Origin of the sequence: Paralcaligenes sp. KSB-10 (assembly GCF_021266465.1) — a bacterium.
In the GTDB taxonomy this organism is placed as follows: domain Bacteria; phylum Pseudomonadota; class Gammaproteobacteria; order Burkholderiales; family Burkholderiaceae_B.
Genome location: NZ_CP089848.1, coordinates 689323 through 744771, shown reverse-complemented (window position 1 = coordinate 744771; position 55449 = coordinate 689323). Strand labels below are relative to the sequence as shown.

Here is a 55449-nt window from a genome sequence, read left to right as displayed (position 1 = left end):
AAGATGAAAATGTTCAAAGTGGGCGACCGCGACGGCATGTACTTGGCGGCGCTCCCAACTGGCACGAGGGCCTTTCGGTACGACTACCGCATCAACGGTCGGCGGAACGTGGAATGCGGCATATCGCCATCGCGTCAACGCGACGGATCTGGCCGCCAGGGCGAGCAGCAAACGCATGGAGCTGATGATGATCGATGATATTGCACCCATTGTTTCGTGGAGTTACCATTGGTTTCAACAGGCTTCATACCATAAGAAATTATGGCGTGCAGGAATAAGACAATACGGCCTGCTTCTCAAAAATAATTTCGAATCCACGGAGAGGTACGCATGACTATCAGCAGACGGGATTTACTAAAAGGAGCAGGGGCGATTTCGGTTTTCCCTTTTCTGAGCGCCGCAATCACAGGATGTGCGAATGTCGTCGTTGCGAAGGCAAGCGGCTTTCAGCGCGTCAGACCTTCGAATCCGGGTTGGCCATCTCCCGCACGCTGGAAAAGTCTGGAGACAGTACTCAAAGGCAAGTTAATTGCCATCGAGTCGCCGTTGGATGCCTGTGTGGGTGCGTCGCAAAGCGTCGCATGCGCGAGCCTCTTCAAAGAACTGAAAAATCCGTACTTTATTGGCGATAATGTCGCCTTGACCGAAACGGTGGGCTGGGCCGACGCTTGGACTACCGCGCCCAGTGTTTATGCCGTGGCCGCCGAGACGGCGGCCGATGTTGCGGCGGCTGTCAATTTTGCCCGGGAAAACAGGCTGCGATTGGTTGTCAAGGGTGGAGGGCATAGCTATCTGGGTACGTCGAATTCGGCCGATTCCCTGCTGATCTGGACTCGTCGCATGGACAAAGTAACCATGCATGACGCCTTCGTCGGCCAAGGCTGTTCGGGCAAGGTGGCGGCCAAGCCGGCGGTTAGTGTGGGGGCTGGCGCCATTTGGATGCGTACTTACAACAAGGTTGTGACTAGGCACGGGCGCTATGTGCAGGGCGGGGGCTGCGGTACTGTAGGGGTGGCGGGCTTGATTCAAAGCGGTGGCTTTGGCAGTTTTTCAAAAAATTATGGTACGGCGGCGGCCAGCCTGCTCGAGGCCGAAATTGTCACTGCCGATGGCAAGATTCTTATTGTTAATAGGTGCAGCCATCCTGAGCTATTTTGGGCATTGAAGGGCGGCGGCGGAGGGAGTTGGGGCGTGGTGACCCGCATTACTCTTCAAACTCACGATCTGCCCGAAAAATTTGGCGCTTATTTTGGTACGGTCAAAGCCAAATCTGATACGGCTTATCGCCGCCTGCTCGAGAAATTCATCGCTTTTTATGCTGAAAATTTGTTCAATCCTCACTGGGGTGAACAGGTCTCTTTGAATTCCGATAATTCGATCAAGATTTACATGGTTTTCCAGGGGATAAACAAGGCCCAGGCTCACGCTCTGTGGAAGCCGTTTTTCGATTGGATAAGAAGCGATCCCGATATGGCGGTCACGGCAGCGCCAAACGCAATCGATATGCCGGCCCGGCGGTTTTGGGACCCGGCGTTTCTGAAGCGGATACCTGGTCTGGTGTTTACCGACGATCGTCCGGGAGCCTCATCCGATAACGTTTTCTGGACGGGTAATCTGAAAGAGACCGGGCAATATCTACACAGCTATCAGTCGGCCTGGATTCCCGGGGCTTTGCTTGAAAAGGGGCGACAAGCGCGCCTGGTTGACGCTTTTTATGCAGCATCTCGGCATTTCAATGTGTCGTTGCATTGTAATAAGGGCTTGGCCGGCGGCCGCCCTGAGGCTATCGAGCGGTCCCGGGATACGGCCATGAATCCCGCGGTTCTCAACGCGTTTGCTTTGGTCATTATTGCAGCCGGTAGTGAGCCGGTTTATCCGGGTGTTCCGGGTCATGAACCCAATGTCGCCGCGGCGCGTGCCGATGCGGTAAGAATCGGCAAGGCCATGAAAGAAATCTATCGCGCCGTTCCCAAAAACGAGGCAGGAGCGTATGTCTCTGAAAGCGACTATTTCGATACGGAGTGGGCGCAATCATACTGGGGCCCCAATTATCCGAGACTCCAGGCCGCCAAAAAGAAGTACGACCCCGAAGGCTTATTCTTTGTCCATAGCGGGGTGGGTACAGAAGGCTGGAGTAAAGATGGATTTACCAGAAAAGCATGAGCAGACATATTTTGTACTGATTTCCGGGAGTCGGCCTGCACGGATCCGGCAGTGATGCTGCCTGCGCGAGTACATGGCGGGTTCTGCGTGACCGACTTACGTCCACATCCATGCGCAACTGCGTTTTCCAGTTGGCCCTGATTTCTGTCGAGGCGGCGCCTATTACTGTGCTAGCATCGTTAACAGGCTAGGGCTGTTCTTTCCGGATCCGTGCTGGCAGTGTGACGGGTGCTGTATCCGATGTCTATCGGAAGGGGTGGCTTTCGGCCTTCCTGCCTCCATGAAACGACGGCAAACCGCTATTGTTCCGGCCAGGCATATCCGATAGGAGATAATCAAATGAATATTTCTATGTCACGGCGGGCCCTTGTGGTGCTCGCAGGCCTCGTGTGCACGGGGGCTATGACCCTGGCGCAGGCGGCGCCGGTCTCATTTACCGTACCGCTCACTGGCGCGCAGGAAGTGCCTCCTGTCCAGACCCAGGGCAGTGGCACGGTCAAGCTCACGTATGATCCCGGCACGAAGGTCGTCACCTGGACGATCAGCTTCACCGGCTTGTCCAGTGCACCTACCATGGCGCATTTCCATGGCCCCGCCGCGGCGGGCAAGAATGCGGGTGTGAAGATCTGGCTGTCGCAGAAGGGCAGCGCGGTCACCAGTCCCTTCAAGGGCCAGGCCACGCTGTCTGCGGCGGACGCGCAAGAGTTCCTTGCCGGTGAAATGTATATCAACGTGCACACCAAGGATCATCCGTCAGGCGAGATTCGTGGCCAGGTGCTGCCCCCCAAGGGCAACTGAGGCCTTCGTCAGAGGTAGGTTGCGAGTAGCGCCGCCATGGCGGCGGCAAGGGCCAGCAGAAGCAGCGCCCGCACCGGCGGCGCCAGCCTCGGTGCGGCGACGCTCGCCGGCAGAGGCTTGCGGCCGGTCAGCATGGGGCGCAGGAGATTGTGCCCTTTGGCCGCTGCATATAGCGCGATCGCCAGTACGTGCAGCGCCACCGCCACCAGCAACACATCCCACAGGATTTCATGCAGCGCCGTGATGGCGTTGGCAAGCGGCGCCGAGACCCATTCGGTGAACGGACCTTGGTCCGCGACGTCGTTGTTGATGTAAAGTCCGCTGAGCGTTTCGCCCAGCAGCAGGCCGAGCAAGAGCAGCACCATCCATCCTCCCGCGGGATTGTGGCCGACCTGCAGGTCGGCTTCGTGGCGGAACAGATGGTGCAGATGGCGCAATGCGGCGGCCGGTGAGGCCAGAAAGTTGCTGAATCGCGCGGTTTCGCTGCCGAAGCAGCCCCACAGCAATCGGAAAAGCACCAGCGCAAGCAGCGTCTCGCCGATCAGGACGTGCCAATCCATCCAGTTCAGCCTCCAGGTCAGGTAGGCCGCGGCAACCAGCAGCACCACCAGCCAATGGAACAGCCGTGTCGACGCGTCCCAGACTTGCACCAGACGATAGGCGGCCCGCGCCGATGTGTTTGAATTGATGGATTGTTCGCCTTTGGGCATCATGGCGCCTTGTTGTTCGACCGGGTATTGCTGTCACTGTCGAACATTATAGAGGCGCGGCAGTCGGCGCAAGGCCCCAGCAATCATTTCTCGTGGCTTGATGTCAGCGCATCGAGGTGGCGCTGCAGCAGCGCTGGAAAGCGCTCGCGCCAAACGGCATTGGCGGGAGAGGGGTGGGGCAGCGGGTAGAGCGTCAGCCAACGCTGCCGTTCAGCGTTAGCGACCAGGATGCGCAATGGATCGATATAGCGTCGACCGCCAGACCAGTAGGCCGCCATGCGTGCCTGTTCGGCGGGTGGTTGACCAATGCCGAACCAATGAAAAGCCTGATTGCCAAGCGTAATCACACAATCGCCGCGCCATTGCAATAGCAGAATGTCGCGGATCAGCGGCTGGAACAGGCGCTGCACGGCCAGCGGCCAGGCTCGATTGGCGATGGGCTTGTAGGGAACGGTATTGAGCCAGAACAGCGAGGCTGGCGGAGTTCCTGCGCCGCGGTTTGTGTGCGCAGTCAGCATGCGTCTGAGCATGCGGCCGGATGCGCCCATGAACGGTGCGCCCGCGGCGATTTCCGCTCGGCCGGGGTCGCGGCCCATGATGCACAGCGTTGCGCTGGCTGGGCCGAGTCCCATCATAGGCACCGAGCTGTCTTTTCCGGCCGCCGCATAGGCGGGCCGGTCCAGTTGGGCAAGTGTCGCCGCCAGCTCGCTGAAGCGACCGTAATCGATTGCCTGGGGTGTCTGTGAGTCGGTTCCCGTGTCCATATCCGGGAATATTAGCTGATTCCGGGCTTGGGCCCGAGGCGGAAGGCTGCCATGAAACTTGATTATGTGCGTATGCACACGTATAATTTCCGGCATGAACAGATCAATTTTCTACGAAGACTGCAATTGCTTTGCGCTGCGCCAGGCCACCCGTTACATCACTCAGATTTACGAACGACACCTGGGGCAGGTAGGCTTGACTGCCGCGCAGTTCACAATCCTGGCCAGATTGGCGCGAACACCGGGTCTTACGGCAATGGATCTGGCCGATGCAATGGTCATGGAGCGAACGACATTGGTCCGCGCGCTCAAGCCCTTGCAGCGAGATGGGCTTGTGGTCAGCGAAATATCGAAGCGCGACGGCCGGGCCCATGTGTTCAGTCTATCGAAGAGTGGCGAGCGTGTGTTCGATCTGGCTGCTGTTGCATGGAGCAATGCCCAGGGCGAATTCGAATCCAGGGTTGGCCCGGAACGAGCCAGGTCGCTACGGGCGGAGTTGTTCTATATGACCACTGTTCAAACGGCCTGACAACTCGATGGGGGCCAGTCGGCAGGCGATGATTTGCAATGACACTGAATCTAGGGCTTGTCGCTTGTGACCCTGACATGCATGGCCCGTCCGGCGCCCCAACCGTTTATGGCCGCGCCGGCAGTGAGCGCAATGAACAGCCAGGATGTGGCCGTGTAGCTTCCCGTCCAGCTGTGCAAAAGCCCGACCAGCAAGGGGCCTATGGCCGCCAGTACGTATCCGATTCCTTGGGCCATGCCCGACAGGTGCGCGGCGACATGCGAATCCGGAGAACGTAAAACAATGACAGTCAGGGCAATGGCGAATAGCCCTCCCTGTCCTACGCCTTGCAGGATCGCCCAGATCCACACTGTGGACGTGGGAGCAAAGAGCAGGCCCAGCAACGCAGCGCCGGCTATGATCGCCAGCGCCACATTGAACAGTTGCTGGTTTTTGCAGCGGACGGCCAGGGGCGGCACTACGAGACTGGTGACCACCTGAACCATGATCGATACGGAAACAACCAGTCCGGCCGTTACGCCGTCCAGCCCCCGTTCTCGCAGAATGGGGGCAAGCCAGCCCATTACGCAGTACGCCAGGGCTGATTGCAGGCCCATGAAGAACGTGACCTGCCAGGCAAGCCGGTCGCGCCACAGGCCGGTGACGGCCCGAGCGGACTGGCGCGCGAGCTTACCCTGTCTTAATGATTGCGGAGCCCAGATAAGCGCGACAATGGCCGCCGGTATGGCCCAGGCCGCCAGGGCTAGCGCCCAGGAGCCGCCGAGCTTGTGTGCGATGGGCACGGTGAATGCCGCTGCCGCCGCCGCACCGCCGCACAAGGCCATGGTGTAGAGTCCGGTCATTGTGGCGGCATGGTGGGCGAAATCGCGCTTTACCAGGCTGGGCAGCAGTACGTTTCCCACGGCGATGCTTGCTCCGGCCAGCGCGGAGCCGATAAAAAGAGTGAAGATGCCGCCGTATCCGCGCAGGGCGGTTCCGAGGGCCAGCAACACCAGCATGCCCAGCAGGGTGCGTTCGACACCGAAGCGCTGCGCAAGTTTCGGCGCCAATGGCGCGAACAAGCCCAGGCACAACACCGGCAGGGTGGTCAGATAGCCGGCATTGGCCGATGACAAACCTGTTTGCCTGATGATTTCGGGCAAAAGCACTGACAGGCTCGAAAATACGGGACGTAGATTAAAGGCAATCAGCATCAGGCTGAAGCCCAATAGAATCATTGCCGTCCGACGGATGCCTGGCGCCGTTTGCGGAGGGTGTGCGGAGCTTGCCTTGGGTATTTTTGTGGCGAGTTTCATGGTTTCCAGGGCAAGGAGGGCTTGTTCGTTTGTCTGGCTTGCGCTCATGATGCCAGCGCCCGATTAAGCTCGGACAGGATAGGCGCCATGAATTGGCGCACCGTCGATGCCGCGTGGTCGGGGTTGCGGGTTTCGATGGCTCGCACCAAGCCTGCATGCGCTTCCATATCGGGCTCGGGTATTTCTTTGTCTACCGTGGCTTTGATGATTTCCTGCACAGATGCGGAAAAAAACAAATAGGTTTCGGCCAGCGCCCGGTTGCGGGCGATGCGGACGATCTCGGCATGGAAGTCGAAATCCCGTTCCACCAGGCCGGGGCGGGTTTGCGGATCGTCTGAATTTCCTCGCGCTGCCAGCAAGCCGTACAGACGCTGGATATCTTCGGGCGTGTGCCTGACGGCCGCCAGCCTTGCGGCTTCGACTTCAAGTGCGCAGCGGGTTTCGACTTGATCTCTCAAATTGGCTTGCCGCATGCGCAGCACGCTGGTGGAGGGATCGAAATTGGCGCGCACATAGGTTCCGGAACCCTGACGCGTTTCCAGCATGCCCTGCGAAGCCAGCATTTTGACCGCTTCGCGCACTGTACCGCGGCTGACCCCCAGCATGGCTGCGAGCGTGGGCTCGTTTGGGATCCGCTCGCCGATGGCCCAGCGTCCGTCGAGGATTTCCTGCCGAATTCCTTCCAAGGCGCTGTCGGTCAGGCTGGTTTTGGTGGCTTGCGCAAGCATTGTATTTAAATCATTAAGTCATCGGATGATTTGATTTTCAAATAAATGGTCAGCGGTGTCAAGCCTTAATGCCCCGGGGCATAACCGATCGGGAATCAAGGTACACTCTTTTGCTGCGTCTATACGACCCACGTAGGCGGCAAGTTGCCGCCGTTTCCAGAACTTTGCTCATAGGACCATCGTCATGCCTTCTTTCGACGTCGTCTCCGAAGTCGACAAACACGAACTCGTCAATGCTATCGATCAGGCCAGCCGGGAGTTGGTCACCCGCTTCGATTTCAAGGGGACCAACGCCAAATTCGAACTGGAAGGCTTTGTGGTGACCCAGTCGGCGCCTGGGGTGTTTCAACTGAACCAGATGCTCGATATTCTGCGCGGCCGCTTATCGGCCCGCGGAATCGATGTACGTTGCATGGATATTGCCGATCCGCTTGAAAACCTGGGGGGAGCCCGGCAAAAAATCACGATCAAGCAAGGTATAGAACAGGCCGTCTCCAAAAAACTGATTGCGGCCATGAAGGGCGCCAAGCTCAAGGTAGAGGCCCAGATCAATGGCGACAAGCTGCGCGTCAGCGGTAAAAAGCGCGACGACTTGCAGACGGCCATCGCGTTGTTGCGCAAGACCGATGTCGAGTTGCCGCTGCAGTTCGAGAACTTCCGCGATTAGACAGGCTGGCGCGGTATTGAGCTCAGGTCTTGAGCCGATAGCCGCTTTTGAAGATCAGCGCTACGATGAGCAGGCACAGGCCCAAAAAAACCAGCGTCATAATCAGGCTTATGGCTACGCTGACATCGGCGAGGCCATAAAAGCTCCATCGAAAGCCGCTGATCAGATAGACCACAGGGTTGAACAGGGTCACGGTTTGCCAGAAGGGCGGCAGCATATTGATCGAGTAAAAGCTGCCCCCAAGAAATGTCAGGGGGGTGATGATCAAAAGAGGCACCAGTTGCAGTTTCTCGAAGCCGTCGGCCCAGATTCCGATAATGAAACCGAACAGGCTGAATGTGAAAGCCGTCAGCACCAGGAACAGCAGCATCCATAATGGATGGTCGATTTTGAGCGGCACGAAAAAGCCCGCGGTTGCCAGAATGATCACTCCCAGAATAATGGATTTGGTAGCGGCGGCGCCCACATAGCTCAGCGTGATCTCGAAGTACGAAACCGGTGCCGATAAAATCTCGTAGATAGTGCCCGTGAATTTCGGAAAATAAATGCCGAATGACGCGTTGGCGATACTTTGCGTCAATAGCGACAGCATGATCAGCCCGGGCACGATGAACGCTCCGTAGCTGATACCGTCTATCTGGGTAATGCGCCCGCCTATGGCGGCGCCGAACACGACGAAATACAAAGAGGTCGAAATGACCGGCGCAATAATGCTTTGCATCAGTGTGCGCCAGGTCCTGGCCATTTCGAACAGATAAATTGCGCGGATCGCCTGCCAGTTCATGGCCGCTCCTTGACCAGGTTGACGAAAATATCTTCCAGCGAGCTTTGCGTGGTTTGAAGATCCTTGAATGTGATACCGCTGTCGTTCAGGTCTTTGAGCAATGCCGTGATGCCAGTGTGCTCGCGTTGAGTGTCGTAGGTGTATACCAGTTCCTTGCCGTCGGGGGCCAGTTCGATCTGGTGGGCGGCAAGCGATTCCGGCACCTTGTCCAAGGGATTGAGCAGTTGCAGGATCAGTTGCTTTTTCCCCAGCTTGCGCATGAGTTCGGCCTTCTCCTCGACCAGAATAAGCTCGCCATTGCTGATTACGCCCACCCGGTCGGCCATTTCCTCGGCTTCTTCGATGTAGTGCGTAGTCAGGATAATGGTGACGCCGGTGGCGCGCAGCGAACGCACCATTTCCCACATGTCCTTGCGCAGCTCGACGTCGACGCCGGCGGTGGGTTCGTCCAGGAACAGGATTTGCGGCTCGTGCGAGAGCGCCTTGGCAATCAGCACGCGCCGCTTCATGCCGCCCGACAACGTCATGAGCCGATTGTCTTTCTTGCCCCATAAGGACAAGGCTTTAAGCACTTTTTCGATATGGGCGGGGTTTGCCTTTTTGCCGAACAGGCCGCGGCTGAAGCTGACGGTGTTCCACACGGACTCGAAGGCATCGCTGGTGAGTTCTTGCGGTACCAGGCCGATTTTGGATCGTGCCGCGCGGTAGTCCGTAACAATGTTGTGGCCATCGGCCAGCACGACGCCCTCGGTCGGATTGACCAGCCCGCAGATAATGCTGATCAGGGTGGTTTTGCCGGCCCCGTTCGGGCCGAGCAAGGCGAAGATTTCTCCCTGGCGTATTTCCAGGTTGATGTTTTTCAGGGCCCTGAAACCCGAGGCATAGGTTTTGGACAGGCCGGATACTGAAATTATGGATGTCATGGCAAACCGTCGATTGGCATCAGTGGCTGGTAGTGTACCCGGCGCGCACGGCTTGGTGTAGCCGTCCCGTTCACGCCGGTCGATACCCTGGCGCCGGCGCTTTGTCGGGACGCCGGATTCCCATTACGATCAGCGCTGCAATCAGGCACGCGCCGCCGGCCACATACAGTGCCGGTGTGTAGCTCAGCAGCAGGGTGCGAGTGGCGCCGGCGCCGTATGCCGCCACGGCAGCGCCCATCTGGTGCCCGGCAAAAATCCAGCCGAACACCATACCGGCGCGTTCCTTGCCAAAGGCAGTGCCTGCCAGCCTGACGGTTGGCGGCACGGTGGCAACCCAGTCGAGGCCGTAGAACATGGCGAAAATCGACAGGCCGTAGAAAGTGAAGTCGGAATGCGGCAGCCAGAATAAGGACAAGCCTCGCAGGCTGTAATACCAGAAAAGCAGTTTGCGGTTGTCATAGCGGTCTGAAAGCCAGCCCGATAGAATCGTGCCGCAGAAATCGAAAGCACCCATCATGGCGAGCACGGACGCCGCCGGTACGGCCGTCAGGCCGAAATCGCCGCACAAGGACACGAAATGCGTTTGGATCAGGCCGTTGGTGCTCAGGCCGCATATAAAGAAGGTCGCAAACAGGATCCAGAAGGTCTGGTTGCCGCGTACAGTTCCCAGAATCTTGAAAGGATCCCAAATGGATGTGTGCGTGTGCGCTACAGGTGGCATGGCGGCAGTTGCCGGATCCGTGCCGTAGGCGGCAATGCCGACGTCTTCCGGCCGATTGCGTACAAAACAGATTGCCAGAATGATGACCAGCGCGGCCGAGACGCAAACCGGCGTGATGGCCGAGCGCCAGCCGTAGTGGTCAATGAGCCAGGCGGCGCCGGGTAGAAACACCAGTTGGCCCGTGGCCGTGCTGGCGGTCAATAAACCGATCACCAGCCCGCGGCGCTTGTCGAACCATCGATTGGCCACCACGGCGCCTAGAACCAGAGCGGTCAGGCCCGAGCCAAAGCCCAGTATCAGCCCCCATAGCACGACCAGTTGCCATAGCGCAGTCATTTGGGTGGCCAGGATCATGCCCGACGCCACGAGGGCCAGCGCCGCGCAAATAACGTTGCGCAGGCCGTAACGATCCATCAGGATCGAGGCAAAAGGCCCCATCAGGCCATACAGTGCAAAGCGCAGGGCAAGCGCCGATGAAATTTGCTCGGTGTCCCAGCCGTATTCTTTGCCCAGCGGTTGCAGCAGCACACCCGGCAGACCCAGTGCGGCAGACGAGGTGAGCATAGTCAGAAAGCAAATGAGCGCCACTATCCAGGCGTAGTGGATGCCGTGCCGGTGGAGCCAATTGGAAAACGGTTGGGCGAACATGTGGGTTTCCGAAAGTCGGTGATGCAAAGCCTGAAGGTTTTTGGCGTGAGCCGGGTCACGATGTCGCGTGAGGCCTAGTTATTGAGCATGTTCACATCCAGCAGGAATTCGCGCGCGGCCGCCAGTATATCGTCAGACAGGGGGGAGCCTCGTGTTGCCCGTGCCAGGACCTGGGCGCCGACCAGGGTGGCCAGTGTTGCCAGCGCCTGCGACCTGGGCTGAGGGGCGCCGCTCGCCTCGAACAGTGTGGTAAGGGAGTCGGCCATGCTTTCGACGCCTGCCGCATAGGTTCGATGTACGGGTTTGTCGGCCGGTTCGCGGGCAACGTCCCCGGCCAGGGCAACGGCCGGGCAGCCGTTGCCTGTATGATCTCTATGCCAGGTGCTCAGGTAGTGGTCGACATGGGCATGAAGCGCATGGCGCGGGTCGGCGTGTTTGTTGCTGCGCTCGTTCCGGCGCTGCGAGGACTGTTTGAACGCTGCCGCACAGGCCACATCCGTAAGCTCATCTTTGGACGAGAAATGACCATAAAAGCCCCCGTGCGTCAGTCCGGCCGCCGCCATCAGGTCAGCCACACTGACCCCATTGAAGCCTTGTTCGCGGAAAAGCCGGGCCGAGACATTTTCAATGACGGCGCGGTTTTTTTGTGTTTGTTCGCGTGATACTCGAGGCATGGCATTTTCCTGGGAAAACTGAGTCGGTCCAATAATAAATTATTATTATCATCTATTCAAGTAACAAGAGCGCAAACCAAGAGCGTATCAGCTTGTATCGTAGCTACTATCGATAGCTGTGCTTGTGCTTTACTATGATGGTGTGACTCCATCCTGGCCGTATTGGCCGACGCGGGTATGGCTATGAATTCAATCGACAAGGCGCTGCTGACTCCTCTGGAGATGAGGGCGGCCGATACGGCAGCCATGAAGGCCGGGATCAGCGGTATTGCATTGATGGAAGCGGCTGGAAGAGCAGTGGCCGATGCGGTGCGCGCGCGCTGGCCGGTGCAGCCCGTCGTGGTGATATGCGGATTCGGCAATAACGGGGGCGATGGTTTCGTTGCGGCCCAGCGTCTTGCCGAGTCGGGCTGGCCGGTTCGGCTGGGGTTTTCAGGAGAGCGCGCAAGGCTGACCGGCGACGCGGCGTACTGTGCTGCATTATGGACAGGCGCCATCGAGCCCCTGTCACTTGAATTGCTCGATGGTGCAGCCCTGGTCGTTGATGCGCTTTTCGGCGCCGGCCTGTCGCGGCCCGTCGAAGGCTTGGCGCGTACCGTAATCGAAACCCTGATCCGGCGCAAACTGCCGATCTGTGCCGTCGATGTGCCCAGCGGCCTGGATGGCGAAACAGGCGAGGTGCTTGGCGTGGCGGCGGCGGCCGACATGACGGTGACTTTCTTTCGCAAGAAGCCCGGCCACTTGCTATTGCCGGGAAAGCTGTTGTGCGGCGAACTGGTGCTGGCCGATATCGGTATCCCTGCCTCCCTTCTGGAGCGCAAGCCTCCGCATGCATGGGAAAATGGCCCGGAAGTCTGGCTGAGCGATTATCCCTGGCCGCAAACCGGTGGGCACAAATATCAGCGAGGCCATGTCCTGCTGGTGGGTGGTGAACTCATGACAGGAGCGGCGCGTTTGGCGGCGCTGGCGGCGGCACGAGTGGGCGCCGGCCTGGTTACCGTGGCGGTGCCGGAGTCGGTCCGCGCCATCTACGCGACGGCGCTGACCAGCGTTATGGTTCAACCGCTGAAAGCGCCCGACAGCCTGGCTTTATTGCTGGCCGATCCGCGCAAGAATGCCATTGTCGTCGGTCCGGGCGCCGGTGTTTCCAGCGAAACCCGGCAGAATGTGCTGGAAGCCTTGGCCACGCAGCGTAGCGTGGTGCTGGATGCGGATGCCATTACCTCGTTCGGCCGCGATCCACAACTGCTTTTCGCGGCAATCTCCGGTCCTTGCGTGCTTACGCCGCACGAGGGTGAATTTGCCCGGATCTTCGCATGCGAAGGGAATAAACTGATGCGCACACGCTATGCCGCGCGCGAGAGTGGTGCAGTGGTCTTGCTTAAAGGGTCGGATACGATCATCGCGGCGCCCGATGGCAGGGCAATTATCAATACCAATGCGCCGCCGGAACTGGCGACCGGTGGTACCGGCGATGTGTTGGCCGGCTTGATTGCGGGCTTGATGGCGCAAGGCATGGAGCCCTTTCTGGCCGCGGCCGCCGCAGCCTGGCTGCATGGCGAGGCCGCGCGCGAATTCGGTCCGGGCTTGATCGCCGAAGATCTGCCGGCTATTTTGCCGACGGTTTTGCGCCGCCTCAAAGAATTGAAAACCGGGCTCTCCTGAACGGCCGTCCCAGGCGTTACACTTGACCTTTACGTTCAACCCGGCCTCATTTGGCTGCGTGGCAAGAGGTTTGGTATGTCCGATGTGATCGCCCTGATATTCGATTTTGACGATACGCTTGCGCCCGACAGTACGTCGGGTTTTCTTGCCGATATGGGGGTCGATGTCGAGGACTTCTGGCAGAGGCAGGTCGATCCGCTGTTGTCGCAGCACGACTGGGACCCGGTCCCGGCCTACCTGTACCGCATGATTGAATTGTCCAAATCGGGGAGTCATGGCCGTATAACGCAGGAACGCCTGGCGCAGTGGGGCGCGCGCCTGCCGCTGCATGCCGGAGTGGAATCCCTGTTCGGCCGTTTGCGGGCCATGGTCAAAGAACAGCACCCGCAGGTACAGCTCGAGTTCTACCTGATTTCCAGCGGTATAGGCGATGTGGTCAGGCACACGCCAATCGCCGGGGAGTTTACGGATATCTGGGCTTCCGAATTTATCTACGACAAGCAGGGAGGGATCCATTTTCCCAAGCGGATAGTCAGCTTTACCGACAAGACGCGTTATCTGTTTCATATCCAGAAGGGTATCGTGGGCCTGTCTTCGCGCAACAAGCCATTCGAGGTCAACAAGAAAATAGCGGAAGACAAATTGCGGATTCCCTTCGAACAGATGATCTTTGTTGGCGATGGCTATACCGATATTCCCTGTTTTTCCCTGATTCGCCGTTCTGGTGGAGTGGCGTTTGGCGTATGGGATCCCAAGCATCGCGAAAAACGCAGCCGGGCTTGGGGGTTTATTCAAGAGGGACGCGTGTCCAATCTGAATCAGGCACGCTACGATGAAGATGCCGAGCTCTATCAATGGCTTGAAGAGGCTGTCGAAAGCCTGGCGGGTCGGATTTCCCTTAATGCGCGCATTTACCGTGGCTGATCCGGGGCCCGATCTCGCCGAAGCCGGCAACGATGCCGGGCCGGATCCTGCCGAGGCTGCCGCCGACCGGGCCGCAATGCAGGCGGCCATTGCGCTGGCAGGCCGGGCGCATGCGGCAGGGGAAGTTCCTGTCGGGGCGGTTGTCGTGGACGAAAAAGGCCGGATCGTGGGGGAAGGATTCAATCGCGCGATCAGCGACAGCGATCCCACCGCGCATGCTGAAATCGTGGCCTTGCGGGCTGCGGCCCGGGCGGCGGGCAATTATCGCCTGCCGGGCATGAGCCTGTATGTCACGCTCGAACCTTGCGCCATGTGCATGGGTGCCATGCTGCATGCCAGGCTCAAGCGGGTAATATACGGCGCCAGCGACCCAAAAACCGGAGCCTGCGGCAGCGTGCTCAGCGTGCATGCCAACGCGCAGCTCAATCATCACACCGAGGTCCGGGGTGGCGTGCTTGCTGAAGAATGCGGCGATCTGTTGCGGCAGTTTTTTCGCGAACGCCGCATCAGGGCGAAAGAAGCAAGGGACCCGGATAGCTAGTCAACTATACTTACACGCTTGCATGCGATGCGGTGTCCGCGGATGGCTGCTCTGTATTGGCGGCTGAAGAGGCGCCCCCCGTTCGAACATGGCCTTCGGGCTTTTTTTCTGATTTCACGAGTACAACTATGAGTCATGCCGAGCATCATTCCGCTTCTGGTATTTATCTGATTTCTCCATCGGGAGCGGTGGCCGATCCCAAGGCGCTTGATCTCGCCAGGGTACGGCTCGCCAAGCTGGGGTTCAAAACCGCGGTAGATCGGGCAGCTCTGGCCGTGCACGAACGGTTTGCGGGAACCGACAAGCAGCGTCTGGCCGGTATTGCCCGCGCGCTCAAGCAGAAACAAGCCATTGTCATGGCCACACGCGGTGGCTATGGCCTGAGCCGATTGTTGCCGTTCATCGACTGGAAAGCGGCCGCCGACAGCGGCAAGGTATTTGTCGGACAGAGCGACTTTACGATATTCAACCTGGCGCTGCTGGCTCGAACCGGAGCCCCGAGTTTTGTCGGACCTACCGCCGTGTTCGACTTTGGCGCCAAAACCATGGACGACCTGACCGCGGATCTGTTTGCCGAAATCATGCGTGGAGAGCTGGAAATCCTCAGCTTCGAGTCGCCTGGCTCCGATGCGGTCGATGCCCGTGGCATTTTATGGGGCGGTAATCTGGCCATGATAACTTCGCTGATAGGTACGCCCTATTTTCCGAAAGTGAAAGGCGGCATATTGTTTCTTGAAGACGTGTGCGAACACCCGTTCCGGGTCGAGCGCATGCTGACCCAGTTGTGGCATGCCGGCATACTTCAACGCCAAAAGGCTATTGTTCTGGGGCACTTCACCGACTATCGGCTGGCCGATCACGACAATGGCTTCGACATGCCCTCGGTGGTTCGTTGGTTGCGTCAAACTGTCAAGGTACCGGTCGTGACCGGGTTGCCCTACGGTCATGTCAAGGTGAAAGCCACCTTGCCGGTAGGAAGGAAGGTAGGGATCGCAACCGAAAAAGGCATGGCGCACCTGGTCCTCGAAGAGCATTTCTAGGGTGTGGCCCAAAGCGGGCAGAACATCCGGGGAAGAGCCGCCGCTGCCGCGTCGGCAATAGCGATCATGCCCGCACGGCTGTTGTTGCAATTCGCCGTACTTTACCGGTGTTCAACGAATATCCCGGCAACTTGTTAAACTAGCAGGTTGTCTTGACTCTACTTACGTGATAATTCTCAGTGATCTCCACCGCAAATCTTACTATTCAGTTCGGGCCCAAACCTCTCTTTGAAAATGTCAGCGTCAAATTCGGCGAAGGCAACCGGTACGGCCTGATCGGCGCCAATGGCTCGGGCAAGTCTACCTTCATGAAAATCATTGGGGGCGATCTCGAATCCAGTAGCGGCAATGTGTCGCTGGAGCCGGGCGTGCGCCTGGGCAAGTTGCGCCAGGATCAGTTTGCGTTCGAGGACGTCCGGGTTCTGGATGTCGTCATGATGGGCCACGAGGAAATGTGGCAGGCCATGACTGAACGCGATGCCATTTACGCGAATCCGGACGCGACCGAAGAAGATTACATGCACGCGGCCAACCTCGAGGCCAAGTTTGCCGAATACGACGGCTACACCGCCGAGGCGCGGGCCGGCGAATTGCTGCTGGGGCTGGAAATTGCGGTCGATCAGCATAACCTGCCCATGCGCGAAATCGCACCGGGCTGGAAGCTGCGTGTGCTGCTGGCCCAGGCCCTGTTTTCGAACCCCGACGTGCTCCTGCTGGATGAGCCCACCAACAACCTCGATATCAACACCATCCGCTGGCTCGAGGATGTGCTCAACGGCTATCAGAGCACCATGATCATCATCAGCCATGACCGGCATTTCCTGAATCAGGTTTGCACGCACATGGCCGATCTGGATTACCGCGAACTGCGTATCTATCCAGGCAACTACGACGACTACATGCTGGCCTCCACGCAGGCGCGCGAGCGCGTGACCATGGCTAATGCCAAGGCCAAAGAGCGAGTGGCCGAGTTGCAGGATTTCGTGCGGCGCTTTTCCGCCAATAAATCCAAGGCTCGCCAGGCTACTTCGCGCCTGAAGCAGATCGACAGAATCAAGGCGGGCGCCATTGAGGTCAAGCCTTCTTCGCGCCAGAACCCGTATATCCGGTTCGAGCAGAACAAGGTCATGCACCGTCTGGCTGTAACGCTCGAGCACATACGCAAATCGTTTGATCAGCCGGTGATACGGTCGTTTTCGACCATGATTGAAGCCGGCCAGAAAATCGCGATCATTGGGGCCAATGGGGCGGGCAAGACCACGCTGCTGCGTATGCTGGCGGGCGATCTGGCTCCGGATGGCGGAACCGTCAAATGGTCCGAGAACGCCGATATCGGCTATATGGCTCAGGACGTTTCGGAGCAGTTCCAGTCCGACAGCAATCTGTTCGACTGGCTTATCGATTATCGGCAAACGGGCGATGACGATCAGTCGATCCGCTCGGTGCTGGGGCGTTTGCTGTTTTCAGCCGACGACATTCCCAAGGCGGTCAAGGTATTGTCGGGCGGCGAAAAAAACCGCATGAGTTTCGGACGATTGATGCTGGGTCGCCACAATGTGCTGCTCATGGACGAGCCCACCAATCACCTGGATATGGAATCGATCGAGTCGTTGCAGTTTGCGCTCGAGAAATATGCCGGCACGCTGGTGTTCGTGTCGCATGACCGCGAATTCGTATCGGGAGTCGCCACTCGCGTCATCGAGATCATGCCGAGCGGGGAAATCGTTGATTATCTCGGCGGCTACGACGATTACCTGAGTTCGCGCGGGATTGAAGCCTGATCCGCTTTTTTCATGATGCTTTATACGCTTGCCGCACCGGGAACGTACCAGGAAGACATCAGGAAAAGCCGTTTCATTGTGTTTGCCGAGGGGGTTCAGTCGCCTGCGGAGGCTTTGAGTTTTATCGCAAGGCATCGCGTGGCGTCGGCAAGCCACAATTGCTGGGCGTACCGGATCGGCACCGAATATCGATTCAACGATGATGGGGAGCCGGGTGGCACGGCCGGCCGGCCGATCCTGCAAGCTATCGAAGGGCAGCAGTGCGATCGGGTGGCGGTTCTGGTGGCGCGCTGGTTCGGGGGCATCAAGCTGGGTCCGGGCGGCCTGATGCGAGCGTACGGAGGCTCAGCCGCTCAGTGTTTGCGGCTGGCCGACAGAGTCGAACTGCTTGCCGAAATTCTGATTGATTGCTGTTGCACTTTTGCGGAGATGGCACTGATTCAGTCGCGTTTCCCAGCCTTCCATGTTCGCATCGAAAACGAAATATTCGATGCAAATGGCGTGCAATGGCGCCTTGTCGTTCCACAAGACCTTGCCCAATCGCTGGGCAAATTGTTCGCCAATTTGACTCGCGGGCAAGGGCAGTGGCGAATTGCGCCAACTCCGCAGGTCGATTTGTAGGGGCAGCCCTGCCAGGGCTGCCCGCCGTGATGGGCGAGGGTGGGCACAAGGTCCACCTCTACATCTGTCCGCGCTTGTTGCTAGGCGCTTTCCTGTTTTTCCTGTTCGGCGATATCGGCATGAACCTTGTCCATGTCGATCGCTTTGATCTGGGTAATCAGTTCGTCAAGCTGGCCCGCCGACAGGGAGCCCGGCTGCGAGAACAACAGTACTTGCTCGCGAAATACCATTAATGTAGGTATCGAGCGGATATTCATGCCGGCCGCCAGTTCTTGCTGGTCTTCGGTGTTCACCTTGGCGAAGGTGATGTCGTCGTGCTTGTCGGAGGCATCATCGAAAATCGGTGCGAAATTGCGGCATGGACCGCACCAGGGAGCCCAGAAATCGACGATGAGCGGCTGGCTGCCGCGGATTGCTGCTTGAAAGGTGTCTTTGTTTAAATCGATGGTACTCATAGGGAATCCAAACTAAAAAGCGGCTTTATGAGCCGCCTATCAAGAAAGTAATGCAAACAAGCGCAGAGTGTAGCGCCATTGCTCGGTGTTTTATGTGATTGTTTACCCTTAAATGGGGTGAATAGGTAAATCCTAATAGTGCCGATAGATAGCGGCAGCCGGCTCGGTGAAAAGCCTGCCTGGCCAGCCGCCACGGCGTTTGGCCGCAGCGGCAGGACGTGCCCGCGCCGGTGTGCGCCCTAGCCGGGGAAAAATCCGTATTTGATTACAAACAGGGCTGCGACCAGCAGCGCAGCCGGGTGTATGTCCTTGAATTTTCCGGTAACGGCTTTCAGGACGACATAGCTGATAAAACCAAATGCCAGGCCGTTGGCAATCGAGTAGGTGAAGGGCATGATAATGGCGGTCAGGGCCGCCGGAGCGGCTTCGGTGATATCGCCCCATTCGATTTCGGTTAGTTCGCGCAACATCAGGCCGGCCACGTAAAGCAAGGCAGGTGCTGTGGCGTAGGCGGGTACCGAACCGGCAAGCGGTGCAAGAAACAGCGAAAGCAGAAACAATATGCCTATGGTGAGTGCCGTCAGTCCGGTGCGGCCGCCAGCCTGCACGCCCGAGGCGCTTTCAATGTAGGCTGTGGTGCTGCTGGTGCCCAGGAAGGACCCGGCCACGATGGCGGTACTGTCGGCGAACAGGGCGCGGCCCAGGCGATTGGGTTTGCCTTCCTGGACCAGGCCGGCCCGCTTGGCCACGCCTATCATGGTGCCGGTGGCATCAAATACTTCAACCAGCACGAATACCAAAATGACATGAACGAAGCCGGTGTGCAGGGCCCCCATGATATCCAGTTGGAAGAAGGTGGGCGCCAGGCTTGGCGGCATCGAAAATACCCCATGAAACTGGTTGTTGCCGGTCAGCATCGACAGGATGGTAATGATCAGTATGCCGATGAGGATGGCGCCGCGAACCTTGAGCGTATCCAGGGCGGCAATGATGAAAAATCCAAGAATCGCAAACAGAGCGGGTGCAGAGGTCAGGTTGCCCAGGCCGACTTTGGTCGCGGGATTGGCGATAACTATGCCTGCGCTGCTCAAGGCAATAATGGCCAGGAACAGCCCTATGCCGGCCGCTATGGCCGACCGCAAGGATTTGGGTATGCCGTCGACCAGCCACGACCGTATGCCGGTGACGGTCAGAATGACAAATATTGCGCCTGAAATAAACACCGCGCCCAGAGCCTGTTGCCAGCTGTAACCCATGGCTCCCACTACGGTAAATGCGAAAAATGCGTTCAGGCCCATGCCGGGCGCCATGCCAATGGGCCAGTTCGCGACGAACGCCATGATAAGCGTGCCCAGCGACGCCGCCAGGCAGGTGGCCACAAAAACCGCGCTTTTGTCCATGCCTGTGCCCGAGAGGATTTCGGGGTTTACAAAAATAATGTAGGACATGGTCAGGAAGGTGGTAATGCCCGCCAGAATTTCGGTGCGCACCGATGTGTCGTGCTCGTCCAGCTTGAAGTATTTTTCCAGCATTCGTTTTCCCCGAATAGGCTATTTGTTAGTTGTTGATAGAAAAAAGTTGGCTGAACGCAATTCTAAGTCGGTTTTTGCTCTGGTTGTACACTTATGCATCATGATTATTCTTGGTTTTGAAAGTTCCTGCGATGAAACCGGTGTGGCGGCCGTTTGCACCGAACGCGGTTTACTTGCCCACGCCCTGCACAGCCAGATCGCCATGCATCAGGAATACGGCGGCGTAGTGCCCGAATTGGCTTCGCGAGACCACATTCGGCGAGTCTTGCCGCTGACCACCGAGGTCTTGCAAAAAGCCGGCTTGTCCTTCGGCGATATCGGCGCCATTGCCTACACGGCGGGCCCAGGGCTTGCCGGAGCCTTGCTGGTTGGGGCAAGTGTGGCTCAATCCTTCGCCTGGGCCCGCGGCTTGCCGGCGATTCCCATCCATCATCTGGAAGGGCACCTGTTGTCGCCCCTGCTTGCCAGTCCCCGGCCGGATTTTCCCTTTGTTGCCTTGCTGGTGTCCGGCGGCCATACGCAGTTGATGAGGGTGGACGGTGTAGGTGATTACGAATTGCTGGGGGAAACGCTGGACGATGCGGCCGGCGAGGCATTCGACAAAACAGCTAAATTGATGGGACTTGGCTATCCTGGCGGGCCTGCCTTGTCACAACTGGCCGAACAGGGCGATCCGTCCAGTTACGATTTGCCGCGCCCCAAGCTGCATAGCCATGATCTGGATTTCAGCTTCAGTGGGTTGAAAACAGCCGTTTTGACACGCCTGAGGCATCTGGAAAAGGAAAGTGGCAGCCTGTCTGCGCAACAGCGTGCCAATCTGGCCGCCTCGACCGAGGCGGCCATTGTCGATGTCCTGGCCGCCAAGGCGCTCAAGGCGCTGAAACAGACCGGCTTGAAAAATCTGGTCGTGGCCGGAGGGGTCGGCGCCAATCGTCATTTACGGCGCCAATTGCTTGCGGCGCTTGCCGCGAGACGTGGCCAGGTATTTTTTCCGCCGCTCGATCTGTGTACCGATAACGGTGCAATGATCGCTTTTGCCGCAGCCCAGCGCGTCAGGGCTGGCTTGGTCGACCTTGCCGATACGAGCCATGCATTTACGGTCAAGCCACGCTGGGATCTGCAAGATGTTTGCGAGCGCGAAACGGCCTGATGCACCCCGATGCCGGGACGGATCAAGCCTGATGTTTCTTTTTGCCGATCCGGCTTTCCTTGCCGGCGATGAGGCGGGCAATATTGGCCTGATGGCGATAAATCAGCATGGCGCTGATGGCCACGATGGACAGGCAGATCGCGATGTCGAAGTCCCAGGCAACGTCGCCCCCGAACAGGTAATACAGCGGGGCGAAAATGGCGGCCAAAATGGCCGCCAGTGACGAATAGCGGGTGGCATAGGCGACTATCAGCCAGGTAGCGACAGTGGCGACGGCCAGCCACGGTTGCAAAGCCAGCAGCACGCCCAGCGCGGTCGCTACGCCTTTGCCACCCTTGAAATTCAGGAAGATGGGGTAGACATGCCCCATGAAAACGGCAATGGCGCACAGACCCAGGATCGCACTCGGCAATTGGAATCGCGCGGCGATCAGGCTGCTTAGCCATACCGCCAGCCAGCCCTTGGCCATGTCGCCCAGCAGGGTCAGGGCCGCCGCCTTTTTGTTGCCAGTCCGCAACACGTTGGTGGCACCGGGGTTCTTCGATCCGAATGTACGGGGATCTTGCAGGCCCATGCAGCGGCTTACCGCGACGGCGAAAGAGATCGATCCGAGCAAATAAGATAGAAAAATCAGGGCCAGACTCAAAATGGACGAGTTTATCGACGACATGGCATGCGGACTCCAGAAGGGTTCAGCGAGATTCTACCGTGAGCGTCACCCAAAACGGCAAAACGACCGGGTACAATCCACGGGTCCGTTTGTTTTCTTGTGGAAAGGTAATGCGTATATTGGTGTCCAACGACGATGGTTACAACGCTTTGGGTCTTGAAGCGTTGGTCCAGGCCCTGAAGGGTTTGGGAGACCTGACCGTCGTGGCGCCGGAAACCAATTGCAGTGGGGCATCCAATTCCCTGACGCTGAATCGCCCCTTGTCGGTTCGACAGGCGCCCAATGGGTTTTATTTCGTTAATGGCACGCCATCCGATTGCGTGCATATTGCCTTGACCGGTCTGCTGGATTTTCGCCCTGATCTGGTCGTTTCGGGCATCAACAATGGGGCCAATATGGGTGACGATACCTTGTATTCGGGTACCGTTGCCGCGGCGACTGAAGGGTTTCTGTTCGGGATATCCTCGATCGCCTTTTCGCTGGCAAAGAAAGGCTGGGAGCATCTCGATACCGCGGGCGGGATTGCCCGGCAAGTGGTCGAGCAGCAGTTGGCCCAGCCCCTGAAGCAAAACGTGCTGCTCAACGTCAATATACCCGCGGTGCCTATGGCGGCGCTGCAAGGCATACACGTGACGCGTCTGGGTAAGCGCCATCCATCGGAGCCTGTGGTCAAGAGCAGCACGCCTTATGGCGATCCGGTATATTGGATAGGCCCCGTCGGCAATGTGTCCGATTCGGCCGCCGATACGGATTTTGGCGCAATCGAACAAAATGCCGTATCGGTTACACCCTTGCGGCTCGATTTGACCGATTATGAACAATTGCGCGATGTGAAAATCTGGGCGGATTCATTATGCGCAAACCAGTAAATCCATTCCCGTTCGCGACGGGCACTCATAACCGTTTTGGCCGTTCCAGCCTGGGGCGGGGATTTTCTGCATCCAATAGCAACACCCGTATTTCTTCATCCGGCTCCGTTATGCCACGGGTGCCCGATGCGGCCAATACGTCAACGATTGTCAATTTGGGTTTGAACTCGGAGCGCTCGCGTGGCATGATGATCCAGCGTCTGCGCAACCAGGGTATTCAGGACGAACGTGTGCTCGATGCCATGATGGCGGTGCCTCGTCATCTGTTTGTCGATGAAGGCCTGGCCAGTCGCGCGTACGAAGATGCCGCGCTGCCGATAGGACATGGCCAGACGATTTCTCAACCCTGGATAGTTGCCCGCATGATTTCAGCCGTATGCGAAAATCGCTTGCCGGTCAAGGTTCTCGAAGTGGGCTCCGGATGCGGTTATCAGGCTGCCGTACTGGCGCAGTTCGTCAAGGAGGTACACAGCATCGAACGCATTCGTGGGCTGTATGAGCTGGCGCGCAATCATCTCAGAACGCTTAAACTCATCACACGGGTTCGGCTTTCGTACGGAGACGGCATGCTGGGCTTGCCCGGCGTCGCGCCCTTCGATGCGATTGTCGTGGCCGCCGCAGGTATTAAAATTCCCCTTGCCCTGCTTGAACAGTTGGCAGTTGGGGGTCGCTTGATTGCCCCGGAAGGATCCTCGGCGCAACGCCTGATTCTGGTTGAACGAACCGGTTCCACAACGTGGCACCGCGAAGAACTGGAGTCTGTGCGTTTCGTACCTCTCAGGGCAGGAATACAGTCATAAGTCATCAGGAGAGTTATATGCCAGCAGGGACGTCCCAGCCTATCGCCAAATCGGCATTCGAACAGCCTAAACGCACGTCTCGCTATTTATTGATCGCTGCTGTTGCGGCGGCTACATCCATCATGGCGGGTTGCGCCTCCAGGTCGACTCACGCGCCGGTAGCCGATCTATCGGGCGGAACCTCCGCCAGCAGCGTTGCCACCGGTGGTACTTACGTCGTCAAGCCTGGCGACACGCTTTACAAAATTGCCCAGGCTAACAATGTCGATGTGGCAACCCTGACTCGCTTGAATCACATCAGCGATCCCAGCCAGCTAAGGGTTGGGCAGACGCTGCATCTGAGCGGTTCAGGTGGTTCAGCTCCATCGCCAGCGCCCTCTGGCGGCAACGCAACCCCGGTTCCGATTGCTCCTCCCGCTCCCGCCGAAGCGGCTCCCGCCGAGAAGGCCAGTGATGCCGCCCTGATTCAATGGGCCTGGCCTGCGTCGGGCCGCATCATTCAGGGCTTCAACGCCACGACCAAGGGCATAGACATCTCGGGAGCCCCGGGCGAACCGGTTCATGCGGCGGCCGACGGCAAGGTCATGTATGCGGGCAATGGCGTGCGGGGGTTGGGCAACCTGATCCTGCTGGGCCACAGCAACGGATTCATCACTGCGTATGCCCATAATCAAACGCTGCTGGTAAAGACGGGCCAGCAGGTGCATCGGGGCGCCAAGATTGCCACCATCGGTCAAACCGATACCACGTCGCCGCGTTTGCATTTTGAAATACGGCGTCGCGGCACTCCGGTCAATCCTATGTCGTATTTGCCTGCGCGATGATTCCCACGCTTGTTTTCGATCTTGAAACGATACCCGACGCGGCAGGGCTGCGTCGTCTGAATCATTACGAGCCGGAAATGAACGACGCGGAGGTCATAGAAGCGGCGCTGGCGGCTCGCCGGGAAAGCCACGGCAACGACTTCCTGCCTTTGCATCTGCAGCAGGTCGCGGTGGTCGGCTGCGTATTCCGGGACGATCAGGGATTTCGGGTAAAAACCCTGGGCAATGCCGACGACCCCGAGGCAACACTGATTTCGGGTTTTTTTAAAACCATAGAGCGTTATACCCCGCGACTGATCAGTTGGAACGGCTCGGGCTTCGATTTGCCGGTCTTGCATTACCGCAGTCTTATTCATGCCGTCCAGGCGCCACGGTACTGGGACATGGGCGACGACGATCGCGACTTCAAATATAACAATTACATTAGTCGCTACCACAACCGCCATATCGATCTCATGGATCTGCTGGCCAAGTATAACGGTCGGGCCAATGCGCCACTGGACGACCTGGCCAAGCTTTGCGGCTTTCCCGGGAAGCTGGGCATGGACGGCAGCCAGGTTTGGAAAGCCTGGTCCAACGGCCAGGCCGGCGAAGTTCGTGCGTATTGTGAAACCGATGTGGTCAATACCTGGCTGGTTTATTGCCGTTTTCGCTTCATGAGAGGCGAGCTCGACAAAGCCGCCTACGATTCCGAGGTCCGCCTGGTACGCGACACGCTCGAGGCAAGCCAGGCGCCGCATTGGAAGGAATACCTGGCCGCGTGGGATGCACCGTAGCTTGTATTGCCTTTGTACGGGCTGCCCTGAAATCAATTGAAAACGATTGGTCCGGGCTGAAACAGATCGGAAACCGCTTCGGGCAGACAATGGCGACTCCTCATTCAAGGACGGACCATTATGCAATACTCCAAAACACCCGTACTAGCCAAGTTTGCGGCCCTGGCGGCGGCGCTTGCCTTGCAAGGGGCTGCGATGGCAGCCACTCCCGCCACGCCCGATAGCGCGGCGCAAGTGGCTAGCGGGCAAGCTGCCGCTCCCCAAACTCCTTCGACCCATTCTCCACGGATGGGCAGGCATCATCACGACAAGGATATGGCCATGTGGATTCCCGGCTATGGCCCGGTCAAGCAGAAACTTGTGACCTCCCTTGCATTGAACGCAAATCAGGCCAAGCTGCTGGAAGATGCCCAATCGGCCCAGAAAGCGCTGCGGCATGCCCGGTGGGATGCCATGAAATCGGCCAGACAGGAGAAAAAGGCGCAGCTGGATGCCGGCAAGGTCGACCCCCACGCTGCTCAACAGGCAATGGACGCTGTTGTCCAGAAAGCACAGGGCGAGCGCCAGCAGATCACTCAGAAATGGCTGGCGGTCTGGGATTCCCTGGATAGCGCGCAGCAACAGAAAGTGGCTGCTTACCTGAAAGAAAGGGCAGACAAGCACTACAAGCATGAGGGACGTCATCACCGTCAGCATCACGACTCCGACGAGCATGCTTCCGCTCCTGTGAAAGCCGCTTCCTGATTGAAGCAATCCATCGCCCGCGTTCGTGTTTCACCGACGGACGCCGGGCATGGCGGCGCCAGCGCAGCCGAAGACTGTAAAATTCGGACCTACGTGTTTTAGGATGTCCGAATCATCATGTCAGAAGTATTCGCTATCGAGTCGCTGGATCTCGAAGCTCGCGGCGTAGCCCGCCGCGACGGGAAGGTTGTGTTTGTGGATGGGGCGCTGCCCTCAGAACGGGTCAGCGCTCATATTGTCAAACGGAAATCCTCTTTCGACACGGCCCGGCTGGAACGGGTTTTGAAGCCTTCGGCGCAGCGTACCAGTCCTCCGTGTCCAAATTTCGGCATCTGCGGTGGCTGTGCGATGCAGCATCTGGAACCCGCGGCACAAGTGGCCATCAAGCAGCGTGTTCTTGAAGATACTCTGTGGCATATAGGCAAATTGAAGCCAGCGTGCATGCTGCCGCCTTTGCATGGCCCGACCTGGGGCTATCGCCATCGCGCCCGCCTGTCGATACGCGTGGTGGCCAAGAAAGGCGGGGTGCTGGTGGGGTTTCGCGAGCGCCGCAGCAGTTATGTCGCCGATATGAAGGATTGCCTGGTCCTGCCACCTCATGTATCCGATTTGCTGTGGCCTTTGCGCGGCTTGATCGGATCGATGTCCACTCCCAACCGTTTGCCGCAAATCGAAGTGTCGGTAGGAGACAAGACTACGGCCCTGCTGTTGCGGCACATGGAGGCATTGACGGCGGCCGATATCGACAAGCTCAGGGAATTTGGCGCCCAGCATCGGGTATCGTGGTGGCTGCAATCGAAGGGACCCGAAACCATACATCCCCTGGATCCCGATGACGCAGACAAGCTGGCTTATTCCTTACCCGAGTTCGGTTTGCGCATGCTGTACCGGCCGGCCGATTTTACCCAGGTCAACGATGCCATCAATCGCACACTGATTTCCCGGGCGTTGACCCTGCTCGAACCCCAGGTTACGGATCGGGTGGCAGATCTGTTTTGCGGCCTGGGCAATTTCAGCCTGCCTCTGGCCACGCGGGCTCGCGAGGTCGTCGGGGTGGAGGGCAGCAAGACTCTGACGGAAAGGGCGCAGGCGGGGGCCGAACACAACGGCCTGGCTTCCCGTGTGCGGTTCGCTACCCTGAATTTGTTCGAAGTGGATGTGCAATGGCTGCGCGACCAGGGACATTTCGAACGTATCCTGATCGATCCGCCTCGCGATGGCGCCGAAGCGGTGGCTCGCGCCCTGGCGGCGTTAACTTTGCCGGAACGCCCTCGAAAGATTGTCTATGTCTCCTGTAATCCGGCCACGCTGGCTCGCGATGCCGGCATACTGGTTCACGAAGGCGGCTATCGTTTGCAAGCCGCTGGCGTGATCAATATGTTTCCGCATACCGGGCACGTGGAGTCCATTGCGGTCTTTGAATAGCGAGTCCACTTTGTCGTGGGACTCCTGTTTGCCACCATGCCCGCATATTGTCTTTCAAGAGGCCGGGCTGGTTTGGGCCAGGATGCGTTCGGCCTCGATCTTGACGCGCTCCGGTGCTGTGCCGCCTATATGGTTGCGTGCTGACACCGAACCCTCGAGAGTCAGGACGCTGTAAATATCCTGTTCGATGGCGGGGTGAAAGCCTTGCAGTGCTTCAAGCGGCAGATCGGCCAGATCGCATCCCTGTTCTTCGCAGGCCCGTACCGCGTGGGCAACCGTTTCATGGGCATCGCGAAATGGCACGCCTTTTTTGACCAGGTAATCGGCCAGGTCGGTCGCCGTTGCAAAGCCTTGCAGTGCAGCCGCGCGCATTGCATCGGCACGCACCTTGATGCCGCTCATCATATCGACGAAAATGGTCAGGGTGTCGCGTATGGTATCGGCCGAGTCGAACAGGCCTTCCTTGTCTTCCTGATTGTCTTTGTTGTAGGCCAGAGGCTGGCCTTTCATCAGGGTGAGCAGGGCGAGCAGATGGCCATAGACACGGCCGGTTTTACCGCGCGCCAGTTCAGGCACATCGGGATTCTTCTTTTGCGGCATGATCGAACTGCCGGTGCAGAAACGATCCGCCAAAACAATGAAACCCATGCGTGGGTTCATCCACAGTACAAGCTCCTCGGACAGACGCGATATATGCGTCATGATCAGCGCGGCGGCGGCACAGAACTCGATGGCGAAATCACGGTCTGAGACCGCGTCGAGCGAATTGCGGCAGACTTCCTCGAATCCGAGTATTTTGGCGACCAGTTCACGGTCTATCGGGTACGAGGTGCCGGCCAGGGCGGCGGCCCCCAGAGGCAGGCGGTTGACACGCTTGCGGCAGTCGATCAGGCGCTCGGCGTCGCGTCCGAACATTTCGGCGTAGGCCATGAGGTGATGCCCGAAGGTAACCGGTTGGGCGACTTGCAAATGCGTGAACCCGGGCATGATGGTGCCTATGTGCTCAAGCGCCAGGGTGGCCAGGGCACGGCGCAACTGGCGCAGCAGATCGACGGCAAGATCGATTTCGTTGCGCACCCAGAGGCGGATATCGGTGGCGACCTGGTCATTGCGCGAACGCCCCGTGTGAAGGCGCTTTCCGGCATCGCCGATGAGCTCGACCAGGCGTTTTTCGATGTTCAGATGAACATCTTCAAGATCGAGCGACCAGACGAATTGACCAGCGGCTATTTCATCGAGGATTTGCGCCATGCCGCGCTTGATGGCGGCGTTGTCGTCGGCGCTGATGATGCCTATGGAGGCGAGCATGTCCGCATGGGCCAGCGACCCCTGGATGTCAACGCCGGCCAGGCGTTGATCGAAATTGACCGAGGCTGTATAGCGCTTGACCAGATCGGAAACCGGTTCGGAAAAGCGGGCAGACCAGGCCTGCGACTTGTTGGCGAATTGATTTTGCTGTGAGGAGGGCGTGTTTTTTGACATAGTGCCGTGATTATAAAGGAGCCGCTACCGATAAAAAATTGCGGCAGCGTCTTGATGAATCGCTCATATGCTGGCGGCATGCGATAATTTTATTCTTTATTTCCCTGCGCACGGCGGCGCCTGGTTTTAATGATTGGTAACAAATCCAGGCTGGCCACGGGCTGCCGCATACTTTACTCGGGCGCGATTGGCGGCGCCCCATTACCAATGGTTTTCGCGAATGGTGCGCGGCCTGGCGCTTAACGGCAGACAGCGGGTACGATGCCTGGCGAACAGAATTTATCGGAGCGAGCAATGAAACTAGTAGCGGCAATTATCAAACCTTTCAAACTTGACGAGGTGCGCGAGGCCTTGGCGGAGATGGGGGTAAGCGGCCTCACCGTGACCGAGGTAAAGGGGTTTGGGCGCCAGAAGGGCCATACCGAGCTGTATCGTGGCGCCGAATACGTGGTGGACTTTCTACCCAAAATCCGTGTCGAAGTGGTTTTGCCCGCGACCATGGTCGATGCCGCCATCGATGCGATCGTCAAGGCGGCCTATACAGGCAAGATTGGCGACGGAAAAATATTTGTCATGCCGGTGGAACAGGCGATACGCATCCGTACAGGGGAAAGCGGTGCCGAGGCACTTTGAGCCGCATGCGGCCCTGATGGCGGCACGCGACCCGGATATTCCGCTGGCAGGGGCATGACATGGCTCTGCGTGCTACGATTTTCAAGCTCGAGCTGCATATTGCCGATATGGTGCGCGGCTATTACAACAGCCATGTCCTGACGTTGGCGCGCCATCCTTCCGAAACCGAAGAGCGCCTGATGCTGCGAATTCTGGTTTTTGCCTTGCTCGCCGACGAGCAACTGGTATTTACCCGGGGCTTGAGCATTGCGGACGAACCGGCTCTTTGGCAGAAAGACCTGACCGGCCTGATTCTGAACTGGGTCGATCTGGGGCACCCCGATGAAAGGCGTCTATTGCAGGCCAGTGGCAAGTCGGCGCAGGTTACTGTGTGCTGCTATGGGGGCTCCGCCAGTCAGGTCTGGTGGCAGGGGGTGCAAAGCACAGTCTCGCGCATGCCCAATTTGAAAGTCATTTCAGTGGCCCCCGAAGCGGTTCGAGCCCTGGCCGGGCTCCTCCAGCGCACCATGACTCTGCACATCAGTATTGACGAGGGCACCGCGCTGGTGACGTCCGACAGGGATAGCGTTCCGGTGGACATTTCGGTCTGGCATTGATGCCGGCCAGCCGCGGCATATAAACGAATTGCGCTCAATTAGGGTATTTCATCAAAGAAAACGCTGGCATTATCGTGCATACTATGCCTGTTGTTGAGAATTCCTGACTAATGTTCTGTTTGTACACAAGCACAAACGGGTCATGTTTTAGGCAAAGTACATGCGCTGCCGCAGCGCATGTAAAGTTGGATTGCAAAACCAAAAAATGCATAATGCATACACCCTATCAGGGTTAGCAAAGGAGATATTATGAAATTAATGCCCTTCGTTTTGGCCGCCGCCGTTACCGTTATCGGAATGGGTGCCGCACACGCAGAAGGCCGTCTCGATAAAATTAAAGCGAGCGGTGAAATCACGCTTGGCTATCGCGACGCATCCATTCCATTTTCGTATCTCGACGATCATCAGAAGCCGATTGGCTATTCGATGGACATATGCCGCAATATTGCCGCCGCTGTCAAAAAAGACCTCAAACTGGCCAGCCTGAAAATCAAGGAAGTGCCTGTCACTTCGTCCACCCGGATTCCACTGGTGGCCAACGGCACGGTCGACCTTTCCTGCGGTTCCGCCACCAATAACGCCGAGCGGCAGCAGCAGGTCAGTTTCGCTCCCACCACCTTCGTGACGGCCACGCGTTTCGCGGCGCTTAAATCGTCCAAGCTCAAGGATTTGGCCGATTTCAAAGGCAAAACAGTGGTTTCCGTTTCCGGCACCAGCAATTTACGCTGGCTGGTTCAAGCCAATTCAGAGCAAAAGCTGGGCATGAAGATCATCACTGCCAAAGATCACCCTGAAGCCTTCCTCACGGTGGAAAGCGGTCGTGCCTCCGCCTTCTTCATGGATGACATCCTCCTGGCCGGCCTGGTGGCTACCTCGCACAAACCTGCCAACTGGATGATCAGCAAGACGGCATACACTATCGAGCCTTACGGCATCATCCAGCCCAAGGGCGATCCAGCTTTTAAAGCTGCTGTCGACACAGCGGTCAAGACCATGATGAAAGACGGCACTCTCGATCGCCTCTATGCCAAATGGTTCACAAAAGCCATACCGCCCAAAAATATCAATATGAACTGGCCCATGACGCCTGAGCTGAAAAAGGTCATTGCGCATCCTACCGATTCACCTGACCCTGCTGTTTACAAATAAGCATCGATTGGTACGGCACAGCCCTAAACGCGGGGCTGTGCCGTATTTGTATTTGGATACATAGTATCTTTAGGACAGATGCATGAATTACAACTGGAACTGGTCAATTTTCTGGGCGCCGGCGCCCGATGGTTCGGGTACCTATATGTACACCTTGATCAAAGGTGTGTATTGGACCCTTGGTGTTTCCGCCGTGGCCTGGATTATTGCCCTGGTAGTGGGCGTGACCGTTGGCGTGCTGCGCACCAGCCGGATCAAGTGGTTGGAAAAGATCTGCGCGGGGTATGTCGAGGTCTTTCGCAATATTCCCTTGCTGGTACAACTTTTTTTGTGGTACTTCGTCTTTCCGGAGATTGTGCCCAAGAGCCTGGGCGATTTCATCAAATCCGCCGATCCGACGCTCAGCACATACTGGACGGCAGTGATCTGCCTGGGCCTGTTTACCTCGACCCGTGTGGCCGAACAGATCCGGGCCGGTATCAATTCCTTGCCCACAGGCCAAAGCATGGCCGGCACCGCTCTTGGTTTGCGGCGCCCCCAGGTGTACCGCTATATCCTGCTGCCCATTACGGCACGGATCATCATGCCTCCGCTTACTTCCGAGGCGCTTAATCTCATCAAGAATACGTCTGTGGCGTTCACCATAGGCTTGGTGGAATTGACCGGTGCCGCACGGTCCATGCAAGAGTTTTCGTTTCAGATCTTCGAGTCGTTTGCAGCTGCCACGGTATTGTATTTAGTCATCAATACGATCGTGGTGATCCTCATGCGCTACATTGAAAAATGGATGAGCGTACCCGGTTTCATCGGTACCGAAAAATAAGGGGTTCGCCATGCATTTTGACTTCGAAATTATTCTGCGCACACTGCCTTATGTATTTGGCATCGGCATGGTTTTTACCCTCAAGCTGACGTTTCTGGCCACAATAGGGGCTGTGGCGCTGGGCACGCTGCTGGCCATGATGCGCTTGTCTTCCAACCGGATTTTATCGGGCGCGGCCGGCAGCTATGTCAATTTCCTGCGTTCTTTGCCGCTGATCCTGATCATCTTCTGGTTCTATTTTCTGGTGCCGTACATCGTCGGATGGGTTACTGGCGCCGGGCGGCCGATAGCCGTGGGCGGGTTTACCTCGGCGTGGATCACGTTCACCCTGTTCGAAGCGGCCTATTTCTGCGAAATCATGCGTGCGGGTATTCAATCCATTCCCCGGGGCCAGGTGGGCGCGGGATACGCACTGGGATTGAACTATTGGCAAGTCATGGGCCATATCGTATTGCCGCAGGCGTTTCGCAACATGACCCCGGTCCTGCTCACGCAAATGATCGTGCTGTTCCAGGATACTTCTCTAGTATATGTACTGTCGTTGACTGATTTCCTGGGCGCTGCCAACAACGTTGCCCAGCGCGACGGCCGCCTGGTCGAAATGTTTCTTTTTGCGGCGGTGGTGTATTTTGTTATTTCGTACACCGCGTCACGCATCGTTAAAACGCTTGAACATCGCATGGCGATTGTTCGCTAAGGGCAAGGGAGTTTTCTGTGATCGAATTCAAGAATGTTAGCAAGTGGTACGGTTCCTTCCAGGTACTGACGGATTGCACGACTTCGGTAGCCAAGGGTGAGGTCGTGGTTGTATGCGGCCCTTCCGGGTCGGGCAAATCGACTCTGATCAAAACAGCCAATGCCCTCGAGCCGTTTCAAAAAGGCGAAATCTGGATCGATGGCATATCAGTCGGCGCGCCTAAAACCAATCTGCCCAAGCTGCGCTCGCGCATAGGCATGGTGTTCCAGCATTTCGAGCTGTTTCCTCATTTGTCGGTCATGCGCAATCTGGCGCTGGCGCAGGTCAAAGTGCTGGGGCGCAACGAGGCCGAAGCGCTCGAACGCGGCCGCAAGCTGCTCGAGCGGGTGGGTTTGAGCGCTCATACCGACAAATTTCCTGGGCAGCTTTCAGGCGGCCAGCAGCAGCGTGTGGCGATTGCGCGTGCCCTGGCGATGGATCCTGTGGCCATGCTGTTCGACGAACCCACATCGGCGCTCGATCCGGAAATGGTCAATGAGGTGCTCGATGTCATGGTCGACCTGGCCAAGGAAGGAATGACCATGATGGTGGTTACCCACGAAATGGGGTTTGCCAAAAAAGTGGCCGATCGCGTTGTTTTCATGGATGCCGGCTATATAGTCGAAGATTGCTCCAAGGATGATTTTTTCGATCATCCGGAAGCTCGTACTGAGCGAGCCAAACACTTTCTGTCCAAGATCCTGTCGCACTGATACTGCAATACCGCCTGAAGCCTTGCTTCGGCCTGCCGATGCTCCCGAATTCGGGAGTGCTGGCAGGCCGATTGCTTTGTCGAAGGAAGATGGGCTGCTGGAGTATTTTTGGCTCAATTGTTTTAGGCGCTGGACGCGTTTCAGTGGCTTTTGTTTTGAGCTGTTTTTAGGCTTGATCTGTGGCTTTGGACTGTATTGCTGTGTAGGCGGCGGTTAATTCTATAAAGACGCCGCAGGGTGGGCGGTGCTGTGCAGTCCGGCACGTCCAGCGGTCGGCTAGCTACGCTAGCCGACTACCCGGGTCTGCCTCGTCCAGGCGGGCGTCGGGCGAACTCGCCCAGCCTCGCGAGGCTGGGCTCAGACAGCGCCCGCCGAAAGCCCCCGCCTTCCCTTCGTCAGCACCCGGCGCTGGACTACCGCCGGACTGCACAGCACCGCCCACCCTGCGGCTCGCGTTGAGGTAATGCATCGAGGTATATGTTGGGGAAGCCGCGTTTAGCCAATCACGGGATACGTTGAGGCGGCGGGCGTTTAGTCAATCGAGTCGTCAATCCATCAAGAAGTCAATCGAAGTAGATACGGCCACGTGATAGAGGGCATGAGTGCGGGCACGTTAACGGTTCTAGGGGTGCAGGCCCATTAACGGTAGGTACAAGCACGTAAATTCCGGGCATCCCGTGATGCAATTCCAGGCATGCCATTACGCGAGCCGTCTATCGGGGCTTGGGGTCAGGACCGGCGTAAGGCGTGCGCCGGATGCTACCGTAGGGAAGGCGGGGGCTTTCGGCGGGCCCTGTTTGAGCGCAGCCGCGCCAGCGGCGTAGCGAGTTTGGCCCGACGCCCGCCTGGACGAGGTAGATCCGGATCAAGCACGCCGTGCCGGTCCTGACCCCAAGCCCCGATAGACGGCGTCTTTAAATACCAATACCAACACATCGGATGCCGTAAGCATTTAAACCCAAAATGCTTTAAACCATCAGTGATGCATATTGATGATATCAGGCAGTGGCACGGGCGCGGCGGTCATGGCTCCACAGCCATAGGAGACTGAGCAGGACAAAGGCCAGGAATGGATAAACAAGAACATTGACGCTGTTCCAGCCCTGGGTCGCCAGTACGTGCCCCGAGGAAAAAGAGGCGACCGCCACGCAGCCGAATACCAGGAAGTCGTTCAAGGCCTGGACACGGTTTTTTTCTTCGGGGCGATAACAATCGGTCACCATCGAGGTGGCGCCGATAAACCCGAAATTCCAGCCCATGCCCAACAACACCAGGGCCAGCCAGAAGTGCGATACGCTCACGCCCGCCAAAGCGACTGTCGCGGCGAGCCCGATTAAAATCAGCCCGAATGTGGTAACCGGGATTTTACCGAAGCGTTCGATAATATGGCCGGTAAAGAAACTTGGACCATACATGGCCAATATGTGCCACTGGATGCCTAGCGTCGCATCCTGCAGCGAATGCCCGCAGCCTATCATCGCGAGTGGCGTGGCAGTCATGATGAAATTCATCAGCCCGTAGGAAATTACGCCTGCCAGTACCGCAATGACGAAACGCGGTGAGCGGGCGATTTCCTTCAGGGGACGGCCGCCTTTTACGGCCTCTTCCCGCACAGACGTCGGCGGGGTGCGCAGCGACAGGACCAAAGGGACCGCCAGCAGCGCGATGCTCGCCTGTGCCATGAAAGAGGCGGCATAAGGGATGGCCGGCCAAATATTGCGGGTAAGAATAATGGCCTGGGCGGCAATGATTGCGCCAAACAAACCGCCGACCATGACCCACGAAATGGCGCGTGTCCGGTACGCGGGGTCCGCCGCGTCGGCGGCGGCAAAACGGTAGCTTTGCACATAGGCGGCGTATAGGCCGGAACAGAGGGTTCCCAGGCAGAAAATCAGAAAAGCCTGGCTGAATATTCCATAAGCGGCGACCAGGCCGGCGGCTATTCCAAAAAGTGTGCCAATCAGGTAGCCGGTTCGCCGCCCCAGGCGCTTCATGACCAAGGCCGCGGGAATGGTGCCGAACGCCAGGCCCAGGCTATAGATGCTGACGGGCACTGTAGCCAGGTCGGGTCGACTGGCGAGTTGTTGCCCGGCCAGGCCTCCCAGTGCGATCACAATGGCTGGATTGACTCCTCCCAGTGCCTGCAGGCAAGATAGAGTGAGGGCGTGGCGGCCTCTTGGCCGTGTAGCAGTGGGTGCACTCATGAATTGCCTTTGTGTTCTTGAAAGTTAGGTCGAAAGTCGGGGAAAATGGCCAGTTTGTGGGCTTGTTTTGCCGCCAGGAGCCAAAATTCGGGTAGAAAGCATTCGGCGACGGCCAAGGGCTCGCAGGCACGCCGGAACACAGAGCAGCGAGCCAGTAGAGCCGGTGCCGAAGGGGCCGATAGGCCCAGCGCCCGCTTGGCCGTTCCGTAGATGGCCTGGTGACGATTGAGGCGTCGGCTGAAGAAAACGGAGCGTGTGATCGCTGAATCCCGGTAGAGCATATCGGCCAGCGGCCGGGTATGCAGGCGCCGCATGCTGTGCCAGGAGCCATGCGATGCCTTCAGCGGCGTAAGGCTGCGGGCAACGATGCAGTTCACGTCGTCTATGCTCATCACGATTTCACGGATCCAGACGGGAATGCGTGGCGGGAAGCCGAGCAGCCACGCTTCGCCAGGGCTGAGGCCGGCGGCGTGTTCCGCGATGAGGCGTATTTCTACCCGCCCCAATTGCCGCAGTCCGCCGGTCAAGGCTCCCGGGCGACGCAGCCAGTATTTTTGTATTCGGCTTAGTGAAGGCATTGCGGAGGTTTTCCAGCCTCCACAGAAAGCGGCATGTGGTTCCATAAGCCGTATTATCGCCAAACTCATACAATACCGCTTATGGAAAAAATACGAATTTCAAAGTTAATGGCCGAACAGGGCTTGTGCTCGCGGCGTGAAGCCGATGCCTATATCGAACGAGGCTGGGTGCGTGTCGACGGAATAGTAGTGTCCGAACTGGGCAGCAAGGCTTATCCCAATCAGAAAATTACCCTCGAAAAACAGGCCCAGCGGCGCCAGACATCGCGTGTTACGATTTTGCTCAACAAGCCGGTTGGATATGTGTCCGGGCAGGCCGAGCAAGGCTACCGGCCGGCCGTTTCGCTGATCGATGCCCGTTCGCAATACCGGGCCGACAAATCGCCTTTACGCTTTGATCCAGCTCATTTGCGCGGCCTGGCGCCGGCCGGGCGCCTCGATATCGATTCTCAGGGCCTGCTTGTGTTGACGCAAGACGGCCGTATTGCGCGTCAGTTGATCAGCGAAGACTCCGATATCGATAAGGAGTACCTGGTACGGGTACAGGGAAAAATTTCAGGTAACGGGCTGGCCATGCTTAATTACGGCCTGTCGCTGGATGGCAAGCCGCTCAGGCCCGCGGAAGTGGAGTGGCAAAACGCCGATCAGCTGCGGTTTATTCTGCGCGAAGGTAAAAAAAGGCAAATCCGCCGCATGTGCGAACAAGTCGGCCTGAAAGTCATAGGCTTGAAACGAGTGCGCATGGGCCGCATCGTCCTGGGCGATTTGCCGCCGGGGCAATGGCGCTACCTTAAAGAAGGCGAGCGGTTCTTATAGTGAATCTATACCGCATGTTGCGTCAGCGTGTAGGAGGCTCGGTCGTCGATGGCGAGCTTTTCGCTCAGCCACGGCAGGGTTTGTTCCAGTTCTTTATACAGGGTCCAGGGCGGATTGATGATAAACATGCCGCTGCCGTGCAGGCCGTAGCCGTCACCAGTGGGTTTGCGCACGGTCAGGGTGGCATGGACCCAGGCTGTTTCTTTCAGGCGCTCCAGCGACCTGGCAAGCTCTTGCGATTCGCGGCGCTGAACCAGGGGATACCAGATCGCGAAACAACCCGTGGCAAAGCGTTTAAGCCCATCGGTGACTGTTTGCAGCGTTTTGCGATAGTCGGCCTTGTCCTCATATGAAGGATCGATCAGAACCACGCCCCGCCGCGTCGGTGGCGGCAGCAAGGCTTTCAGCCCACTGAATCCGTCGCTTTCATAAACGGCGGTACGGCGCAGCGCCAAACGGCCCTGCTGTGCCAGGTTGTGCCTGAGCACGTCGATTTCCGACGGATGCATTTCGAACAATCGCAAGCGATCGCGGTCCCGCAGGGCATGCAGCGCGAGCCAGGGAGATCCCGGATATGCATTGGCTACGTCGTCCGGATTGAAGTGCCGTATTTCTTCGAGATAGCGTTCGATCAGGGCCGGCATGGGGTTGGCACCCAGGACCCGATCCAGCCCGTCGATGAATTCCCCATTCTTGACGGCCCAGTCGCTGGTCAGGTCGTAGATGCCGGCACCGGCGTGGGTATCCATGACCCAATAAGGCGCCTCTTTGAGATTGAGGTAATCCAGAATGTGCACGAAGATGGCGTGCTTGAGCACATCGGCATGGTTGCCCGCGTGGAATGCGTGTCGGTAGCTGAACAAAGAAAGGCCTCGCAGGGAAATTAAAAATCCGGCGTAATGGTTTTGATTTCGTCGGTAAAAATGGCATCGCAACCCCAGTCGAACAGCTCGCGGGCGCGGCCTGGGTCGTTGACCGTCCAGATGGCCATTTTATAGCCCGCGCCGCGTACGGTTCGAACGACGTGTTCGGTGGTGTGTTTGTTGCCCATGTTGAGGCCTATGCATTTCAGCCGTATCAGGCGGGCCTGCCAGTCATCGGGCAGGGCGCCGGCCACCAGCAGGGCGCGGGGTAGTTCGGGCGCGGCTTCGAGGGCGGCTTCGAGCGCGGTCTCGGAAAAAGACGAGAGCAGGGGGGGAATCGCCGCCTTGGCCCAGAGCTTCCGGGCCAGCAGGGCAACCCGTGTGCCGGTTTCGGTTTCGGCGCCCGTGTGCGGCTTGATTTCGATATTGCTTAAAATCTGATTGGCCTGCGTAAAAGCGGCGACGGAGTACAAGGTGGGGATGGGTTCGCCGGCATAGGCCTGCGAATGCCATGCGCCGAAATCGAACCTGGCCAGATCGCCGAAGGATTGTTCCCCCGCATTTCCGCTGCCGTTGGACGTACGTTCAATCGAGTCGTCATGCAGCAGGATAGCGATTCCGTCCTTGCTGAGCTTGACGTCGTACTCGACCATGGAAAAGCCGTGTTCCGCTCCCAGGCGCATCGATGCAAGCGTATTTTCCGGCGCGAAGCGGCCGGCTCCACGGTGCGCAATTATTTTCGGATATGGCCATGGGGCCGAAGAGTCTGTCATCGTTGCTGGTTCCTTGCTGTTGAGTTTTGGCGATGTCTGTGGAAAGCGTTTCGCCCGCTCAGGCGTAGCATACCTTCAAGTTAAGACTTGGGAGATGGTAAACTTCCAGAAAAATTTTATGTTCTACTATAAGGTTACAGTCATCGAGGCGATCCAGATTCGCCTTTTTTTGGTATAAACCGTCGCGCAAGGCCTGGTCCGGGGCGCGGGACAGCGAGTCATTAATGTTCGATTTTATCCGCACGCATCAGCGTTTGATGCAGCTTTTGTTGTTGGTGCTGATTCTTCCGTCGTTCGCCCTGATTGGGGTGAGTGGCTATTCCACGTATGTATCGGGCAATCATGACCTCGTCAAGGTGGCCGGGTCGGCGGTGACCTTGCAAGACTTCGATCAGGCCCGTCGCAATCAATTGCAACAAATGCAGCAAAACAATCGGGCTACCTTCGACCCGACCGCGCTCGATAACGAACCTGCCCGCAAAGCCTTGCTCGACTCCTTGATCGACCGCAAGGTGTTGATTGCAACGGCGACCAAAGAGCATTTCAGCGTTTCCGATGCCGCTTTGCGCCAGGCTATTGCCTCCATCCCCGAGCTCCAGGTCAATGGGCAATTCTCGGCGGAGCGCTACAACGAGGTTTTGAAGTCCATAGGTGCCAGCAGTAAAGACTTTGAACAAGGGCGCCGCGCCGAACTTGCCCTGGATCGCGTGCTTGGCCCAATAGCCATATCGGCCAGAGTACCGAAGCCAGTGCTTGGCTCGATCGAACAGGCGCTTACCGCCGAACGCACCGTGCGTGTGCATAGCTATCTCGCCTCCGACTATCAAAAAGGCATAGAGATCAGCGATGCCGACGTCAAGGCGTGGTACGACCAGAACAAGGCAAAGCTGGAGCTGCCCGAACAGGTGGATGCACAGTACCTGTTGCTGAACGAAGCGGCCGCCATGCAGGGTCTGCCCGCGGTCAGCACCGAGGAAATGCAGAAATATTACGAGCAGAACAAGGCCCGTTATGTGCAGCCCGCCAGAATCATGCTCAGCCATATTTTGATTACCGTGCCGGTCGGGGCAACCGAGGCCCAGCGTAAAACAGCGTTCGACGAAGCCCAGAAAGTAGCGAAAAAAGTGGCAGCCGACAAAAGCAAGTTTGCGGAAATCGCCCGCACCGACTCGCAAGATGCCGGAACAGCTAAAGATGGTGGGCGCCTGGGCTGGATTACCAAAGGGTCCTGGCCTGCCGCACTCGAGAAAGCCGTTTTTGCCCTTAAAAAGGGCGAGGTGTCGGGCGTGATCGACGGGCCTGGGGGCTATCATATTTTCGAGGCCAACGATGTCCAGCCTGAAAAGGGCGAGTCTTTCGAGCAGGCCAAATCCAAAGTCGAGAGCGAAGTGCGCCGCCAGCTCGGCGCCGACCGGTTTGCCGATATGGCGACCAAACTGACAAGCCTGGTGTATGACAACCAGGGCAGTTTGCAACCCGCGGCCGACGCGCTTGGCCTGAAAATAAAGGCTGCCGACGGAATTGCCCGTGACCGTCTGCTGTCGGCCGCCGAAGTCGGCGACAAGGCAGCGTCTTCCAGCGCCGATGCGTCGATTCTGGATGATGCGCGTGTACGCCGCGCCCTGTTTTCCAGCCAGGTCCTGACCGATAAGCAGAATTCCGGGGTGATTGAAATTTCTCCCGACACCATGGTTGTCGTGCGTGTTGGCAAGATTGTTCCGGCACAAGTGCCGCCGATGGAAAAGGTTTCAGCCTTGATACGCAAGCAGCTTGTCAGCGAACGCGCATTGGCTGCCGCCGAGAAAGCTGGCCAAGCTGCCCTGGCTGATCTCCAGAAAGCCGGTGCGGCGAAAGTGCCGGATGATTTCGGGGCGCCGCTTACAGTCAGCCGCATTAATCCCCAGAATCTGACCAAGCCGCTCATCGATGCCGCTCTGGCCGCTCCGGCCAAGAGCCTGCCTGCGTTTGAAGGCGTCAAGGGCCTTCACGGATACACCATCGTGCATGTCAAACAGGCCCAGGCAGGCAAGACAGACGACCCGATGCTGGCAACGCTGCCGGCTGAATTGGCCAAGGCGTGGGGACAGGCCGAAGAACACGCCGTTCTGCAGGCTTTGCGCGGCCAGGCCAAAATCAAGATGTTGCCCGAGGCAGAGAAAGCGCTGTCCGGCGAAGCGGCACAGGGTAGCTGAGCGTAGATCAGGGTTTAAGCAGGGGCTGAAGCCCCGCCCAGACGTTATTCGCCAACTGGGCTTGCGCGCCTTCGTTGGGATGAAGATGATCGGCTTGAAACCGGCTCGGGTCTGTGGCGATGCCTTCCAGCAGAAAAGGCACCAGCCCGGTCCTGTAGCGGGCCGCCAGGGCCGCAAACAGCTCTTTGAATTGGCTGGTGTACTGGCGGCCGTAGTTGGGCGGCATCTGCATTCCTAGCAGCAATACGCGGGCGCCCGCTTTTTGAGATAATTCGATCATCGATGAAAGGTTGGATTCGGTCATTTTCAACGGCAGGCCGCGCAAGGCGTCGTTGCTGCCCAGCTCAATGATCACAATCGCAGGCTTGTCGCGCTTCAGAATGGGCGCCAGGCGGCTTAACCCGCCGCTTGTCGTATCCCCGCTGATACTGGTGTTCTTGACTTGATAGTTCTTGTATTTGGCCTGCAGTTTTTGCCCCAGCAGCATTACCCAGCCGGATCCCCGTTCAAGCCCGTATTCGGCCGACAGGCTGTCGCCAATTACTGTTATCGTTCGTATGTTTGAAGCCGCGGCAGGGGCGGCCTGGGCCAGCGCCGCAGGCGTGCCGAACCAATACAATACAGCCGCAATCAGGCACCAGCGAGTAAGCATGAAATACACCTGTTCGATTGAAGTCAAAGGTTTGTGTCAACGCGTTGCCGATTCGACAGGCGTTTTGAGCATTTTAGAGAATATAGAGTTTTCGGTTGAAGAAGGGCAGACCGTCGCGATTACGGGCAGCTCCGGCTCGGGCAAATCAACCCTGCTCGGATTATTGGCCGGGCTCGATGTGCCCGTTGCCGGGTCGGTGAGGTTGTTGGGCCATGATTTATTCGCCCTGGATGAAGAAGGGCGCGCGGCGCTTCGCGCGGCTCATCTGGGTTTCGTATTTCAATCGTTTCAGCTGTTGCCTAACCTGACCGCGCTGGAAAATGTCATGCTTCCGCTGGAACTGGCCGGCAAGCCCGCCTTGGCGGTGGCCAAAGGCATGCTGGAACGTGTCGGCCTGAAAAGCCGTCTGGGCCACTATCCCAAGACCTTGTCCGGCGGCGAGCAGCAGCGTGTTTCGCTGGCGCGGGCTTTTGTCGTGCAACCCAGGCTGCTGTTTGCGGATGAGCCGACGGGCAGCCTGGACGAGATCAACGGGGAAAAAATCATGGACTTGATGTTTGCCCTGCACAAAGAACAGGGTGCGACACTCGTGCTGGTTACACACGACCCGCAATTGGCGTCGCGATGCCAGCGCACGCTGCGTTTGCAGGGTGGGCGCCTGGTGGCGCCGGATCCGGTAGGCATGGGCACGTAATGCGCATCTTGGCACGGAATTTATTGGGATGAATATGTTTAGAGTGATATTGATGCTGTGTGCCATGGCATTGCAGACGGCGGCGCATGCACAAGGCGATATAGGCCGGCTATTGAATCATCCGGTGCCTGGCGGAGTGGCCGTAATCGAACTTGGCAAAGGGTTGGCCGCGCCCGAAGCCGTTTATTTGAATAACAGGGTGCTGGTGGTTCGGGATAGCGATCGACAGTGGGTGGCGATAGTGGGAATCGCGCTCAAAACGCCGCTTGGGAAGCAGGCCTTGCAAGTTCAAACCGCCCAGGGCAAGCGCGTCGTCGCTTTTAGCGTTGGCCCCAGAACCTACCGCGAACAGCACATTACTCTGAAAAACAAGAATCAGGTCAATCCCGACCCCGCGCAGTTGAAGCGATTCGAACGCGAATACCTGGCGCAGATGAGCGCCTATGGCCGCTATCGGGATGTTCCGCCCAGTAATGTGCTGCTTGATGAACCCGTGCATGGGCGGCTGTCCAGCCCCTTTGGTTTGCGCCGTTTTTTTAATGGCGAAGAGCGCAGCCCGCATTCCGGCCTGGATTTTGCGGTTCCCAAGGGAACCCCCGTCAAGGCTCCTGCCGATGGTATTGTCACGATTGTGGATGATTATTTTTTTAATGGAAAAACAGTATTCGTCGATCACGGCCAGGGATTTATTACTATGTACTGCCATTTGTCGGCGTCCAAGGTCAAGCCAGGCCAAAGCGTCAAGCGTGGTGAAGTAATAGCCTATGTCGGCTCGACCGGCAGGGCGACTGGCCCGCATTTACACTGGAATGTGAGCCTGAATGGCGCGCGTGTCGATCCGGCCATATTTATTGGGGCGTTCAGGCCATAGGCTTTGCATGGCAGGATTCTTTCTGCACGGGTGCTGCGCTTGCCTCTGGTTCGAGTTTATGCGTGAATTCAATTGACGAAAATATCTCCCTTTCTGCGCGGCTTGTTTGATAGTCTGTCCATCGCTGTCGGCTATGTACCCGTGGCCATTTCATTTGGGCTGGCGGCGGTTCATGCCGATTTGTCGCCCTTGATGGTCATATTGGTCTCGATGTTGGTGTACGCGGGAGCCAGCCAGTTCATATTGGTGAGTCTGGTCGCCAGTGGTGGCTCGGCAGTCAGCATGGTCGGCATTATTTTGCTGATGAATTTGAGGCATATTTTCTATGGGCCGGCGGTGCTCATGAAGTTCGACGGGCAGCATCGGCGGCTGCCTTTGTTTGTATTGGCGGCGGGCCTGACCGATGAGGTATTTGCCACCGCCGTAAGCAAGCTGGCATATCGGCCTGCGCAGGAACGCGAATACTGGTACGCCGGGCTGCAGCTTGGCGCTTATTCATCCTGGGTAGCCGGCACGGCAATCGGTGCTGTTTTTGGCCAGGATTTGCTAAGGCAATCGCCTGTCGTGTCGCAAGCCCTGGGGTTTGTCTTGCCGGCCCTGTTTTTTGCCTTGCTGCTCGAAATCAGGAAGATTGTCCCGGTTTCGGTGCTGGCCGCAGCTGCGGCGGCGACCACGGTGGGGCTTTTCTTGCTGCCGGCCTACGGGGCGATCATCGTCGGAATGTTGGCGGGTGCATTTCTGAATGCCAGAAAAGGCTAGGGGGCGTCGCGCCGGCCGGCCAGGCACGGGCCGCAATGCAAACGTTTCGTTCTCATCAAATGGAGGTGTGCGCTGAGTGCTACTACCTTGTTATGGGTCGCGATCTTGAGCGGCCTGGGTACGTTTCTGATCCGCTATTTGCCTATGCATTGGCATGAAAAAGGAGAGGGCAGCAATTGGATGCGGGGTTCTCTGCGACGGTCCCTGGATGCGATCGGGCCGGCTGCAATTGTGGCCCTGATTGTCGTGTCGTGCTGGTCTTTGCTGGGTGCTGGTTCTTATGCGAACGAGGGCCTGCCGCTTGTATCAGGTCTGGCTGGTGTTGCGCTGGGCAAGAAATATCTGGGCAGCATCGCCTGGGCTACCCTGGCGGGTGTGCTGGCTTATGGTTTGTGTGTTTGGGGTATTGCCCGATTTTTAAATTGATCGTAAGCGCACCGCATGCCAACCGTTCGGGCAATCACGGCATGCATTGCCGCAATGAAAAACGGATCAGCCTTTTATCCTGACGATCTTTTGCACCTGCGGCACATGGCGTATGGCCCGGATGACGTGGGCGAGGTGCTTGCGGCTGTCGACTTGCACGGTCAGGTGCAGAAGCCCAGTGGCGGCGGCGTCATCCTGCATGGTCAGGTGCATGATGTTGGAGTCGGCATCGGTAATTTCGGCCGCCAGACGGCCCAGTACGCCGCGCTCGTTGATAACCGTTACATCGAGGCGGGTAGACAGGTGGCGTGCGGTGGTCGTGTCCCACATGACAGGGATCCAGCGCTCGGGCTCGCGGGCCTGCTGGCGTTGCGCGACGGCACATTCGGCCATGTGTACCACCAGCCCGTGGCCCAGGCGTATGCCGCCTATGATTGCGTCGCCCGGTAGAGGGCCGCAGCACGGAGCCAATTGGACTGCCTGGCCTTCATTGCCCTGGATCAGTATGGGAGTGCTGGCGTTGGACGTGATTTCATCGACCGCCGCCGCGGTGGTGGCCAGGATTGAATTTTCGGGAGCGAAACGGCGGGCGACAACTGCAGCCAGGCGTTTTCCCAAACCGATATCGGCGAGGATTTCATCGCGTGAACTGGCGCCGGAACTTTTCGCCAGCTTGTCCCATTCGGGATCCCCTTGATCGGGGTGGGGCAGATGAAGCTGATCGAACGCCTGGTTGAGCAGCCGTTGCCCGAACGCAACCGATTCCTCGTATTTGACAGTGCGCAGGTAATGGCGGATTTCTGATCGAGCGCGCCCGGTGCGTACGTAATTCAACCATTGCGCGCTGGGCCTGGATGCCGGCGATGTGACGATTTCGACGGCATCGCCGCTTTTGAGCTCGGTGCGTAGCGGCGCGAACTCGCCGTTGATTTTGGATGCCACGGTCTGGTTGCCGATATCCGTGTGTATCGTATAGGCGAAATCGACCGGTGTGGCACCGCGCGGCAGCGAGATGATTTTACCCTGGGGCGTGAATACATATACCGCGTCGGGAAACAGATCGACTTTGACGTGCTCCAGGAATTCACCCGAATCGCCTGTCTGGCTTTGTATGTCGAGCAAGGACTGGAGCCATTGATGGGTTCTTTTTTGCAGGTCGTTCAGGGTGGCGTCGTCGTCTTTGTATAGCCAATGCGAGGCAACGCCTTCTTCGGCTACATGGTCCATGTCCCGGGTGCGGAACTGAAATTCGACGGGGGTGCCATAGGGGCCGACCAGCGTTGTATGCAGAGACTGATAGCCATTGAGCTTGGGAATGGCAATGTAATCCTTGAATTTGCCGGGAACCGGGCGATACAACTGGTGCAAGGTCCCCAGCGCCAGATAGCATTCAGGCAATGTATGCACGATTACACGAAAACCATAAATGTCGAGCACGTCGGAAAACGACTTTTTTTGCTCGGCCATTTTGGTGTAAATGCTGTAGAGCGATTTTTCCCGGCCAGTGACTTCCGCTTCGATTCCAGCCGCCGGCAGCGCGACTTTTACCGAATCGGTGATTTTGCCCAGCACCTCGCGGCGGTTGCCCCGCGCCGACATCATGGCCTTGTGCAGAACATCGTAGCGATTGGGATAGACCGCATGAAAACATAGATCCTGCATTTCGCGGAACAGTGCGTTCAGGCCCAGGCGATGCGCGATCGGTGTGTAGATATCGAGCGTTTCCCGCGCGACACGCCGCCGCTTTTCGGGATTGACCGCATCGAGCGTGCGCATATTGTGCAAGCGATCGGCCAGCTTGATCAGGATGACGCGTACGTCGCGGGCCATGGCCAGCAGCATTTTGCGAAAGCTTTCGGCTTGTTGCTCGGCTTTGGTGGCGAATTCAAGCCGGTCCAGCTTGGAGAGGCCATCGACGATTTCAGCGACATCGGCACCGAAACGTTCAGCCAGCTCCTGTTTGGCGACCCCCTGGTCTTCCATGACATCGTGCAGCAGGGCCGCCATGAGGGAATCGGCGTCGAGCTTCCAGCCCGCACAGATCTCGGTAACGGCAATAGGGTGGGAAATATACGGCTCGCCGCTGGCTCGAAACTGGCCTAGATGGGCTTGGTCCGAAAATCGGTAAGCTTCTTTGACTCGCTCGACCTCTTTGGGGTCGAGGTACTGATCAATGATGCGGGCAAGCGGCGCGAGCGATGCAATGGCCGTATTGGGGGAGGCGGTTTCGGGGCTGGAACTCTGTAACGGATGAGACGCCGGCTTGCGCCTGCGAAGGCGCGAGCCCTTTTTCAGTACCGCCAGCAGCCCAGACGAAGCACCCCGCAGACCAGAAAACGCCATGAGCTTGCTCGGCTGTATTTAGGTGGGTACCTTGCGCAGCATTTCGAGGCCGGTAACGCCCGCAGCGATTTCGCGCAAAGCAGTGACGGTTGGTTTGTCTTTGCTGTCGAGGCGAGGTTCATGACCTTGCGCCAGTTCGCGTGCACGGTACGTGGCGGCAAGCGTAAGGTTAAAGCGGTTGGGGATGCGATCCAGACAATCTTCGACGGTAATGCGAGCCATAAATAACCTTAAAACAAAGTGTTGCCGGCGTCAGGCGGATGGATTGCTGATGCCTAGCTGGGAGAAAAGATCGGCGTTGCGGGCTGCTTGCGTCGCATAACGTAACCGTGTTGCGGCCACAATTTGCGCGAGCTGCGACAGCGCGACGCTAAATTCTTGATTAATAATAACATATTGGAACTCTGGAGCGTGCGACATTTCGCTGCCGGCGGCCAGCAGCCGGCGCGAAATGACCTGCGGCGCATCTTGCCCCCGGTGATAAAGGCGGGTTTCAAGCGCGGCGATCGAGGGGGGCAGGATAAAGATCCCGACGGCATCCGGAAAATGCTGCAGAATCTGGCGTGCGCCTTGCCAGTCGATTTCCAGCAAAACGTCGCGTCCCAGCCGGATTGCCTCGTCGATGCGATCGCGCGGCGTGCCGTAATAATTACCGTGGACCTCCGCCCATTCGAGCAGGGCATTGCTGTCGCGCATCCGGAAGAACTCGTCCTTGCTGACGAAACGATAATGCTGCTCGTCTTTTTCGCCGTCGCGCGGTTCCCGGGTGGTGCAGGAGATGGAGAGCATCACGGCAGGATCCTGGGCCAGCAAGGCATTGACCAGGCTGGATTTGCCGGCTCCGCTTGGAGCTACGACCATGAAAATATTGCCGGTATAGGATGCCATTGTAATCAACTGGTAACAATTAAGGAGTGAAGAATAGCAAAAGCCGACCCATTTTTTCAATGGCGGCTGGTCCACAGGTTTTTTAAACCGGTTGCCTAGTTCAACGCGTTGGGCTGCGGTTGGCCAAGCTCCTCCAGCGTCGCCGCATAGGAGGACTGGTCTATGCATAAAAAAACCGCGCCATCGTTCATATTCATGTTGAAGGTAACGTCCTGGACTTGTTCGCGCGCGTCGCCGGGAGCGACTACCGCCGCTACGTGCAGGTCGCCGTTGGCTTCGAATTGTTCCTGGGGGATGAAATCGGCTACCAGATTAATATCGGGCTTGCTGATCACAACGTAGGCTTTGAACTGCAAATCTTCCAGTGTGACGTCGAGAACCACGCCCTTGCGCAGCGTGCCGATAATATGGCTTGATGCATTCATGGCATATTTGCATGCAGTTTGGGCTCGCTGAACGAGAAAGTCGTAATGTTGGCCGGCGGCAGATTGGCCCATACGATTTTCGAGCGAGTGTGTGTGGGGGTGAGGTAATGGCGCCATTTTGGGGTGCGCAAATGGTAACTGAACTGAACCGCAACTCCGTTGTCCTGCAGAAGCGTTTGCCATTGCTGCAGGATCAATTGCGTAACGTGATCCGGCAAGGAACATAGCGGCAGGCTGGAAACAATGGCCGCGATTTTCTTGTCGCGCGGCACCAATTGGCACAGTTCGGCGGCATTGCCATGCACGATTTCGACGTTGGCGAATCGTTCGCGCAAGCGTTGGACGAAAGGGCGCGAGTATTCGACCACCATGAGATTATCGGGCGCGATGCCGCGGTCGAGCAATGCTTGCGTAATGGCTCCGGTGCCGCCACCGAGTTCAATCACCAGGCCATCTGTGTCACAGGGCACTTGTTGAGCCATATACTTGGACAGGTACCGTGAGCTGGGACAGATTGCTCCTATGGCGCCGGGCTGCGTAAAAAGCTCTTGTATGAAAATTCCCGGAGCAATGTTTTTGAAGTATTCATTTAGCCTTTGGGCACGCTCAAAACGAAGAACTCGATGCATCATACAGCCCCATCCTGTTTTAGTTAGCCTAACGTTAGCAGCCCTGGTGCGGGTCGGCATTTACCATTTGTAAATGGTGCTACCGGTTTGCACAGACGCCGTTAGGCCCAGTGTTGTTGGGCCTAAGTATATCGTTGTTCCGATCGCCGCGCTGGAAAATCGGGCGGCGCGGCGCTACGCTTTGCTCAGAGAGAAATCCAGGGCGGCTATGACCGGCGCATGATCCGATGGCTGTTCGTTCCTGCGGGGAGTTTTGTCGATGACGCATGCCTCGCAATAGGGTTTCAGGGCGGCTGAGAGCAAGACGTGGTCTATGCGTGCTCCGGCATTGCGGCGAAAGGCGAATTGCCGGTAGTCCCACCAACTGAACGATTTTTCTTCTTGCTCGAATTCACGAAACGCGTCGGTCAGCCCGAGCTCGACCAGGGCGCCAAAGGCCGCGCGTTCTGCATCCGACACCAGGATATCGCCTGCCCACTTGGCCGGATCGTACACGTCTTCGTCTTTGGGGGCGACGTTGTAATCGCCCAAAACCGCCAGGCGTGGATAACGCTGCAACTCATCGGCCAGCCACAGTCGCAGTGCCTGGAACCACTTGAGCTTGTATTCGTATTTTTCGCTGCCGACCGCCTGCCCGTTGGGGCAATAGGCGCTTACCACGCGTATATCACCGATCGCGCTGGGCAGCGTGGCCGCAATGATGCGCTGCTGGTGATCGTCGAAGTTGGGGAGATTGCGTTGCGGATCGGTGCCTGGCAGGCGGGATATGATGGCGACCCCGTTATAGGTTTTCTGTCCGGCCCATAGGGCCTGATAGCCTGCTTCCCGGAATGCGTCCAATGGAAATTTTTCGTCGGGCAGTTTCAGCTCTTGCAGGCACAGCGCGTCGACGGGATGGCTGTCGAGCCACGCCAACACTTGGGGCAGGCGCACTTTGAGAGAGTTTATGTTCCAGGTGGCAATTTTCACTATGACTTACAGCCTATTGACGGTTAAAAGTTTTGGATATGAATCGATTGAAAATTGTACTGGCCCTCTTTTCAGGCGCCCACGGCTGCAGTGGCCAGCCACGACATATTTCCCTGAGCACTATACGTAGCATAGTATCCCAAGGCGGGCATCGAAGCGGCATCCAGAGAAAGCGGGGCGGCTGTTCGGCACGGTTGGCTGCGTTGTGTGTTGCGCCGAATTTGCCTGGCTGGCATGCGCAGGCCATGTTGTCAGCTGATTTAAAGGTAGTTATGTCATAATGTTTGGCTAAGATAAAAAAACGACAGTTCGTACTGGCAAGACCGTGACAACAACTAATTCAAGTGATTCCTCCGTACCCATCAGAACCGGCGTGCGTGAAGAAGGCAGTACGGAAGGCCTGCCTGTCGCTCCTGGTCTTGGCCTTAGTCTGGAAGCCGCCCGGATGCCATTGCGATCGACCTTGATCGATCGGCGCGTGCTGCGCATTATCATGTTGTCCATGTTGCTGGGCATTGCGGCGGCGGTAGTTGCCAAGTTGCTGATGCTGCTGATCGGCCTGGTGACCAATCTGAGTTTCTATGGGCGCTGGTCTACGGCATTTTCCGCCCCGGCTGATGCGGTGCCTCACCTTGGTCTATGGGTGATCTGGATACCGATAATAGGCGGCGTCGTTGCTGGTTTGATGGCGCGATGGGGATCGCGAGCCATACGCGGCCATGGTATTCCAGAAGCAATGGAGCAGGTGCTGCTCAATGAGTCCCGTATCCCGACACGCATCACTTTTTTGAAACCCATCTCGTCCGCCATTGTGATCGGAACGGGCGGACCATTCGGTGCGGAGGGCCCAATTATTGCCACAGGGGGTGCTCTGGGCTCTTTAATCGGGCAGTTGCTCAAGGTTACGGCCAGTGAGCGCAAAGTCCTGCTCGCCGCAGGGGCGGCCGCGGGCATGGCGGCGGTATTCTCGGCCCCGATCGCGGCTGTAGCCCTGGCCGTGGAACTGCTGCTGTTCGAGCTGCGGGCGCGCTCGCTGATTCCGGTGGCGCTGGCCTGTGTCACCGCCACCGGCCTGCGGTACCTGCTGCTTGGATCGACTCCGGTATTCCTTATGGGGCATCTGGATGCTCCCGGGGCGGCTGCCTTGGCAGCCTATGTCGTGATTGGCGCAATTATCGGCCTGGTAAGCGTAGGCGTGACCCACATAGTCTATGGCATTGAGGACGCTTTCGAGAAGCTTCCCATACACTGGATGTGGTGGCCGGCAATTGGCGCCTCGGTGGTCGGGATAGTGGGCTATTTCGCGCCCCTTACATTAGGGGTGGGGTATAGCAATATCGAGGATATCCTGAACGGGCACCTGGCTATGGGCGCGCTGGCTTATCTTTGCGTCATGAAATTCATTTCATGGTCGGTTTCCCTGGGCAGTGGCACTTCCGGCGGCACTCTTGCGCCTTTGTTTACCATCGGCGGGTCGCTGGGGGGCATCATGGGCCTGATCCTGGCCATGTACTTGCCCGAGTTGGGTGTGGACCCCCGCATTGCCGCGCTGGTGGGTATGGCCGCGATTTTCGCGGGTGCGTCGCGGGCACTCCTGACCACGGTCATTTTTGCTTTCGAGACCACGGCGCAGCCAGCGGGGCTGTTGCCTCTGCTCGGAGCATGCACCGCAGCCTATCTGGTATCGGCCCTGATCATGCGCAACACCATCATGACGGAAAAGATCGCCCGGCGCGGTGTGCGGGTTCCGTCGGAATACAAGGCCGATTATCTGGAGCGTGTCCTGGTGGGTGACGTGTGCGAAACCAATGTCGTGACGCTGAACACCGACCAGACCATCGGTGAAGTCCGCAACTGGATCGCAAGTGGCCTGCCTGCGGGCCAGCATCAGGGATATCCCGTTATGGATCAGGCCGGCCGTATTCGGGGTGTGCTGACCCGCCGTGCTTTCTTCGATCCACATCGGCCCGCGTCGACCCCTTTGGGTGTCTTGATCGTGCGTCCACCTGTGGTTATTACCCCCCAGCATAGTTTGCGCGAAGCGGCGGATCATATGGTGGTGGAAAACGTAGGTCGTTTATTGGTTGTGGACAAGGCTGATCCTGGGCGGATGCTGGGCATGCTGACGCGCGGGGATCTTCTTTCCGCGCATGCACGCAGGTTGAAAGAAGGGCGGCGCGTACATCGGCACCTTAGTTTGCGCACATACCGGAAACTGCGCGCGCGCCGTCATTTGCGGGCACGCCGGCCATAAAGACCTGTCCGTGCAAGCTCGGGTATGATCAGCCTAAATTATTAGGCTGATTTTTTTGGAGAGCAATCATGGAAGAAGTTCTGGTTGTCGGAGCTTGCCGCACCGCGGTGGGCGATTTTGGTGGCGGTCTTAAAGATGTACCGCCTTGTGATCTTGGGGCGGCCGTGGTGAAGGCTGTGCTGGAACGTACCGGCGTGGCGGGCGACGATATTGGCCATGTGGTCTTCGGCCATGTCATCAACACCGAACCGCGCGACATGTATTTGTCTCGCGTGGCCGCGCTCAATGCCGGGGTCTCCCAGGCTACTCCGGCATTTAACGTCAATCGCCTCTGCGGTTCGGGTTTGCAGGCCATTGTTTCGGCCGCGCAGGCCATCTCGCTGGGCGACGCCGATATTGCCATTGGCGCCGGCGCCGAAAACATGAGCCGGGCTCCGTATCTTGCGCAGGGCCAGCGCTGGGGTGCGCGCATGGGCGACAGCACTCTGGTGGACATGATGACCGGGGCGCTGTCGGATCCCTTCGACAAAATGCATATGGGCGTTACAGCCGAAAACGTGGCGCAAAAATATTCGATTTCGCGTGCCGACCAGGATGCACTGGCCCTGGCTTCGCACCAGCGGGCCGAAGCCGCCATCAAGGCGGGATACTTCCGGGAGCAGATTGTTCCCATCGTCCGGAAAACACGCAAGGGCGACGTGGTATTCGAGATTGACGAACATGTGCGCATGGGCGCCACAGCCGAGAATTTTTCTTCGCTAAAGCCTGTTTTCATCAAGGAGAACGGTACCGTGACGGCCGGCAACGCATCGGGTATCAATGATGCGGCAGCGGCGGTCCTGCTTATGAGCGCCAAGGCGGCAAAAGCGCGCGGCGCCAAGCCCATGGCTCGCCTGGTGGCGTATGCCCACGCGGGAGTCGATCCCAAGTATATGGGAATCGGGCCCGTACCCGCGACACGTCTGGCTTTGAAAAAAGCAGGCCTGAGCATCGATCAGCTGGATGTGATCGAAGCCAATGAAGCCTTTGCCGCACAAGCCTGCGCGGTCAGTAAGGAGCTGGGTTTCGACCCCGCGAAAGTCAATCCCAATGGCAGCGGTATCAGTCTGGGGCATCCCATTGGCGCAACGGGTGCGTTGATTACCGTCAAAGCGCTGCACGAGCTGCACCGGATTCAAGGGCGATACGCGCTGGTCACCATGTGCATAGGGGGTGGACAGGGCATTGCCGCCATCTTTGAACGTGTATAGGGGCTGCGGAAGTGCGTAAAGCGGTTTCAGATACCGGCTATGCCCCAGAGGCGGAATCCCTGGCCGGCGATGACGAACCCACCCTTTCCGAATGGGGCGGCATCCGGTATTTGCATTTTGGGACCGAGTGGGTGCAAGGTGCGATGCGCATTGCAAAACCTTCGGAGCTGGTATTGGCCTATACGCAGCAAATGATGGCCTGGCTGCTGTTTCTGGAACCGACCAAACAAAGTTCGGTTGGAATCCTGGGATTGGGTGCCGGATCCTTGTTGCGCTATACCCTCAAGCATACGCCAAGCGAAGTGGTGGCGGTCGAGTGGAATCCGCGCGTCACCAGCCTTTGCAGAGCCTATTTTCGTTTGCCCGAATCGGCACGCCTGGCCGTCGATCATAGCGACGCAGCCGTGTGGCTGAAAAGGAACGAGAACCTCGGCAACTACCTGAGCTTGATGGTCGACCTTTACGATGCGCAGGCCCGCGGGCCGGTACGCGAATCGCTGGATTTCTACAAAAGCTGCTATCGCGCCCTGGACGAGGTGGGGGTGATGACAGTCAATCTGTTTGGCAATCATGAGAGTTTTCCGCGTAATCTGGCCAATATAAGCAAGGCCTTCAAGGGGCGGGTTCTCGAACTGCCGGAGATCGACGAAGGCAATCGCGTGGTGTTGGCGTTCAAAGGTCCTGTGCTGGAAGTGTCCACGCAGCGGTTTCTGGATCGTGCGGCGGCGGTTGAAACCCAATATGGCTTGCCTGCCCGGCGTTGGGCCAAATCGTTGCTGGCGCGCAGATCTCCCGTGGTTACTGTATGAATCACAGTATGGCTTGCAAGCGGCGTGGTCTGGCTTGCTGAAGCGGGCCCGCTTTGTCTATGTTGCCGCATGCGGGAATCTGGCCACGGCAGGGATATCCCTTGAGGAAATCCGCGGTATATGGAGTTAGACTTACGCCCATCTGCAACTCGGCGAAATGGTTTCGTCCGTGTTTGCGTTGACCTCATGGACAGTTTAAGGAGCTTCGTATGAAGTTTGCTGAATCAGCCAAATTGGCAATGGGTACGGCGATGCTTGCCGGTGCATTGGTGCAGGCGCCGGTTTTTGCGCAGTCGGTCGCGGTTACGTCGATTGTCGAGCATCCGGCGCTTGACGCGGTAAAGGACGGCATCAAAGAGGCTTTGACCAAAGCCGGCTATACCGAGGCCAAGGGTTTGAAATGGCAATTCCAGACGGCTCAGGGCAATACCTCCATTGCGGCGCAAATTGCCCGTAAATATGTGGGCGACAAGCCCGATGTCATCGTTGCCATCGCCACGCCGTCTGCCCAGGCGGTGGTGGCGGCTACCAAAACCATCCCGGTCGTGTATTCGGCCATTACCGACCCGGTGGCGGCCCAACTGGTCAAGACCCTGGGGCCTTCGGGAACCAACGTGACTGGAGTTTCGGATGCCCTCGCGCTGCAAAAGCAGATCGACCTGATCAAGAAAGTGGTGCCCAATGCCAAGCGCGTGGGCATGGTGTACAACCCGGGCGAAGCCAACTCGGTCGTGGTCGTCAAGCAATTGCGCGAGCTCTTGCCCAAGGCGGGCATGTCGCTGGCCGAAGCCACCGCGGCGCGCACGGTTGACGTCGGGGCGGCGGCACGCAGCCTGATCGGCAAGGTGGATGTCATCTACACCAATACCGATAACAACGTCGTGTCGGCCTACGAATCTCTGGTCAAGGTGGGCAACGATGCCAAGATTCCGCTGATCGCTTCCGATACCGACAGCGTGAAACGAGGCGCGATTGCCGCCCTGGGCGTCAATTACCATGATCTCGGGGTGCAGACCGGTAAAATGGTCGTTAAAATCCTCAAGGGCCAGAAGCCGGGCACTATTGCTTCTGAAACCAGCGACAAGCTCGAGCTTTACGTCAATCCGGGCGCCGCCAAAAAACAGGGCGTGACCCTTTCCGACGCATTCATCAAATCGGCGACCAAGGTGGTCGAATAAGATCGACGCGCATTCGATGATGCAGGCAGGTTGCCTGGCAACCTGCCTCGCCGGGTGCCCGCTTTAGTGGTTCTTACATGTCAATCTATTCGTTGTGGGGCGCTTTTGAAATCGGGCTGATCTTTGGTCTGGTTGCGCTCGGAGTACTTATTTCATTTCGCCTTTTGCGTTTCCCCGACCTGACGGTCGACGGCAGTTTTCCGTTGGGGGGCGCCGTAGCCGCCACCTTGATCAGCGGCGGCATGGATCCGTTTACCTCCACCCTGATCGCCGTGTTTGCCGGCGCAGTGGCGGGAATGATCACCGGCTGGTTGAATGTCAAGCTGAAGATCATGGATTTGCTTGCAAGCATTCTTATGATGATTGCCCTGTATTCGATCAATTTGCGGATCATGGGGCGTCCGAATGTCCCCCTGATATCCGAACCTACCGTCTTTACGATCCTGCAGCCCGCCGGCCTCAGCGACTACATCGCCCGGCCGCTGATACTGCTGGTGCTGGTGGTCGTGATCAAATTTGCCCT

General features: G+C 57.8%; 58 protein-coding genes (2 of these 58 cut by a window edge). 35 read left to right on the top strand and 23 right to left on the bottom strand.

The window, feature by feature from the left end:
* The 3 genes from LSG25_RS20480 to LSG25_RS03435 form a co-directional block, all read left to right on the top strand.
* On the top strand, window positions 1–198 hold the 3' portion of the coding sequence (locus tag LSG25_RS20480; RefSeq protein ID WP_370635943.1) for an Arm DNA-binding domain-containing protein. 36 nt of this gene lie to the left of the window's left edge; the window shows 198 of its 234 coding nt (coding positions 37–234); the start codon falls outside the window, past its left edge; its stop codon occupies window positions 196–198.
* A gap of 132 nt (window positions 199–330) precedes the next feature.
* A complete protein-coding gene (locus LSG25_RS03440; protein ID WP_232743320.1) occupies window positions 331–2163 on the top strand; it encodes an FAD-binding oxidoreductase in 1833 nt (610 codons plus the stop codon).
* A gap of 339 nt (window positions 2164–2502) precedes the next feature.
* Complete coding sequence (locus LSG25_RS03435; RefSeq protein ID WP_232743319.1) at window positions 2503–2961, top strand: CHRD domain-containing protein; 459 nt, start codon at window positions 2503–2505, stop codon at window positions 2959–2961.
* An 8-nt stretch (window positions 2962–2969) separates the two neighbouring features.
* Here the strand turns inward: LSG25_RS03435 and LSG25_RS03430 are convergent, their stop codons facing one another.
* Window positions 2970–3671 carry a cytochrome b/b6 domain-containing protein gene (locus LSG25_RS03430; protein ID WP_232744550.1) on the bottom strand — a complete coding sequence of 234 codons (702 nt, stop codon included), beginning with the start codon at window positions 3669–3671 and terminating at the stop codon, window positions 2970–2972.
* Between the two features lie 83 nt (window positions 3672–3754).
* Window positions 3755–4435 (bottom strand): uracil-DNA glycosylase family protein, encoded by a 681-nt coding sequence (locus LSG25_RS03425; RefSeq protein ID WP_232743318.1) that lies wholly within the window; start codon window positions 4433–4435, stop codon window positions 3755–3757.
* A gap of 94 nt (window positions 4436–4529) precedes the next feature.
* Between LSG25_RS03425 and LSG25_RS03420 the strand changes: the two genes are divergently transcribed.
* On the top strand, window positions 4530–4964 hold the full coding sequence (locus LSG25_RS03420) for a MarR family winged helix-turn-helix transcriptional regulator (RefSeq protein WP_232743317.1): 435 nt from the start codon (window positions 4530–4532) through the stop codon (window positions 4962–4964).
* A 50-nt stretch (window positions 4965–5014) separates the two neighbouring features.
* Here the strand turns inward: LSG25_RS03420 and LSG25_RS03415 are convergent, their stop codons facing one another.
* Window positions 5015–6181, bottom strand: coding sequence for a CynX/NimT family MFS transporter (locus tag LSG25_RS03415; protein WP_370635990.1), 1167 nt, complete (start codon window positions 6179–6181; stop codon window positions 5015–5017).
* A gap of 122 nt (window positions 6182–6303) precedes the next feature.
* Window positions 6304–6987 (bottom strand): FadR/GntR family transcriptional regulator, encoded by a 684-nt coding sequence (locus LSG25_RS03410; protein ID WP_232743315.1) that lies wholly within the window; start codon window positions 6985–6987, stop codon window positions 6304–6306.
* Window positions 6988–7171: 184 nt separating this feature from the next.
* On the opposite strand from LSG25_RS03410, the gene LSG25_RS03405 reads away from it, so the two are divergent.
* Entirely contained in the window at window positions 7172–7654 is a 483-nt protein-coding gene (locus tag LSG25_RS03405; RefSeq protein ID WP_232743314.1) for a YajQ family cyclic di-GMP-binding protein, read from the top strand.
* 22 nt (window positions 7655–7676) lie between these two features.
* Here LSG25_RS03405 and LSG25_RS03400 read toward each other — a convergent pair whose 3' ends face one another.
* The 4 genes from LSG25_RS03400 to LSG25_RS03385 form a co-directional block, all read right to left on the bottom strand.
* A complete protein-coding gene (locus LSG25_RS03400; RefSeq protein ID WP_232743313.1) occupies window positions 7677–8438 on the bottom strand; it encodes an ABC transporter permease in 762 nt (253 codons plus the stop codon).
* Window positions 8435–9361 (bottom strand): ABC transporter ATP-binding protein, encoded by a 927-nt coding sequence (locus LSG25_RS03395; protein WP_232743312.1) that lies wholly within the window; start codon window positions 9359–9361, stop codon window positions 8435–8437. Before LSG25_RS03395 ends, LSG25_RS03400 begins: the two co-directional genes overlap by 4 nt.
* Window positions 9362–9431: 70 nt before the next feature.
* Entirely contained in the window at window positions 9432–10730 is a 1299-nt protein-coding gene (locus tag LSG25_RS03390) for an MFS transporter (protein WP_232743311.1), read from the bottom strand.
* 74 nt (window positions 10731–10804) lie between these two features.
* A complete protein-coding gene (locus LSG25_RS03385) occupies window positions 10805–11404 on the bottom strand; it encodes a TetR/AcrR family transcriptional regulator (RefSeq protein WP_232743310.1) in 600 nt (199 codons plus the stop codon).
* A gap of 183 nt (window positions 11405–11587) precedes the next feature.
* Between LSG25_RS03385 and LSG25_RS03380 the strand changes: the two genes are divergently transcribed.
* From LSG25_RS03380 to LSG25_RS03355, 6 genes are all read left to right on the top strand, one after another.
* Complete coding sequence (locus LSG25_RS03380) at window positions 11588–13069, top strand: NAD(P)H-hydrate dehydratase (protein WP_232743309.1); 1482 nt, start codon at window positions 11588–11590, stop codon at window positions 13067–13069.
* A gap of 75 nt (window positions 13070–13144) precedes the next feature.
* Window positions 13145–13993, top strand: coding sequence for an HAD family hydrolase (locus LSG25_RS03375; RefSeq protein WP_232743308.1), 849 nt, complete (start codon window positions 13145–13147; stop codon window positions 13991–13993).
* Window positions 13971–14534 (top strand): tRNA adenosine(34) deaminase TadA, encoded by a 564-nt coding sequence (tadA, locus tag LSG25_RS03370; protein ID WP_255696625.1) that lies wholly within the window; start codon window positions 13971–13973, stop codon window positions 14532–14534. The genes LSG25_RS03375 and tadA overlap by 23 nt, the downstream gene beginning before the upstream one ends.
* A gap of 128 nt (window positions 14535–14662) precedes the next feature.
* The gene (locus LSG25_RS03365) at window positions 14663–15574 is read left to right on the top strand and encodes an LD-carboxypeptidase (protein ID WP_232743307.1); all 912 of its coding nucleotides are present in this window, start codon (window positions 14663–14665) and stop codon (window positions 15572–15574) included.
* Between the two features lie 179 nt (window positions 15575–15753).
* Window positions 15754–17355 (top strand): ABC-F family ATPase, encoded by a 1602-nt coding sequence (locus tag LSG25_RS03360; RefSeq protein ID WP_232743306.1) that lies wholly within the window; start codon window positions 15754–15756, stop codon window positions 17353–17355.
* 15 nt (window positions 17356–17370) lie between these two features.
* Window positions 17371–17976, top strand: a complete 606-nt coding sequence (locus LSG25_RS03355; protein ID WP_232744548.1) for a YigZ family protein — start codon at window positions 17371–17373, stop codon at window positions 17974–17976.
* 80 nt (window positions 17977–18056) lie between these two features.
* On the opposite strand, the gene trxA is transcribed toward LSG25_RS03355, so the two are convergent.
* Entirely contained in the window at window positions 18057–18431 is a 375-nt protein-coding gene (gene trxA, locus LSG25_RS03350) for a thioredoxin (RefSeq protein WP_232743305.1), read from the bottom strand.
* A gap of 239 nt (window positions 18432–18670) precedes the next feature.
* Complete coding sequence (locus tag LSG25_RS03345) at window positions 18671–19963, bottom strand: NCS2 family permease (RefSeq protein ID WP_232743304.1); 1293 nt, start codon at window positions 19961–19963, stop codon at window positions 18671–18673.
* A 100-nt stretch (window positions 19964–20063) separates the two neighbouring features.
* Here LSG25_RS03345 and tsaD point away from each other — a divergent pair, with 100 nt between their 5' ends.
* On the top strand, window positions 20064–21113 hold the full coding sequence (gene tsaD / locus LSG25_RS03340; RefSeq protein WP_232743303.1) for a tRNA (adenosine(37)-N6)-threonylcarbamoyltransferase complex transferase subunit TsaD: 1050 nt from the start codon (window positions 20064–20066) through the stop codon (window positions 21111–21113).
* Window positions 21114–21135: 22 nt separating this feature from the next.
* Here the strand turns inward: tsaD and plsY are convergent, their stop codons facing one another.
* The gene (gene plsY / locus LSG25_RS03335; protein ID WP_232743302.1) at window positions 21136–21783 is read right to left on the bottom strand and encodes a glycerol-3-phosphate 1-O-acyltransferase PlsY; all 648 of its coding nucleotides are present in this window, start codon (window positions 21781–21783) and stop codon (window positions 21136–21138) included.
* Window positions 21784–21893: 110 nt separating this feature from the next.
* On the opposite strand from plsY, the gene surE reads away from it, so the two are divergent.
* From surE to rlmD, 6 genes are all read left to right on the top strand, one after another.
* Window positions 21894–22652 carry a 5'/3'-nucleotidase SurE gene (surE, locus tag LSG25_RS03330; protein WP_232743301.1) on the top strand — a complete coding sequence of 253 codons (759 nt, stop codon included), beginning with the start codon at window positions 21894–21896 and terminating at the stop codon, window positions 22650–22652.
* Window positions 22637–23452: a protein-L-isoaspartate(D-aspartate) O-methyltransferase gene (locus tag LSG25_RS03325; protein WP_232743300.1), complete on the top strand. Its 816-nt coding sequence runs from the start codon at window positions 22637–22639 to the stop codon at window positions 23450–23452. The genes surE and LSG25_RS03325 overlap by 16 nt, the downstream gene beginning before the upstream one ends.
* 17 nt (window positions 23453–23469) lie before the next feature.
* Entirely contained in the window at window positions 23470–24276 is an 807-nt protein-coding gene (locus tag LSG25_RS03320; RefSeq protein ID WP_232743299.1) for a peptidoglycan DD-metalloendopeptidase family protein, read from the top strand.
* Window positions 24273–25052: a 3'-5' exonuclease gene (locus LSG25_RS03315; RefSeq protein ID WP_232743298.1), complete on the top strand. Its 780-nt coding sequence runs from the start codon at window positions 24273–24275 to the stop codon at window positions 25050–25052. The genes LSG25_RS03320 and LSG25_RS03315 overlap by 4 nt, the downstream gene beginning before the upstream one ends.
* A gap of 120 nt (window positions 25053–25172) precedes the next feature.
* Window positions 25173–25796: a hypothetical protein gene (locus LSG25_RS03310; protein ID WP_232743297.1), complete on the top strand. Its 624-nt coding sequence runs from the start codon at window positions 25173–25175 to the stop codon at window positions 25794–25796.
* 117 nt (window positions 25797–25913) lie between these two features.
* Window positions 25914–27221 (top strand): 23S rRNA (uracil(1939)-C(5))-methyltransferase RlmD, encoded by a 1308-nt coding sequence (gene rlmD, locus LSG25_RS03305; RefSeq protein ID WP_232743296.1) that lies wholly within the window; start codon window positions 25914–25916, stop codon window positions 27219–27221.
* Between the two features lie 54 nt (window positions 27222–27275).
* Here rlmD and argH read toward each other — a convergent pair whose 3' ends face one another.
* Window positions 27276–28703 carry an argininosuccinate lyase gene (argH, locus tag LSG25_RS03300; protein WP_232743295.1) on the bottom strand — a complete coding sequence of 476 codons (1428 nt, stop codon included), beginning with the start codon at window positions 28701–28703 and terminating at the stop codon, window positions 27276–27278.
* Between the two features lie 294 nt (window positions 28704–28997).
* Here argH and LSG25_RS03295 point away from each other — a divergent pair, with 294 nt between their 5' ends.
* The 6 genes from LSG25_RS03295 (at window position 28998) to LSG25_RS03270 (ending at window position 33353) form a co-directional block, all read left to right on the top strand.
* Entirely contained in the window at window positions 28998–29336 is a 339-nt protein-coding gene (locus tag LSG25_RS03295) for a P-II family nitrogen regulator (protein ID WP_232743294.1), read from the top strand.
* A gap of 59 nt (window positions 29337–29395) precedes the next feature.
* A complete protein-coding gene (locus LSG25_RS03290) occupies window positions 29396–29932 on the top strand; it encodes a YaeQ family protein (RefSeq protein ID WP_232743293.1) in 537 nt (178 codons plus the stop codon).
* 249 nt (window positions 29933–30181) lie between these two features.
* Window positions 30182–31081, top strand: coding sequence for an amino acid ABC transporter substrate-binding protein (locus tag LSG25_RS03285; protein ID WP_232743292.1), 900 nt, complete (start codon window positions 30182–30184; stop codon window positions 31079–31081).
* 82 nt (window positions 31082–31163) lie between these two features.
* On the top strand, window positions 31164–31904 hold the full coding sequence (locus LSG25_RS03280; RefSeq protein ID WP_232743291.1) for an amino acid ABC transporter permease: 741 nt from the start codon (window positions 31164–31166) through the stop codon (window positions 31902–31904).
* A 10-nt stretch (window positions 31905–31914) separates the two neighbouring features.
* Entirely contained in the window at window positions 31915–32601 is a 687-nt protein-coding gene (locus LSG25_RS03275) for an amino acid ABC transporter permease (RefSeq protein WP_232743290.1), read from the top strand.
* Between the two features lie 17 nt (window positions 32602–32618).
* The gene (locus tag LSG25_RS03270; protein ID WP_232743289.1) at window positions 32619–33353 is read left to right on the top strand and encodes an amino acid ABC transporter ATP-binding protein; all 735 of its coding nucleotides are present in this window, start codon (window positions 32619–32621) and stop codon (window positions 33351–33353) included.
* A gap of 998 nt (window positions 33354–34351) precedes the next feature.
* Here the strand turns inward: LSG25_RS03270 and LSG25_RS03265 are convergent.
* Together LSG25_RS03265 and LSG25_RS03260 are read right to left on the bottom strand one after the other, a co-directional pair.
* Window positions 34352–35557, bottom strand: a complete 1206-nt coding sequence (locus LSG25_RS03265; RefSeq protein WP_232743288.1) for an MFS transporter — start codon at window positions 35555–35557, stop codon at window positions 34352–34354.
* Window positions 35554–36135: a chorismate lyase gene (locus LSG25_RS03260; RefSeq protein ID WP_232743287.1), complete on the bottom strand. Its 582-nt coding sequence runs from the start codon at window positions 36133–36135 to the stop codon at window positions 35554–35556. The genes LSG25_RS03265 and LSG25_RS03260 overlap by 4 nt, the downstream gene beginning before the upstream one ends.
* Window positions 36136–36216: 81 nt before the next feature.
* Here LSG25_RS03260 and LSG25_RS03255 point away from each other — a divergent pair, with 81 nt between their 5' ends.
* Window positions 36217–36951, top strand: coding sequence for a pseudouridine synthase (locus LSG25_RS03255; protein WP_232743286.1), 735 nt, complete (start codon window positions 36217–36219; stop codon window positions 36949–36951).
* A 5-nt stretch (window positions 36952–36956) separates the two neighbouring features.
* On the opposite strand, the gene LSG25_RS03250 is transcribed toward LSG25_RS03255, so the two are convergent.
* Both LSG25_RS03250 and ugpQ read right to left on the bottom strand, forming a co-directional pair.
* The gene (locus tag LSG25_RS03250; protein WP_232743285.1) at window positions 36957–37814 is read right to left on the bottom strand and encodes a 23S rRNA (adenine(2030)-N(6))-methyltransferase RlmJ; all 858 of its coding nucleotides are present in this window, start codon (window positions 37812–37814) and stop codon (window positions 36957–36959) included.
* A 20-nt stretch (window positions 37815–37834) separates the two neighbouring features.
* Window positions 37835–38587 (bottom strand): glycerophosphodiester phosphodiesterase, encoded by a 753-nt coding sequence (gene ugpQ, locus LSG25_RS03245; protein WP_232743284.1) that lies wholly within the window; start codon window positions 38585–38587, stop codon window positions 37835–37837.
* A gap of 224 nt (window positions 38588–38811) precedes the next feature.
* Here ugpQ and LSG25_RS03240 point away from each other — a divergent pair, with 224 nt between their 5' ends.
* Entirely contained in the window at window positions 38812–40779 is a 1968-nt protein-coding gene (locus tag LSG25_RS03240) for a SurA N-terminal domain-containing protein (RefSeq protein ID WP_232743283.1), read from the top strand.
* A gap of 7 nt (window positions 40780–40786) precedes the next feature.
* Here LSG25_RS03240 and LSG25_RS03235 read toward each other — a convergent pair whose 3' ends face one another.
* A complete protein-coding gene (locus tag LSG25_RS03235) occupies window positions 40787–41431 on the bottom strand; it encodes an arylesterase (RefSeq protein ID WP_232743282.1) in 645 nt (214 codons plus the stop codon).
* On the opposite strand from LSG25_RS03235, the gene LSG25_RS03230 reads away from it, so the two are divergent.
* The 4 genes from LSG25_RS03230 to LSG25_RS03215 all read left to right on the top strand — a co-directional run bounded on the left by LSG25_RS03230 (window position 41430) and on the right by LSG25_RS03215 (window position 44181).
* A complete protein-coding gene (locus tag LSG25_RS03230; protein WP_232743281.1) occupies window positions 41430–42125 on the top strand; it encodes an ABC transporter ATP-binding protein in 696 nt (231 codons plus the stop codon). The genes LSG25_RS03235 and LSG25_RS03230 overlap by 2 nt on opposite strands.
* Window positions 42126–42159: 34 nt before the next feature.
* Complete coding sequence (locus LSG25_RS03225) at window positions 42160–42996, top strand: peptidoglycan DD-metalloendopeptidase family protein (RefSeq protein WP_232744547.1); 837 nt, start codon at window positions 42160–42162, stop codon at window positions 42994–42996.
* A 72-nt stretch (window positions 42997–43068) separates the two neighbouring features.
* On the top strand, window positions 43069–43755 hold the full coding sequence (locus LSG25_RS03220; RefSeq protein WP_232743280.1) for an AzlC family ABC transporter permease: 687 nt from the start codon (window positions 43069–43071) through the stop codon (window positions 43753–43755).
* Between the two features lie 87 nt (window positions 43756–43842).
* Entirely contained in the window at window positions 43843–44181 is a 339-nt protein-coding gene (locus tag LSG25_RS03215; protein ID WP_255696624.1) for an AzlD domain-containing protein, read from the top strand.
* 66 nt (window positions 44182–44247) lie between these two features.
* On the opposite strand, the gene LSG25_RS03210 is transcribed toward LSG25_RS03215, so the two are convergent.
* The 6 genes from LSG25_RS03210 to xth form a co-directional block, all read right to left on the bottom strand.
* Complete coding sequence (locus LSG25_RS03210; RefSeq protein ID WP_232743279.1) at window positions 44248–46524, bottom strand: bifunctional (p)ppGpp synthetase/guanosine-3',5'-bis(diphosphate) 3'-pyrophosphohydrolase; 2277 nt, start codon at window positions 46522–46524, stop codon at window positions 44248–44250.
* 18 nt (window positions 46525–46542) lie between these two features.
* Window positions 46543–46746, bottom strand: coding sequence for a DNA-directed RNA polymerase subunit omega (gene rpoZ, locus LSG25_RS03205; protein ID WP_232743278.1), 204 nt, complete (start codon window positions 46744–46746; stop codon window positions 46543–46545).
* A 30-nt stretch (window positions 46747–46776) separates the two neighbouring features.
* Window positions 46777–47412, bottom strand: coding sequence for a guanylate kinase (gmk, locus tag LSG25_RS03200; RefSeq protein ID WP_232743277.1), 636 nt, complete (start codon window positions 47410–47412; stop codon window positions 46777–46779).
* 95 nt (window positions 47413–47507) lie between these two features.
* On the bottom strand, window positions 47508–47837 hold the full coding sequence (locus LSG25_RS03195; RefSeq protein ID WP_232743276.1) for a hypothetical protein: 330 nt from the start codon (window positions 47835–47837) through the stop codon (window positions 47508–47510).
* Window positions 47834–48307, bottom strand: coding sequence for a class I SAM-dependent methyltransferase (locus LSG25_RS03190; RefSeq protein ID WP_370635942.1), 474 nt, complete (start codon window positions 48305–48307; stop codon window positions 47834–47836). The genes LSG25_RS03195 and LSG25_RS03190 overlap by 4 nt, the downstream gene beginning before the upstream one ends.
* Window positions 48308–48640: 333 nt before the next feature.
* Complete coding sequence (xth, locus tag LSG25_RS03185) at window positions 48641–49435, bottom strand: exodeoxyribonuclease III (RefSeq protein ID WP_232743274.1); 795 nt, start codon at window positions 49433–49435, stop codon at window positions 48641–48643.
* A gap of 325 nt (window positions 49436–49760) precedes the next feature.
* On the opposite strand from xth, the gene LSG25_RS03180 reads away from it, so the two are divergent.
* The 5 genes from LSG25_RS03180 to LSG25_RS03160 form a co-directional block, all read left to right on the top strand.
* Entirely contained in the window at window positions 49761–51689 is a 1929-nt protein-coding gene (locus tag LSG25_RS03180) for a chloride channel protein (RefSeq protein ID WP_232743273.1), read from the top strand.
* 68 nt (window positions 51690–51757) lie between these two features.
* A complete protein-coding gene (gene bktB, locus LSG25_RS03175; protein WP_232743272.1) occupies window positions 51758–52939 on the top strand; it encodes a beta-ketothiolase BktB in 1182 nt (393 codons plus the stop codon).
* A gap of 11 nt (window positions 52940–52950) precedes the next feature.
* A complete protein-coding gene (locus LSG25_RS03170) occupies window positions 52951–53748 on the top strand; it encodes a spermidine synthase (RefSeq protein WP_232743271.1) in 798 nt (265 codons plus the stop codon).
* A 209-nt stretch (window positions 53749–53957) separates the two neighbouring features.
* Window positions 53958–54926 (top strand): ABC transporter substrate-binding protein, encoded by a 969-nt coding sequence (locus LSG25_RS03165; protein WP_370635941.1) that lies wholly within the window; start codon window positions 53958–53960, stop codon window positions 54924–54926.
* 77 nt (window positions 54927–55003) lie between these two features.
* Window positions 55004–55449, top strand: the 5' portion of a protein-coding gene (locus tag LSG25_RS03160; RefSeq protein ID WP_232743270.1) for an ABC transporter permease. It continues 445 nt past the right edge of the window; only the first 446 of its 891 coding nucleotides appear in the window; its start codon is at window positions 55004–55006; its stop codon lies beyond the right edge, outside the window.

What these genes read in the sequence shown, in the direction of transcription:
- LSG25_RS03440 (WP_232743320.1), top strand. Translation starts at nt 331, where the DNA reads ATGACTATCAGCAGACGGGATTTACTAAAAGGAGCAGGGGCGATTTCG.
- LSG25_RS03435 (WP_232743319.1), top strand. Translation starts at nt 2,503, where the DNA reads ATGAATATTTCTATGTCACGGCGGGCCCTTGTGGTGCTCGCAGGCCTC.
- LSG25_RS03430 (WP_232744550.1), bottom strand. Translation starts at nt 3,671, where the DNA reads ATGCCCAAAGGCGAACAATCCATCAATTCAAACACATCGGCGCGGGCC.
- LSG25_RS03425 (WP_232743318.1), bottom strand. Translation starts at nt 4,435, where the DNA reads ATGGACACGGGAACCGACTCACAGACACCCCAGGCAATCGATTACGGT.
- LSG25_RS03420 (WP_232743317.1), top strand. Translation starts at nt 4,530, where the DNA reads ATGAACAGATCAATTTTCTACGAAGACTGCAATTGCTTTGCGCTGCGC.
- LSG25_RS03415 (WP_370635990.1), bottom strand. Translation starts at nt 6,181, where the DNA reads ATGATTCTATTGGGCTTCAGCCTGATGCTGATTGCCTTTAATCTACGT.
- LSG25_RS03410 (WP_232743315.1), bottom strand. Translation starts at nt 6,987, where the DNA reads ATGCTTGCGCAAGCCACCAAAACCAGCCTGACCGACAGCGCCTTGGAA.
- LSG25_RS03405 (WP_232743314.1), top strand. Translation starts at nt 7,172, where the DNA reads ATGCCTTCTTTCGACGTCGTCTCCGAAGTCGACAAACACGAACTCGTC.
- LSG25_RS03400 (WP_232743313.1), bottom strand. Translation starts at nt 8,438, where the DNA reads ATGAACTGGCAGGCGATCCGCGCAATTTATCTGTTCGAAATGGCCAGG.
- LSG25_RS03395 (WP_232743312.1), bottom strand. Translation starts at nt 9,361, where the DNA reads ATGACATCCATAATTTCAGTATCCGGCCTGTCCAAAACCTATGCCTCG.
- LSG25_RS03390 (WP_232743311.1), bottom strand. Translation starts at nt 10,730, where the DNA reads ATGTTCGCCCAACCGTTTTCCAATTGGCTCCACCGGCACGGCATCCAC.
- LSG25_RS03385 (WP_232743310.1), bottom strand. Translation starts at nt 11,404, where the DNA reads ATGCCTCGAGTATCACGCGAACAAACACAAAAAAACCGCGCCGTCATT.
- LSG25_RS03380 (WP_232743309.1), top strand. Translation starts at nt 11,588, where the DNA reads ATGAATTCAATCGACAAGGCGCTGCTGACTCCTCTGGAGATGAGGGCG.
- LSG25_RS03375 (WP_232743308.1), top strand. Translation starts at nt 13,145, where the DNA reads ATGTCCGATGTGATCGCCCTGATATTCGATTTTGACGATACGCTTGCG.
- tadA (WP_255696625.1), top strand. Translation starts at nt 13,971, where the DNA reads ATGCGCGCATTTACCGTGGCTGATCCGGGGCCCGATCTCGCCGAAGCC.
- LSG25_RS03365 (WP_232743307.1), top strand. Translation starts at nt 14,663, where the DNA reads ATGAGTCATGCCGAGCATCATTCCGCTTCTGGTATTTATCTGATTTCT.
- LSG25_RS03355 (WP_232744548.1), top strand. Translation starts at nt 17,371, where the DNA reads ATGCTTTATACGCTTGCCGCACCGGGAACGTACCAGGAAGACATCAGG.
- trxA (WP_232743305.1), bottom strand. Translation starts at nt 18,431, where the DNA reads ATGAGTACCATCGATTTAAACAAAGACACCTTTCAAGCAGCAATCCGC.
- LSG25_RS03345 (WP_232743304.1), bottom strand. Translation starts at nt 19,963, where the DNA reads ATGCTGGAAAAATACTTCAAGCTGGACGAGCACGACACATCGGTGCGC.
- tsaD (WP_232743303.1), top strand. Translation starts at nt 20,064, where the DNA reads ATGATTATTCTTGGTTTTGAAAGTTCCTGCGATGAAACCGGTGTGGCG.
- plsY (WP_232743302.1), bottom strand. Translation starts at nt 21,783, where the DNA reads ATGTCGTCGATAAACTCGTCCATTTTGAGTCTGGCCCTGATTTTTCTA.
- surE (WP_232743301.1), top strand. Translation starts at nt 21,894, where the DNA reads ATGCGTATATTGGTGTCCAACGACGATGGTTACAACGCTTTGGGTCTT.
- LSG25_RS03325 (WP_232743300.1), top strand. Translation starts at nt 22,637, where the DNA reads ATGCGCAAACCAGTAAATCCATTCCCGTTCGCGACGGGCACTCATAAC.
- LSG25_RS03320 (WP_232743299.1), top strand. Translation starts at nt 23,470, where the DNA reads ATGCCAGCAGGGACGTCCCAGCCTATCGCCAAATCGGCATTCGAACAG.
- LSG25_RS03315 (WP_232743298.1), top strand. Translation starts at nt 24,273, where the DNA reads ATGATTCCCACGCTTGTTTTCGATCTTGAAACGATACCCGACGCGGCA.
- LSG25_RS03310 (WP_232743297.1), top strand. Translation starts at nt 25,173, where the DNA reads ATGCAATACTCCAAAACACCCGTACTAGCCAAGTTTGCGGCCCTGGCG.
- rlmD (WP_232743296.1), top strand. Translation starts at nt 25,914, where the DNA reads ATGTCAGAAGTATTCGCTATCGAGTCGCTGGATCTCGAAGCTCGCGGC.
- argH (WP_232743295.1), bottom strand. Translation starts at nt 28,703, where the DNA reads ATGTCAAAAAACACGCCCTCCTCACAGCAAAATCAATTCGCCAACAAG.
- LSG25_RS03295 (WP_232743294.1), top strand. Translation starts at nt 28,998, where the DNA reads ATGAAACTAGTAGCGGCAATTATCAAACCTTTCAAACTTGACGAGGTG.
- LSG25_RS03290 (WP_232743293.1), top strand. Translation starts at nt 29,396, where the DNA reads ATGGCTCTGCGTGCTACGATTTTCAAGCTCGAGCTGCATATTGCCGAT.
- LSG25_RS03285 (WP_232743292.1), top strand. Translation starts at nt 30,182, where the DNA reads ATGAAATTAATGCCCTTCGTTTTGGCCGCCGCCGTTACCGTTATCGGA.
- LSG25_RS03280 (WP_232743291.1), top strand. Translation starts at nt 31,164, where the DNA reads ATGAATTACAACTGGAACTGGTCAATTTTCTGGGCGCCGGCGCCCGAT.
- LSG25_RS03275 (WP_232743290.1), top strand. Translation starts at nt 31,915, where the DNA reads ATGCATTTTGACTTCGAAATTATTCTGCGCACACTGCCTTATGTATTT.
- LSG25_RS03265 (WP_232743288.1), bottom strand. Translation starts at nt 35,557, where the DNA reads ATGAGTGCACCCACTGCTACACGGCCAAGAGGCCGCCACGCCCTCACT.
- LSG25_RS03260 (WP_232743287.1), bottom strand. Translation starts at nt 36,135, where the DNA reads ATGCCTTCACTAAGCCGAATACAAAAATACTGGCTGCGTCGCCCGGGA.
- LSG25_RS03255 (WP_232743286.1), top strand. Translation starts at nt 36,217, where the DNA reads ATGGAAAAAATACGAATTTCAAAGTTAATGGCCGAACAGGGCTTGTGC.
- ugpQ (WP_232743284.1), bottom strand. Translation starts at nt 38,587, where the DNA reads ATGACAGACTCTTCGGCCCCATGGCCATATCCGAAAATAATTGCGCAC.
- LSG25_RS03240 (WP_232743283.1), top strand. Translation starts at nt 38,812, where the DNA reads ATGTTCGATTTTATCCGCACGCATCAGCGTTTGATGCAGCTTTTGTTG.
- LSG25_RS03230 (WP_232743281.1), top strand. Translation starts at nt 41,430, where the DNA reads ATGAAATACACCTGTTCGATTGAAGTCAAAGGTTTGTGTCAACGCGTT.
- LSG25_RS03235 (WP_232743282.1), bottom strand. Translation starts at nt 41,431, where the DNA reads ATGCTTACTCGCTGGTGCCTGATTGCGGCTGTATTGTATTGGTTCGGC.
- LSG25_RS03225 (WP_232744547.1), top strand. Translation starts at nt 42,160, where the DNA reads ATGTTTAGAGTGATATTGATGCTGTGTGCCATGGCATTGCAGACGGCG.
- LSG25_RS03210 (WP_232743279.1), bottom strand. Translation starts at nt 46,524, where the DNA reads ATGGCGTTTTCTGGTCTGCGGGGTGCTTCGTCTGGGCTGCTGGCGGTA.
- rpoZ (WP_232743278.1), bottom strand. Translation starts at nt 46,746, where the DNA reads ATGGCTCGCATTACCGTCGAAGATTGTCTGGATCGCATCCCCAACCGC.
- gmk (WP_232743277.1), bottom strand. Translation starts at nt 47,412, where the DNA reads ATGGCATCCTATACCGGCAATATTTTCATGGTCGTAGCTCCAAGCGGA.
- LSG25_RS03195 (WP_232743276.1), bottom strand. Translation starts at nt 47,837, where the DNA reads ATGAATGCATCAAGCCATATTATCGGCACGCTGCGCAAGGGCGTGGTT.
- bktB (WP_232743272.1), top strand. Translation starts at nt 51,758, where the DNA reads ATGGAAGAAGTTCTGGTTGTCGGAGCTTGCCGCACCGCGGTGGGCGAT.
- LSG25_RS03165 (WP_370635941.1), top strand. Translation starts at nt 53,958, where the DNA reads ATGAAGTTTGCTGAATCAGCCAAATTGGCAATGGGTACGGCGATGCTT.